Genomic DNA, 57671 nt, shown 5'->3' with positions numbered 1-57671 from the left:
GCGGCAAAGCGGTAAGTCAGCCTGCGCAGGAAATTGCATGGCAAGCAGAACAACGTGAAATCGGCGCTTGGCGTAATGCTCATGCTTGTCTCGCTGCAGGCCGTCCCGGCGGGCTGGCAGGAAAGCCCGGCGCTCGGGGCGTTGTTCGACAGCGCCGGCGTGACCGGAACGTTTGTCCTGTATGACGCCGATGTCGGCGGTTTGGTCGGCCACAATGAGCCCCGTGCCCGGACACGCTTCGTGCCGGCCTCGACGTTCAAGATCCCGAACAGCCTGATCGGCCTTTCCGTGGGCGCGGTGGCGAGTGTGGATGTCGTGCTCCCCTACGGCGGCCAGCCGCAGCCCTACCCGGCCTGGGAACGGGACATGGGGCTGCGCGACGCCATCGCGATATCCAATGTGCCGATCTATCAGGCACTGGCGAGACGGATCGGGCTGGAGCGGATGCAGGTCTGGGTGTCGAAACTCGGCTTCGGGAACGAGGACATCGGCACGACGGTCGACCGATTCTGGCTGGACGGTCCGCTCGCGATCAGTGCCGTGGAGCAGACACGGTTCCTGGCCCGACTGGCCCGAGGCGATTTGCCGGTATCCGGGGAAATTCAGGCGAGCGTGCGGGATATCGTCCTGCTGGACGCGGGCGACGACTGGCGGCTGTACGGCAAGACCGGCTGGGAGAACGCGCCGGACCCCGGCGTAGGCTGGTGGGTCGGCTGGGTGGAAAGGGATGACCGCGTATACGCCTTTGCGCTGAACATGGCCATGCAGGAGGGTACCGACCCCGGCGTCCGCACCGAGCTTGGCAGGGCGTGTCTTGAGGCGCTTGGGGTACTCTGACCCACGATGAGCGAGCCGACGCGATGAACGACACCCAACTCAGAGATAACCTGGCGGCGGAACGCACCCGGCTTGCCAACGAGCGGACGCTGCTGGCCTACATCCGCACGGCGCTTGCCCTGGCCGGTGCGGGTGCCATCCTGCTGCATTTCTTTCCCTATCATCCGTGGTTGTGGGCGATTGCCGGGGTTCTGATTGGCGCCGGCGGCTTAGTGACGATGGTCGGGGCCTACCGGTTCGTGACAGTCGGCCGGCGGATTCCGGGTTCACGGGGCTGAGGCGGGCACTTCACCGATGACTGAATGCTGCCGATGAACAACATCCGGATTCTGTTGATTCTCACCGCCCTGCTCATCTCGCCCTCGGGCGCTGCCGTGGATCTGCTGGCCTCGGCGCCGACCCAGGCGGGCATGAACCGCGATGCCTGCGATGAAGCCGAGGCCGCGGCGGCGGCCCTGCAGGCGGAGTACGACGCCCTGCTCGACCGCCACGCCTCCGACCCGCAAACGCAGGCGCTGATCCGCGAGGCCCGCGATGCGTACGAGACATTCCGGCAGGCGCATCTGGCCGCGTTTCGCGCCGCCTCCAAGGGCTCGGTGGCGCCCATGTGCCACTGCATGGCGGCGAGAACACTGGCGGAATCACAGCAGCCGATGGTCGCGGCGTCGCCGGAGGGTGACGTCTGCGCCTGGTAGCGTGATGCCCGGGGTCTGCGCGGTATTCTCGTGCACCTCCCCGCCGCCTCGCGTGGAGTCATTCAACCAAAGAAGGAAATCGGCATGTCCCAGCCCGTTTACGCGCTGAACCTGTTCAACGTCTCCAACCGGGACGAGTACCTGGCCTATTCCCGTCGCTCGGCCAAGGAAGTGGCGGCGCACGGTGGCCGGGTGGTGGCCCTCGGCAAGTACCGCGAATCCGCCGCCGGTGACATCGAGCCACGCTCGGTGATGGTGCTGGTGGAGTGGGAGTCGAAGGAGGCCTTCGAAAGCTACTGCAACGACCCGGCACTCGCCGACCTGCATCCGCACCGCGAAAATGGCACAGACGGTTACATCTGGCACCTGTTCGACAAGCTCGAGGACCTGCGGCCAATTCTGAAGTAGGCACCCTCGCGGCACGTCCGGCTCATGCGGCGCCGCCATGATCCTGCCTGTCTGCCCCGGGCGCGAATGCCGCCGGCCGGCCTGATCGGCCTGATATCGGCAGTCTTTCTCCCCGGACCGCGGGTAGCAATGGACACCGGGCTGACGGCAACGCTGCTGGCGGAACGGCTGGGCGCCGCTACAGCCAGCCGGCCAGTTCCGTTTCCAGCACCTGAACCAGGGCTTCGATATGATCGTCGCGGTCGTTCAGGCAGGGAACATAAGTGAACTGCTCGCCACCGGCCGCCAGGAAGCTGTCGCGGATTTCCTGCTGGATTTCCTCCAGGGTTTCCACACAGTCCGACGAAAACGCCGGTGAGATCACGGCGATGCGCTTGTGTCCGGCCCGGGCCAGTTCGGCCACACGATCCACGGTCGGCGGACCCACCCATTTCTCCGGGCCGAACTGGGACTGGAACGTGGTCTCGACCGTTTCCGCCGGGAATCCCAGGGCATCGCGCAGCAGCCGCGTGGTCTTCTGACACTGGCAGTGGTACGGGTCGCCTTCCAGCAGATACCGCTCCGGCACCCCGTGGTAGCTGGCCACCAGCCGGGTGGGCGGCTGTTCCAGTTCCGCGTAGACGTCACGCACCGAGTTGGCCAGCGCCTGCACGTAGGCCGGATGCTCGAAATAGGCCGGAACAGTGCGAATGGCGGGCTGCCATTTCATCCGCATCAGACTGCGGAACGCCTGGTCGTTGGCGGTGGCGGTGGTGGGTGAGCCGTACTGGGGATAAAGCGGGAAGAACACGATCCGCTCGCAGCCCTGCTCGCGCATGCGTTCGAGCACGCTCGGCGTGGACGGATTGCCGTAGCGCATGCAGAAGTCCACGGCCACCGCGTCGCCGTGACGGGCGGTCAGCTGCTCGCGGACCCGCTCGGTCTGCGCGCGGGTGATGGTCAGCAGCGGGCTTTCGTCCCGTTCGGTGTTCCAGATGCTCTTGTAGGCCTTGCCGGAGGAGAACGGGCGCTTGCTGAGAATGACGAGCTGCAGAAGCGGCTGCCATTTCCAGGCAGCGTAATCCACCACCCGCCGGTCGGACAGGAATTCGCCGAGATACCTGCGCATGGACCAGTAGTCGGTGTCGTCCGGGGTACCCAGATTGGCCAGCACCACGCCGACCCGGGCCGGGGCCACGGCCGGATGATCGGCCGGCGCATGGGCCAGACGGCCGGCGCCGGGCTGATCCTTTTCCATCTTCGAGGTCATGCCTGTCTTTCGCCAGAATGGGCGCCAAGTATACTGACTCAGTAGGATTTTCGATGCGCAACCTAATAGTTCTGGTGGCACACAACCGAGACGCCAGCAAGCCCGGCCGGCGTTCATCGGCCCCGGGCATCGATATCAAGATCACGCGGAAAGGCCTGGCAGACGTTATATGGGCAATTCCGTGCGGGCGGACGACATCATGCCGATAACAGGCGTGGCACCATTGACCTTCAACAGAACGTGAGCCGGGCGCGGCATGACTGTCAGACGGCGGATTTCAGGCTTGCTCCGACGAACTTCAGTTCGCTACGGGCTAACCGGTCTGCTGGTATTCGTCATGCTGGGGTTGACCGGTATCGCTGCCTGGAACAGTTATCGGGCGGAGACGGCGGCAAAGAACCGGATTTTTGATCGACATGTGGCTGAGGTAAAAGCCACGATCAACGACCGCATGGTCGATTACACGCAGGGATTGCGTACCGCGGCCACACTATTCGAGTTGATGCCGCAGGTCAGCTGGCAGACCTGGCATACATTCATGGAAAGCGCCGCCCTGCGCGAATCCTACCCCGGCATTCAGGGCGTGGGTTTCGCCCGGGCTCTTGCGCCGTCGGAGATCGCGGCTTTCGAGCGGCGCGTACGCGCCGACGGCTTTAGCGACTTCCAGGTTCATCCCCGAGACACCGAACGAAGCCTGTACACCGCCATCCAGTTCCTGTCGCCGCTGGACGAGCGTAATCGTCGGGCGCTCGGCTACGACATGCTGTCGGAAGACACTCGCGCGAGTGCCATGCAAACCGCCTGGAACAGCGGACGCGCGACCTTGTCGGGCCCGGTAACGCTGCGCCAGGAGCTGGACCATGATATCCAGGCGGGCACGTTGCTGTATCTGCCCGTTTATGCGGACGAGACCGCGGGCAATGATCGATCCGGATCCAGCGACCGCACGCTGACGGGATTTGTCTATGGTGTCTTCCGGATGGGGGATCTGTTCCATAGCCTGCTGGGATCCCGATTCGATAATCTCCGCATCCGGGTGGTAGATGAAAGCGGAGGCGAGCTTTTCGACTCCCTGCCCGAAGGCCCGACTGGCAATGCGTTGACGCGCACCACGACGATGACTGTCGCCGGTCGCGAATGGCGGATCACACTCGATACTCGATCGGCCTTCGGCCATAACCTGATCGGTGCCCCCTGGCTGGTATTGATCGCCGGGCTGCTGATGACCGCGCTGATCTTCTCCATTGTCTGGAATCTGCTGCGCTCTGAACGCAAGGCATTCGAGCTGGCCGGCAGGCTCAGCCGTGCCTACGCGGACTCGGAGAAGCGCCATCGCGCCATCCTGGAAGCCACCGTGGACGGCATCATTACTGTGGGCAGCGACCATCGAATCAGCAGTTTCAGTGCCGGCGCGGAGCGTATCTTTCAGCGCCCGGCGGCCACCCTGGCGGGCATCGACATGATCACGCTGTTCCCACCCGCCGAACACAAGCGGCTGCGCACCATTGCGAACGATTTCTTCGCCAGCGGCGGGCCGGGTAGTGATGCACTCCGATTCGAAGCCGACGCGGTCGACGCTTATGGGCGAGTATTCCCCGTCAGCATCGCCGTCAACGCGATGAATACCGCCGAGGGGATACAGGCCGTCGCGTTGGTGGCGGATATTTCCGAACGTCGCAAGGCAGAGTCGAGAATTCAGCATCTGGCCCTGCACGACCCCTTAACCGGGCTTGCCAACCGTCGCTTGATGCAGGATCAGCTGGAGCAGGCAGTCCGGGATGCCGAGGCCGCCGCCGACGGCAGACTCGCCGTCATGATGATCGACCTCGACCGACTCAAGCGTATCAACGATGCCCGTGGCCATCATGCCGGCGATGTGCTCCTGCGGCGCGTGGGCGGCCGGCTGCGACAGGCTGTGGACGGGAACGGCCTGGTGGCACGTATGGGCGGGGACGAGTTCGTGGTACTGGTGCCCGATGTTCATGACACGAGGCAGGTTGCCCGACTGGCCGAAGAACTTCTGGCGGCAATCGAACGCCCGCTGATCATTGACGGGGAGCGTTTGTATCCACGTGCCAGCCTCGGCATTGCCCTGTTTCCGGAACATGGTCGCGACCCGGAAACCTTGCTTCGCCATGCCGATGCCGCGATGTACGACGCCAAACGGGCCAGGGCGGATACCTACGTCTGGTTCAGCCAGACACAGACCGACGAAGATGACGGCGACAAGCTTCAACTGGAAAACGACCTGCGCGAGGCGCTGGCGGCGGGCGACCAGCTATTCCTCCGGTTCCAGCCCCAGTTCCGGCTGAGTACGGCGTCACTGATCGGATTCGAGGCGCTGGTGCGCTGGCAGCATCCTACCCATGGCGAACTATCACCCATCGACTTCATTGACCTGGCCGAGGACGCGGGCCTGATCATCGCACTGGGCGACGCGGTAGCGCATCTCGCCTGCCGGGAAATCGCAGCGCTGCGAGCCGATATCGGTTTCGATCTGCCCGTCGGTGTGAATATCTCGCCACGCGAACTGGCGGCCGAGCGATTCGCCGACCGGATCCTGGGCTGTCTGAAGCAGCACGGGCTGCCGGCTTCGATGCTGACGCTGGAAGTCACCGAGAACGTACTCATTGACAGCCCGGCACTTGCGGCCGAAACCCTCGGCCGCCTGCGGCGCCTGGGCGTGCGCATCGCCATCGATGACTTCGGCACCGGCTACGCCAGCCTGTCGTACCTGAACCGGTTCCCGGTGGACGTACTCAAGATCGACAAGCAGTTCGTGCGTGACATCCTGCGGGATCGCAACGACTGCGCCATCGTCAACGCCATCATCGGCATGGCCCACAACCTGGAGCTGGAAGTGGTGGCCGAGGGAGTGGAAAACGCCGAGCAGATGAGCCTGCTCAAGTCCCTGGGCTGCGACACCCTGCAGGGCTACCTGCTCGGCCGCCCCATGCCGGGCAGCGACATCGCCGCGTTCCTGCGCAAGACCGAGCGGATTTCCGCCCAGATCGAGGCGGCCTGAAACCGCCGCCTATTCCGTGGGCTCGTAACCCAGGTTCGGGCCGATCCAGCGTTCCGCGGTTTCCACATCCCAGCCCTTGCGCCTGGCGTAATCCTGCACCTGGTCCTTGGCAACCCGGCCGACCACGAAGTAGCGCGACTCGGGATGGCTGAAGTAGAAGCCCGATACCGCCGCCCCGGGCCACATGGCGCGGGATTCGGTCAGTTCGATGCCGGTGTTGTTTTCCACGTCCAGCAGCTCCCAGATGTCGTCCTTCTGGGTATGCTCCGGGCAGGCCGGATAGCCGGGCGCCGGGCGGATGCCGTCATACTTTTCGGCGATCAGGTCCTCGTTGGGCAGATCTTCGTTGGCGCTGTGGCCCCAGATTTCGGTGCGCACGTGCTTGTGCAGCCATTCCGCGAAGGATTCGGCCAGCCGGTCTGCCAGCGCCTCCACCATGATCGCGCTGTAGTCGTCGTTGGCGGCCTTGAATTCCTCCACCTTGGCGTTGGAACCCAGCCCGGCAGTGACGGCAAAGCCGCCGACCCAGTCCGGCTTGCCGCTGTCCTGCGGCGCGATGAAATCGGCCAGGCAGCGGTTGGGCACGCCCTCGCGATGCTCGGCCTGCTGCCGCAGGTTGTGGATCGTGCGCAGGGTCTGCGACCGGTCGTCGGACAGCACCGCGATATCGTCGTCGTTGACCGTGGCGGCCGGGAAGATACCGGCCACGCCATTGGCGGTAAGCCACTTCTCGTCGACGATCTGCTTGAGCATGGCCTGGGCGTCGTCGAACAGCTTGCGGGCCTCGGGGCCCTTGTTCGGGTCGTTGAGGATGTTGGGATAGCGGCCCTTCATCTCCCAGGACATGAAGAACGGCGTCCAGTCGATGGTCTCGATCAGGATCTCGATCGGGAAATCCTCGAACACGTACATGCCGGACTGGGCGGCGCTGTTCGCACCCGCGGCCGCGACCGCCTCACCCGCTTCCGCCACCGGCTGGCGCCGGGCGTAGTCGGTGGCCTCGGGCAGCACCGGGTGCGGCGGGTCGTAGCTGTCCCAGTCGAGCTTGACCTTGTTGGCGCGGGCATCGGCCAGCGACAGGAATTTCTGCTGACGCTTGCTGGCGTGGCGCTCGCGCACTTCGTCGTATTCCTTCTTGAGCTCTTCCTGCATCGTCTTGCGCGAATCCGGCAGGGCAAGCTTGGAGGCCACCGGCACCGACCGGCTGGCGTCCTTCACCCACACCACGGGCTGATCGTAGGTGGGGTCGATCTTGACCGCGGTGTGGGCGCGTGAGGTGGTCGCCCCGCCGATCATCAGCGGCTGGGTCATGCCGCGGCGCTGCATTTCCTTGGCCACATTGACCATCTCGTCGAGGCTCGGGGTGATCAGGCCGGACAGGCCGATGATGTCGGCCTTTTCCTCTTCCGCCGTATCCAGGATCTTCTGCAGCGGCACCATCACGCCCAGATCAACCACTTCAAAGTTGTTGCACTGGAGCACCACGCCCACGATGTTCTTGCCGATGTCGTGGACGTCGCCCTTGACCGTGGCCATGATGATCTTGCCGTTGTTGCTGCCCTTGTCGGCCTCCGCCTTTTCTTCCTCGATGTAAGGCAGCAGGTGCGCCACCGCCTTCTTCATAACGCGGGCGGACTTCACCACCTGGGGCAGGAACATCTTGCCGGCGCCGAACAGGTCGCCCACCACGTTCATGCCGTCCATCAACGGCCCCTCGATCACGTCCAGCGGTCGGGTGGCGGCCTGGCGGGCTTCCTCGGTGTCGTCGACCACGTAGCTGTCGATGCCCTTGACCAGCGCGTGTTCGAGCCGTTTGTTGACCTCGAACTCGCGCCAGGCCAGGTCTTCCTGGCTGGCCTTTTCCTTGCCGTCGCCCTTGAACTCCTCGGCCATGTCCAGCAGGGCTTCGGTGGCGTTGTCGTTGCGGTTGAGAATGACGTCCTCGACCGCCTCGCGCAGCTTCTCGGGAATCTGGTCGTAGACGTCGAGCTGGCCCGCGTTGACGATGGCCATGTCCAGGCCGGCCGGAATGGCGTGATACAGGAATACCGAGTGCATCGCCCGGCGCACGCCCTCGTTGCCCCGGAACGAGAACGACACGTTCGACAGCCCGCCGGAGACATGCACGCCCGGGCAGGATTCACGCACCCGTTTGGTGGCATTGATGAAGTCCACCGCGTAGTTGTTGTGTTCCTCGATGCCGGTGGCGATGGCGAAGATGTTGAGGTCGAAGATGATGTCGTGCGGCGGGAAGTCCAGCTTCTCGCGCAGCAGCTTGTAGGCCCGCTCGGCGATTTCCACGCGGCGGTCCTCGTCGTCGGCCTGACCTTCTTCGTCGAAGGCCATGATCACCACCGCAGCGCCGTAGTCCAGGCACAGCTGCGCCTTCTCCAGGAAGGCCTCCTCGCCTTCCTTGAGCGAGATCGAGTTGACGATACCCTTGCCCTGGATGCACTGCAGACCGATCTCGATGACCTCCCACTTGGAGGAGTCCACCATCACCGGCACCCGGGCGATATCCGGCTCGCCGGCGATCAGGTTGAGGAAATGCCGCATGGCCTCGGCCGAGTCCAGCATGCCCTCGTCCATGTTGACGTCGATGATCTGGGCGCCGTTCTCGACCTGCAGACGGGCGACTTCCAGCGCCTCGTCGTAGCGATCTTCCTTGATCAGCCGGCGGAACTTGGCACTACCGGTGACGTTGGTCCGTTCACCGACGTTGACGAATATATTGTTCGCTTTCATAAGACTTTATTTATCCGAAGATTCGGGAATTTCCAGGAAAGACGCGTAACCGCAGATTTCGCAGATTGACGCAGATTTCAGGTGCGCTCGTCCGGAGGGCGCGGCCTCGACAGGACAAGGCGTTTATATTGCAGGCTGGGCTCACCGAAGTTGATCAGCAGTGCGCGTCGAATGCCGGTAGCCTGCAAATAGTTGATCACCTGCGCCTGCTCGTTCCGGGTTATGCGTTCAATTGCCTTGATCTCGACAATGACCTCGTTGTAGCAGATGAAGTCGGCTCGGTACGAGCACGCCAGCGGTTGCCCCTTGTAACGAATGTCGAGCCGGCACTCTTGCTGACAGGGAATATCACGGGCCTCGAATTCCAGAGCCATGGCTTCCTGGTAGACAGCCTCCAGGAAGCCCGGCCCCAGGACTCGGTGCACTTCCATGGCAGCACCGAGAATCGCGTATGTCTGCGGGTCCCTGCGTTCCTCCAAAACAATCTGCGCCAATCTGCGAAATCTGCGGTTGCCTCTTCTAGCTTCAGGCAGCCGAGATCGTAAAAGGCTCCAGCCCCGACAGCCGCATGGCCGGCTTGATGTCCGGTATCTGGCGCGGGGTGGCGCCGGCCACGGCTTCGGCGATGGCGCCGATGTGTTCGGGGGTCGAGCCGCAGCAGCCGCCGGCGATGTTGAGCAGACCGGATTCGGCCCATTCGCCGATGTGCTTGGCCATCTCGTCCGGCGCCAGGTCGTACTCGCCGAATTCGTTGGGCAGACCGGCGTTCGGATAGGCGTGGATATAGCAGGTGGCGATGCGGGACAGCTCGGCCACGTATTCGCGCAGCGCATCCGGCCCCAGGGCGCAGTTCAGGCCCATGGTCATCGGCCGTCCGTGGGCCACCGAGTTGTAGAAGGCTTCCGTGGTCTGGCCGGACAATGTGCGCCCGGAGGCGTCCGTGATGGTGCCGGAGATCATCAGCGGCACGTCCTCGCCACGCTCGCGCATGAGCTTGCGGAAGGCATAGACCGCCGCCTTGGCATTGAGGGTGTCGAAGATGGTCTCCATCAGGATGATGTCGACGCCGCTGTCGAGCAGCGCCTCGGTCGCTTCGCCGTACGCCTGGGCCAGCTCCAGGAAACTGGTGTTTCGCTTGCCGGGGTCATTCACGTCCGGCGATATCGAGGCGGTCTTGTTGGTGGGCCCGATAACCCCGGCAACCCAGCGCGGCCGGTCCGCGGTGCTGTATTCGTCGGCCACTTCGCGCGCAAGCGCGGCGCTGGCCTGGTTCATTTCCGCCGCCAGCGACTCCATCGAGTAATCCGCCTGGGCGATGGTAGTGGCCGAGAAGGTGTTCGTGGTGATGATGTCCGCGCCCTGCTCGGCATACTGCGCGTGGATATCCCGGATCAGGTCCGGCTTGGACAGGGTGAGCAGATCGTTGTTGCCCTTGAGATCACTGTCCCAGTCGGCAAATCGCTTGCCGCGGTAGTCGTTCTCGTCCGGATCGTGGTTCTGGATCATGGTGCCCATGGCACCGTCGATCACCAGAATGCGTTCGGCCAGTGCCGCCTTGACGTCGCTCATGACTGTTCTGCTGTCGAAACGTATCCATCGGATTATATCCGCTTATGCGGATAGGCGAAAAATTCGGCTGACGGCCGGTGCAATGGAAAAGCGGCGCCGATCCGGTCATGACGGGCGGTTCCGGCCGTCTTGAGGGGTCGCCCCAAGTTGACCCGGTGACGCAGCGCGCCTACTGTTCGCGCCCTACAGGTGCGCTGCCGCCAATGGCGGCGGCGTGAAACGGGAAGCCGGTGCGTCGCGGTATCGAGACCGCAGCCAGTCCGGCGCTGCCCCCGCAACGGTAGGCGAGTGACGGGCATCTGCAATCGCCACTGGGCCCGACGGCCCGGGAAGGCGCAGGCCCCGGCGAACAGCCGCTCGCAAGCCCGGAGACCGGCCTGTGATGATCGATTCTGGCGCTGCGGTGGGCGGCGGTCCGGCTGGCTGTATCCGGGCGCCCCCTGCCCGCCCGGCCAACCTGTCCCCGGCCTTCCCCGCCTGAACGGTGCACAACCGGTGCGCCGGCAACACGACGGACAAGGTGGACCCGATGGACACGGACGACAGAACCCGCCGGCACAATGCCGCGATGGAAAAACAGAAGGCCCGGGTGGACGCCAGCATCGAAGCCGCCGATACCGAGCGCGGCGTGCTGGTGCTGCTCACCGGCAATGGCAAGGGCAAGTCCAGTTCCGCCTTCGGCATGGTCATGCGGGCGCTCGGCTACGGGCAGCGAGTGGGCGTGATCCAGTTCATCAAGGGCGTGCAGCTTTCCGGCGAGGAGTTATATCTGCAACAGCACTGCCCGCAGGTGGATTTCCACCAGATGGGGACCGGCTTCACCTGGGACACCCAGGATCGCAGCGGCGACATTGCCGCCGCGCAGGCAACCTGGGCCCTGGCCGAGCCGATGCTCGCCGATCCGGCCTATGATCTGGTGGTGCTGGATGAACTGACCTACATGCTGGGTTACGACTATCTCGACGCCACACGGGTCCTCGATGCGATCGCCAACCGGCCGCCGGCACAGTCGGTGGTCGTGACCGGGCGTGGTGGCGGCCGCGAACTGCGGGAACTGGCCGATACCGTGTCCGAGGTAAAGGATGTCCGGCACGCCTTCGCCAGCGGCATCAAGGCCCGCCGCGGCGTGGACTACTGATCGGCCGCGATCCCGGATGACCGCGACCACACTCATGGTGCAGGGCACCGCCAGCGATGCGGGCAAATCCACGCTGGTGGCCGGTCTGGGCCGGGCCTGGCGCCGGCGCGGGGTCGCGGTGGCCCCGTTCAAGCCGCAGAACATGGCGCTGAACAGCGCGGTGGCGGCCGACGGCGGCGAAATCGCCCGGGCCCAGGCGGTGCAGGCCCAGGCCTGCGGGGTCGAACCCACCATCGACATGAGCCCGGTGCTGATCAAGCCGGCCAGCGACACCGACGCCCAGGTGATCATCCACGGCAGGCCGGTCGGCGACATGTCGGCGGCCGGTTATCAGGCCTACAAGCGCACCGCCATGAACGCCGTGCTCGAATCGCATCGGCGTCTGCGCGAGCGGTTCGACCGGGTACTGGTGGAAGGCGCCGGCAGCCCTGCCGAGATCAACCTGCGTGACAACGACATCGCCAACATGGGCTTCGCCGAGGCGGCGGACTGCCCGGTGCTGCTGGTGGCCGACATCGACAAGGGCGGCGTGTTCGCGCAGATCGTGGGCACGCTGGAACTGGTATCGGCCTCCGAGCGCGACCGGATCATCGGGTTCGTGATCAACCGCTTCCGCGGCGACATCGCCCTGCTCCAGCCCGGCCTGGACTGGCTCGAGGCCCGCACCGGCAAGCCGGTGTTCGGCGTACTGCCCTATCTGCAGGGGCTGCATCTCGAAGCCGAGGACGCCATCAGCAGCGAGCAGCGCCTGACGTCGGACGCGCCGCTGAACGTGCAGGTGCCGGTGCTGCCGCGCATCAGCAATCACACGGATCTCGACGCCCTGCGGCTGCATCCCGGGGTAAATCTGCAATGGGTCGGCCCCGGGGACGAACCCGGCCCGGCCGATCTCATCATCCTGCCCGGCAGCAAGAACGTGCGTGCCGACCTGACCTGGCTGCGCGACAACGGCTGGGAGACCCGGATCCGGCGCCATCTGCGCTACGGCGGCAAGCTGCTGGGCATCTGCGGCGGTTATCAGATGCTGGGACGACACGTGGCCGATCCGCGCGGCGTCGAGGGCCAGGCCGGCAGTACCACCGGACTGGGGCTGCTGGCGATGGCGACCGAGCTCGGCGAGGAAAAACGCCTGCAGAACGTCACCGGCGAACTCGTCGCCGGCGGCGCGGTGTGCGGCTATCGCATCCACTGCGGCCATACCGAGGGCGAGGCGCTGGCCAATCCGTTCCTGCAGCTGGCTGACGGACCCGATGGCGCGGTGTCGGCCGACGGACAGATCGCTGGCACCTATCTGCACGGCCTGTTCGACACTGCCACAGGCTGCGATGCCCTGCTGGCCTGGGCCGGCCTGCCCGCGGCGGGCTCGGCCGCCCAGCACGACATCCGCGAAGCCGAACTCGAACGCCTGGCCGATGCGGTCGAGGCTGCCATCGACCTGGACCGGCTGCCATGAATGCACGGCGGCTGACTGTCACGCTGGCGGTGCTGCTGCCGGTCAGCCTGCTGACGGCGGTCATGGTGGGCGCGGTATCGCTGCCAGCGGGCGGTGTCCTGCGCACGTTGCTCGGAATCGGGCCGGGTGACGACAGCCAGACCGCCATGATCGTCGAGGCCATCCGCCTGCCGCGGGCGCTGCTCACCGCACTGGTGGGCGCCCTGCTGGCGATCTGCGGCGCGGCCATGCAGGGGCTGTTTCGGAACCCGCTGGCCGATCCGTCGCTGATCGGGGTGACGGCAGGCGCCTCGGTCGGGGCCAGTCTGATGATCGTGTTCAGCGGCACGCTGGCGGGCATCGCCGGACTGTCGCTGATCTCGCTGGGCGCGTTCGCCGGCGGGGCCGGCGCGGTGGCGCTGGTCTACCGGCTGGCCACCGGGCCCGGCGGCACATCGGTGGCCACCATGCTGCTGGCCGGTATCGCCATCGCCGCCCTGGCCGGTAGCGCCGGCGGTCTGCTGGAGTTCTACGCCAGTAACGAGATGCTGCGCCGGATCAGCCTGTGGCGAATGGGCGGGCTCGAAGGCGCCAACTGGTTGCGGGTGGGCATTGTGGGCGTCATCGCCGCCCTGGTTCTGACATTGCTCCCGGCCCAGGCCAGGGCCCTGAACGCCCTGTTGCTGGGGGAATCCGAAGCCCGCCATCTGGGCATTCCGGTGAACGCGGTCAAGCGGAGGCTGATTCTGATGACCGCCGCGGGGGTCGGCGTATCCGTGGCGGTGGCCGGAGCGATCACGTTCGTGGGCCTGGTGGTACCGCACATCGTGCGCATGCTCATCGGGCCGGACCACCGCTGGCTGCTGCCGGCCTCGGCCATGGCCGGGGCGGTACTGCTGCTGTGGGCGGATATCCTGGCCCGTACGCTGGTCGCCCCGACCGAGCTGCCCGTGGGTCTGCTCACCGCTCTGCTTGGCGCGCCCTTCTTCATCTCGCTGCTGCGCCATCGGCACGAATACGGCATGGCCTGATACCGGGATGACGCTGTCCATCCGCAATCTGACCGTCGCCATCGGCGAACGCCGGCTGCTGGCGAATATTTCGCTGGCCGTGGCGGCCGGCGAGCTGGTCGCGGTGATCGGGCCCAACGGCGCCGGCAAGACCAGCCTGATCCACGCCGCGGTTGGCGATCTGCCCGCACAGCAGGGCCAGGTTGCGTTCGCCGGCCGCGCGCTGGCCGACTGGCCCGGGCGCGAACGGGCCTGCGGCATGGCCCTGCTGCCCCAGTTCTCGACCCTGGGCTTTCCCTTCACGGTGCGCGAGGTCGTGCTGCTGGGTCGCGGTCCGCATCGCTCCGGGGCGAAGGTCGACGGCCGGATTGCGGACGCCGCTTGCGACGCTACCGATATCGAACATCTCCGGACCCGGCGTTATACCCACCTGTCCGGCGGCGAAAAGCAGCGGGTGCAGTTGGCAAGGGTGCTGGCCCAGATCTGGCGGGCCGAGGATGCACCCGACCGACTGCTGCTGCTGGACGAACCGGTGGCCGCGCTGGATATCGGCCATCAACAAGTGGTGATGGGTCAGGTCCGGCGCTTCGCCGATCAGGGCGTCGCGGTCGTCATGGTGCAGCACGACATCAGCCTCGCCGCCCGCTACGCCGACCGCCTATTGGCACTGCGGGAGGGGCAGGCAGTGGCCGAAGGCGAGCCGTCCGCGGTCGTCACCCAGCAGACTATGCACCGCCTGTTCGATACCGATACCCGCGTGATACCGCATCCCGACACCGGCACACCGGTGGTGCTGCATGGGTAGGCAGACCGGTCTCATGCGGCGAATCGTCGCAGTTGCGCTGCTCGCCCTTGCCGACCCGGCAATCGCCGGGTCCGACATCGTGGTAACCGATTCGCTGGACCGTGAAGTCCGGCTGGACCGGCCGGCCGAGCGCATCGTTGCACTGGCCCCGCATCTGGCCGAGAACCTGTATACCGCCGGCGCCGGCGGCCGGCTGGTCGGGACCATGGCCCACAGCGACTATCCCTCCGAAGTCCGCGAGCTGCCCGAGGTAGGCGGTTACGGCGGCGTGAGTCTGGAATCGATCGTCGCCCTGGAGCCCGACCTGGTGCTGGCCTGGGCGTCCGCACCCGGCGCCTCGGACGCCATGCTGTCGCGCATGGCATCGCTGGGCATCCCGGTTTACGTGAACCAGCCGCGCTCGCTGGACGACATCGCGGACACGGTGGTCGATCTCGGCCGGCTGGCCGGCACTGCTACAGAGGCGAGCCGAGCGGCGGCCGATTTCCGCAACGGCCTGGCGGCCCTGCGTCACCGCTACGGCGACCGCGAACCGGTGACCGTGCTCTACCAGGTCTGGAACGACCCGCTGCAGACCATCAGCGACGATCACGTGATTGGCGACGTGATTCGCCTGTGCGGTGGCCGCAACCTGTTCTCCGATACCCGCACCCTGGCGCCCCGCATCAGCCTGGAAGCGGTCCTGGACCGCGATCCGCAGGTCATCGTCGCCAGCGGTCCCGGACCGGGCCGGCCGGCCTGGCTGGACGACTGGCAACGCTGGCCGGGGCTGCGGGCGGTGCGACATGGCAATCTGGTGCACGTGCCGGCGGATGTCCTGCAGCGCTCGAGTGTTCGGATCGTGGACGGCGCCCGGCAGCTGTGCCGAAAGCTTGATGCGGCGCGTACAAAGGCAACCAATGGTTCCGCGAACGCGCTATCGCCGCCACCTGCCGTAGCGAGGCGCGACAGCGCCGCGGCTATCTCGCCCGCTGGATTCACCTCGTGGTGATGTAATCCGTTCAGGAGATCGCCGGCGCCAGCCCCGCTTCGCGGGTCTGGCTCGCGATGATATGGCCACCCGTTATGGCGAGTCGCGCAGCGCCGCGGCCATCTCATCCCGTTGGCTCGGGGCGTGAAATGAAGCCCGCAAAGGGTAGGCCCTGCGGCGGCCGAGCACGCGCCGCAGGGCATCCATACGCCGTTACGGATTCGCCGTCGCGAAATCGATGCCGCTGGGCAGCAGGCCGCTGCCGGTGGCGATCGAATCGCCGATCATGTCCATACCCGGTTCCAGCAGATCGATGCGGGGATTGCCGGTATCCCCATTGGCGATCCACAGCAGGCCCGCCGGGCCCACGGCCAGATCACGCAGGTCCAGCGACGTCAGGCCGGCAACCGGGTCCGGGTCGACCTCGCCGGTGGCGGGATCGAAGCGGCGCAGGTCGGCAATGGTGACAAAACTGTCGTTGGTGCCACGATAACCGATGAAGTAGCCATTGTCGGCATCCACCACGGCGACCGCGTCGATGACACCGGTACCCGCGGTCGCGGATACGAGCGTGTTCACTTCGAAGGTCACCGGGTCGATCACGTCCACGGTGGAGAACTCGGTGTCCACGGGAAACGTATCCCCGACGTTCTGGACCAGCAGCCCCTGGTCGGCGCCCAGCTGGATATCGCCCGGATTACGCCCCTGTAGCGCAATACCCGGCCCGCAGGCGTCGTCGGGGGTGTCGTCGGTTGCGACCGGCTGATCATCAGCGACATTGAACACCGCGACGCAGCTGGTGTTGGTGGGATCGAAATTCACGTCCAGGCGCTGCAGCGTGATGAACAGGCGACCGTCCGCGATCACGCCGGCCGACATGCGGGGGGCATCCGCGCCGTCCGGGGTATAGGCCGACAGGTCGAGTTCGCCAGTCTTGAAATCGGCTTCGGTCTCGGCCGAAGGATCCACCACCCAGGCGGTTTGTTTCCCGTAACGCAGCAGATAGCCCTTGTTGTCGTCGACCACGATCAGCTGGTACGGGTTGGCGCTGCCCTGCTCGCCGTCGTCCAGGGTCGAGTAATCCCAGACGGGCATGGTCGGATCATCCAGGCCGTAACGGGTGATACGGTCGGCCTGGAACTGCTCGATCCGATAGACATCGTTGCCATCGGTATCCACGGCAATGCCGGCATCGGTGGCGGTGTTGGCCAGCGGCGTGGTCATCAGATTGCCGTCGGCACTCAGGTCCACCAGTTCGATCTGGTTGCTGGAAAAATCGCTGGCGGAGGTGGCAATCACGGCGGTATCGGCCGTCAGCGGGTTGTCGGAGCCGGCCGAACCGCCGCCACCGCCACAGGCGGCCAGAGCCAGGGCGGCCGCGGTAAGCGTTCCACCCGCGCCAGGGTTCTTGCGCGGATGGATTTTGCTTGCTTGCGTCATGATGGAATCTCCCTTGCGGTTGGTCAGAAACGCTGCGTCAGCGTCATGAAGTAGCTTCGGCCCGGGCTCGGAAACCGGCTGAAATCCTGGTACAGCTCGTCGGTGGCATTGCGGATTTCCAGCGTCAGGCCGGTACGGCGATCACTGCGCCACTGACGCTCCCAGGAGAGCGTTGCGCCGAGTGTCCGGCGATCGTCCGCGGGCAGCAGATTGGCCGCGTCGTAGAACAGGCCGCTGTCGTAGCGGTAATCCAGCGCCAGACGGAATTCGCCGGCAGTCCAGGCACTGGTGAGGCGTGCGCTGTCGTGATACACACCGGGCAGTTGCTTGCCGTCGCGGTCGGCGATGCGCGGGGCATCATTCTCCGACTCCTGGGTGCTCACGCTGGCGGTCAGCGTCCAGAAGTCCAGCGGACGGTACGACGCCTCCAGTTCCAGCCCGACCACCTCGGCGGCGATATTGACGAACCGGCCGACACCCCGGGCGTTGTAGACCGCAACGATGGCCGGATCGAGGTCGCGACGAAAGCCGGTGAGTTCGATATGGCCGCGATCATGGGACGCCCGGGCGCCGATCTCGGCGTTGACGCCCTCCTCCGCCTGCAATCCCGGATTGCCCACGAACAGCCCCCGCTGGCCGAACCGCTCCAGCAGGGCCGGGATGCGGATATGCCGGGCGAGGTTGGCATACAGGCCCAGCCAGGAGGTGGCCGCAACGCGGCCGCCGAGCTGCCAGCCGAGGTGATCGGTGTTGGTGTCGTTGCGACGCTTGCCGCCCGCAGCGATGGTCTCGGTTTCGTCGAACACGTCGTAGCGACGTACCGCGGCTTCCGTGGCGATCGCGCCGCCGGCACTGCTCCACTCGTGTCGCAACGCGGTCACCAGCTGCACGCGTTCACGCATCAGACCCGGGTCGGCGTCGAGGGCATCGTCCTGGGACTGCTCGGTGTGCGACACGTCTACCGTCAGGCCCAGGGTGTGTCCGCCGATCAGCCAGCCGAGGCTGCTGTTGCCGCCGAGTTCGCGGGTGTCGGTACCTACGTTCTGGCGGCCCACACCCACGCGGCCGGCCTCGTCCCGGTACTGTTCCTCGATCTCGGACCAGACCAGGCGGTGACTTTGATGCAGCCGACCGTCGAACGTGCCGATGTCCTGATAGTGGAGTTGTGCCCGGCGGTCCAGGGTGTCCAGCCGCGCCCGGTTGTCGCGGAAATTCTGGATGGTGGGCACGCCGCGCTCGCTGTCACGCCACTGCAGCAGGGCGTCCACGCGGCGCTCCCCGTCGAGCCGATAGCCCAGCTTGCTGCTGATTGCGTTCTGGTCGAACTCGGCGTTGCGCCGCGTGGTGGTCGCCCCGTCGTTGGGGTTGAACCAGGCATCGCGGTTCGCGTAGGTGAAATCGTTATCCGCACGCTGATGGTCATAGGCCAGCCAGTAGCTGAAATCCTCATGACCACCGCTGTGGAACAGCCCCGCCCGTCGCGCGCCGAACGAGCCGCCGCCGAGCGTGGCGCGGGTAAGCGAATCCCCACCCGCGGGCAGCGAGGTCAGGGCGACTAAGCCGCCGACTCCGGCCTGGGCGAAACGCGCCGGGGGGTTGCCGGGATAGGTACGAATCCGGGCGATGCTTTCCAGCGAGAACAGACCGAGGTCGACGCCGCCAGTGACCGGGTCATTGAGCAGCATGCCGTCCAGGTAGACCTGCACCTGCTTGCTGGACGACCCGCGGATGGAGATGGCGGCCGGACTGCCGAGACCCCCGGTGCGACGGATCTGCACGCCGGTTTCCCCGCCGAGCACGCCGGCGAGATCGGTGATGCGATTGGCGAAGGCCTCGCGCTCGATGGTGCGCACCGCGCCGGTGCGCTGAGAGGCCTCGGTGCTGTCAGCCGCGTTCAGCGGACCGGCCCCGACTTCGATCGGATCCAGCTCGGCGGTGTCGGATTCATCGGCAAGGACCTCGCCGGCCCCCGCCCAGAGCCCTGCCAGCAGCCAGCCGGCCGCAAGCGCCCTGCCCGGCACGGAAAGTGTTCGAATCATGTTGTCCCCGGATAACACCGCCCGCATCACGCCATGGCGCGGCGCGGGCGTTCCTGTTGCATACAGCTATCAGAGGGACGGCAAGAAAGGTCTATGCCCCACGCCATCGCCCACCGCAATGACGTTGATAGCCGATGGCAGGCCGGTCTCCGGGCTTTCGACCGCGGGGTCGATTACCGTTGCGGGGGCAGCGTTGGTTTCGCACCAACTTCCCGTTTGCTTTTCCGTTTATCCGTGCCGCTCGGGGCGCGGCGGAAACACCTGCCACGGTTAAGTTTTGATCTTCCCCTAGTCTAGGAGGCCGCGCGCCGAAGTCAAACCGCGGTACCGGTAAACTCTCGGTTCATCATCAGGACGGCAGGCCGCAAGGCGTGCCGATCGAAGGGGTTCCCGCATGACGCTGGATGCCGCCGGCGCAGCCACGCTGGTGCTGACGATGGCGCTGCTTTCCGCCGCACCCGGTCCCGCCGATGCGGCGATCCTGGCCCGCTCGATCGGCCATGGCTGGCGGCAGGGTATGACGCTGGTGCTGGGCATCGTCGCGGCCGATGCGGTGCTGATTGCGGTGGCCCTGGGCGGGCTGGCGCTGGCGGCCGAGGCCAACGCCGCACTGTTCACGCTGATCCGCTACGGCTGCGGCGCGGTGCTGGTCGTCATGGGCATCCGGGCCTGGGGCTCGGCCACGCCGGCCCTGCCCGTCAGCGATGAGGGCTCCCGCCTGGCCGGTTTCGGCGCGGGCTTCCTGCTCACCCTGACGGATCCCAGCGCGCTGGTGTTCTATTTCGGGCTGATGCCGGCCGTGCTGTCCGTCGATCAGGCCGGGTTCGCCGACGGTCTGCTGGTGCTGGCGCTGGCCACCGGGGTGATCGTGGCGGTGAAGTCGGTCTACGTGCTGGCCGCCGAACGCGCCCGTCGCTGGCTATCCACGCCCCGCGCCCGGGCGATACTCCATCGTCTGGCCGCAGTTCTGCTCATCGGTCTCGGGGTGTTTATTTTGGCGGGGTAGTCATTCGCGGCCGGTCGTCGGACAATGCGCGACCTTCCATGATCCGGGGTTGCGCCGATGGCCATTGTTTCCGTCTACGCCGCGCTGCTGGCGTTGCTGTTCATTGCGCTTAGCATCAATGTCATCCGCGTGCGGCAGTCGACCCGGACCGCCCTGGGCGACGCCGGTGACGCACGCCTGTTGCGGGCGATGCGGGTGCACGCCAATTTCGCCGAGTATGTACCGCTGGCACTGATTCTGCTGTTTGCCGCAGCCGGGCTCGGCGCCACAGCGATCTGGCTGCATCTGCTGGGCGCCCTGCTGCTGGCCGGCCGCCTCAGCCACGCTTGGGGCGTGTCCCGCACGCCGGAGAACCTGACATTCCGCGTGGCCGGCATGATAGCCACATTCACCGTGCTGGCTGCCACTGCCCTGACCCTGCTGGTGCTCGCCCTCGGCGACGCCATCACCTGAGAGGAGACGCCCATGCACACTGCGCTTGCGGGCATCGAACTCGTGGTATTCGACCTGGATGGCACGCTGGTGGATTCCGCGCCGGACCTGGCGGTCGCCACAGATGCCGTGCTCGGCGAACTGGGGGCGCCCCCCGCGGGCGTGACCAAGGTACGGAACTGGGTGGGCAACGGCACCCGCAAGCTGGTGGAACGGGCATTGATCGACGCCGGCCTGGACCCGACGCGTACCGAGCCCGTGCATGATCGCTTCCAGGCGCTGTATGCGGCCGCTCCCTGCGTGGAATCGCGCCTGTTCGACGGGGTGCAGGATTGCCTGGTCGCCCTGGCCGAGCGCGGCATGCCCATGGCGCTGGTCACCAACAAGCCCGCGGCCTTTCTCCCGGCCATACTCGGTGGACTGGGGATCGAGGGCTACTTCCGCTGGACACTGGGCGGCGACAGCCTGCCGCAGAAGAAACCCGATCCCGCCCCGTTGCTACACTGTGCCGCCCTGGCGGGCTTGCCGCCCGCAAGCTGTCTGATGGTAGGCGACTCACGTCATGATGTGCAGGCCGGCCGTGCTGCGGGCTTCCCGGTGGTGGCGGTGACCTATGGTTACAACCACGGTGATCCGATCACCGACAGCAAGCCCGACTACGCCCTGGATTCGCTGGCCGAACTGGTGGCCTGACGCTATTTGCCGCCGCCGTTGTCGGGGCAGTCGTCGGTCAGCGAGGCCTGGGAAATCTGGCTGTCGGGCGGCACGCTGCGGGTCAGCCACACGTTGCCACCGATGGTCGAACCGCGTCCGATGGTGATGCGGCCCAGGATGGTGGCCCCGGCATAAACGACCACGTCGTCCTCCACGATCGGGTGCCGCGGCAGGCCTTTCTGGAGATTGCCGCTGTCGTCGGCCGGAAAGCGCTTGGCGCCCAGGGTGACCGCCTGATACAGGCGGACATTCTCGCCGATGACCGCGGTTTCCCCGATCACCACGCCGGTTCCGTGATCGATGAAGAAGCCCGGGCCGATCTTCGCCCCGGGGTGAATGTCGATGCCGGTGGACGAATGCGCCAGCTCCGCTACCAGCCGCGCTAGCAGCGGCACTTCCAGGTTGTAGAGCGTGTGCGCCAGCCGGTGGTGGATCATGGCCTCCACCCCCGGGTAACAGAGCAACACTTCATCCACGGTCTTGGCCGCGGGATCACCCCGGAACGCGGCCAGCACGTCGGTATCCAGCAGGCGGCGGATGCGCGGCAGATCGGCCGCAAAGTCCCCCACGATGCGGCGCGCCACGGTTTCCGGTTCGCCTTCGTCGCAGGGCTGGCCGCAGTGCCGCGCCATGTAGCGCAGTTCCAGCCGCACCTGATCGAGCAGCAGATTGAGTGCGGTATCCAGGGTGTGGCCGACGTAGAAATCCTCGCTGCGCTCGCTCAGCGCCGGCGGCCCCAGCCGCATGGGAAACAACGCCCCGCGCAGCAGGTCGAGAATCTCGGCCAGATCCCGCCGCGACGGCAAATCACGGCGGCCCAGTTCCTGCAGGCGCCCGGTTTCGCTGCGCCAGTCCATGCGGGTCGAGCGCAGGTCGGTGGTAATCCGTTCCAGGTCCCAGGCCGGTCGGGTGTCCCCCGCCTCGGACCGGGGCGATACGGCTTCTGGCTGATTCGGCGTCATGGCAAATCTCCTCGGCAGTTTTCGCGGCGGCCGGGCCGGCAACCTCGACCATGTTCGTATCCGATTGACGGATACTAGACGACCGGTCTAATATTGTCGACATGAGCCGCAGCGAAACTCGCGCCCTGCTTCTTCGCACCGGCGCGGACATCATTGGCACCCAAGGCTACAACAACACCGGCATCAACGCCGTGCTTTGCGCCGCCGGCGTGCCCAAGGGCTCGTTCTACTACTACTTCGACAGCAAGGACGCATTCGGTCTGGCCGTGATCGATGCAGCGGCCGAGGCCCATGCCGCGGATCTGGATCGGTTGCTGAGCGACCCCGCCACGCCGCCGCTGCAACGGCTGCGGCAGTATCTGGAAACCAGCGCCGATGAGGTGGCGGCACACGACTACTGCCGCGGCTGCCTGATGGGCAATCTCGGCCAGGAACTGGCTGCCCAGCAGCCAGCATTCCGTGAACGGCTGGAGCGGGCGTTCGCGAACTGGAGCGAATGTCTGGCCCGTTGTCTCGACGAGGCGATCGAAGACGGCCAGCTCGATCCCGAGAACGATGCCCGGCAACTGGCCGAATTCCTGCTCGTCGGCTGGGAGGGTGCCATTCTGCGGGCCAAGATCGCGCGGTCACGTGACCCGCTCGATGCCTTCATCCGGATGTTCATGACCCGGGTGCTGGACGCTCGCTGAGCCGCCACCCGTCATGGTGAGGCGCGACAGCGCCGCGGCTATCCCGCCCGGCTGATTCGCCGCGTGGTGGCGTAATCGGGCGGAGAGATCGCCGCGGCAGTCCCGCTTCGCCGGTCTGCCTCGCGATGACATCACCACCCGTCATAGCGAGGCACGAAGCGCCGTGGCTATGGATCCGCTCCGTGGCATCGCTGCTCTGGCCGGCCTGGCCCCGCATCCGTCCCAGAGTGGCAAGACCGGCAGCCGGGGGGCGCGTGGCACAATCGCGGGCATCCACCCGCCATTCCAACGCTAATGTCCGCTGCCCATTCGCTTTATCCCGATATCGAACCCTACGACCAGAGCGAACTGACCGTATCCGACGTGCACACGTTGTATTACGAACAGTGCGGCAACCCGGCCGGCAAGCCGGTGGTGTTCCTGCATGGCGGCCCCGGCGGCGGCTGCAATGCCCGCAGCCGGCGGTTCTTCGATCCGTCGATCTATCGCATCGTGCTGTTCGACCAGCGGGGCTGCGGCCGCTCCCGGCCCCACGCCAGCCTCGAGGCCAACACCACCTGGGATCTGGTCGACGACATCGAGCGGCTGCGCACCCACCTGGGCATCGATCGCTGGCAGGTCTTCGGCGGCTCCTGGGGCTCGACACTGGCCCTGACCTATGCCCAGGCATTCCCGGCCCGAGTCTCCGAACTGGTGCTGCGCGGCATCTTCATGCTGCGGCATCAGGAAATCGCGTGGTTCTATCAGTCGGGGGCCAGCAACCTGTTTCCGGATGCCTGGGAAACCTACGTGGCGGCGATTCCGCCCGAGGAACGCGATGACATGGTGGCCGCCTACTATCGGCGCCTGACCGACCCCGACGGCAACGTCCAACGCGCGGCAGCCCGGGCGTGGTCGGTATGGGAAGCATCGACCAGTTTTCTCCACGCCAATCCCAATGCCCGGGCAGCCTTCTCCAATGACGAATTCGCCCTGGCGTTCGCCCGTATCGAGTGCCATTACTTCATCCACCGCGGCTTCTTCGAACGCGATGACGAGCTGCTGCGCGGGGTGGATCGCATCCGCCACATTCCGGCGGTGATCGTGCACGGTCGCTACGACGTCGTGTGCCCGCTACGCAATGCGTGGGATCTGCACCGGGCCTGGCCGGAAGCCGATCTGCGCATCGTGCCGGATGCCGGACATTCCGCCTTCGAGGCCGGTAATCGCGACGAACTGCTGGCCGCCACCGACCGCTTCGGCGCCCGTTGACGCCGGCTCGCCTCGCGCTGCTGGCACTGCTCTGGTTCACCGGCGTGTACCTGCGGGTGCCGGTGCTGGTGGCGCCGGCGCTGGCGCCGCAGATCGGCGGCGAGCTGGGTCTGGGCGCGGCCGGCGTGGGGGCCCTGACCACCCTGCCGGTACTGATGCTGGGTCTGGGCGCCCTGCCCGGCGCCTGGCTGATCGGCCGGCTGGGCGCCCGCCGGGCTCTGGTAATGGCCGTGGCACTGATGGCCCTGGCCTCGGCCGCCCGGGGTCTGGCGCCGCCCGCAGCGCTGCTGTTCGCGGCCACGGCCGTGATGGGCTTCGGCATCGCGGTGATGCAGCCAGCCCTGCCCGCGATCGTGGCTCGCTGGTGCCCCGGCTTCACCGCGCTGGCCGTGGCGGTGTACATGAACGGCATGCTGCTGGGGGAATTTCTGGGCGCCGGACTGACCCTGCCGCTGATCATGCCGCTGACCGGCAACGACTGGCGCCTGACCCTGCTGGTGTGGTCCCTGCCCGCGCTGATCATCGCCGGTCTGCTGACCCGTCCGGACGACCGGGCCCCCGATGTCGAACCGCCAACGCCCGGCTCGATCCTGGGCGGCGACCCCCGCATGTGGTCGTTCGGACTGATTCTGGGTGCGGCTTCCACCCTATTCTTCGGCACCAATGCGTATATGGCGGATCTGCTCGCCGCGCGCGGCGAAGCCGACCGGCTGGCCACCACCCTGTTCTGGTTCAACCTCAGCCAGGGGGCAGCATCGCTGGTGATGGTGCCGCTGGCGCCCCGTCTGGTTGCGCGCCGGGGGCCGGTGCTGACCACCGGATTGATGGCGGTAACCGGGGGCCTGGCATTCCTGTGGCTGGACGGAAACAGCGCGCTGGTAGCGGCGGTACTGCTGGGCAGTGCCACCGCCATTCAGCTGATTCTGATGGTGGCGGCCGCGCCGCATGTGGTACCGCCCGGCGACACCGGTACCTTCTCGGCCGGGATGTTCGCGGTGGGCTACGGCATGGCGTTCGCAGTACCGCTGGCCGGCGGATTGCTGGCGGAACTGTCCCAGCGACCGCAACTGCCGATCTGGCCGATGCTGGCCTACGGCCTGCTGGTACTGCCTCTGATCGCCCGGATGGATTTTCGGCGGCGCGTGGCCTGACCCCGTGAGTGCACCGTTCGCGCGGGCTTGACCGCCGCCCGATCTTGGGCCAATGCTGCGCTCTGTTGCACTGCTGGTGGAGGAGCCATGAGCCGACTATACGAAGAACCACATCGGGCCTTTCAGGACCACTTCGGCACGCGCGGTATCGCCGATCGGGTGGAGGACGTGGCATTGACCACGGAGATCACGCCGGAGGCACGTGCCTTCATCGAATCGCGCGACATGTTCTTTCTGAGCACCATCGACCCGAAGGGCCGGCCCACTGTTTCCTACAAGGGCGGGCCAACCGGGTTCGTGAAGGTAATCGATGACCGGACGCTGGCATTCCCCAGCTACGATGGCAACGGCATGTACTACTCGATGGGCAACATCGACAGCTGTGCCGAGATCGGCATGCTGTTCATCGACTTCGAGACCCCGCACCGCATCCGCCTGCAGGGTCGCGGGTCGGTATGCGCCACCGATCCGCTGCTGGATGAGTGGCAGGAGGCGGAACTGGTGGTACGGGTCGGGCTGCACGAACTGTGGCAGAACTGTCCCCGCTACATCCACCGCTTCCAGCAGATCAAGCAGTCCCGCTACATACCCGCCGCCGACCGGGAAACGCCGGTGGCCGGCTGGAAGCGCATAGACGGCATGCAGGACGTATTGCGCCCGCACGAGCGCGCGGCAGTCGAGCAGGAAGGCGAGATCACCCTGGACGAATGGGCGGAAAAGATCGTGACTGGGGATGAACAGGCATGAGCATGGCCCCCATTCCCGCTACCGGCGGCTGCCTGTGCGGCAGCATCCGCTACACCGTCACCGAAACCCCGGCGATGTCGGCCGTTTGCCACTGCCGCAACTGTCAGCAGCAAAGCGGTTCGGCCTATTCGGTGATGATCGCGGTGCCGCTGGCGGCACTGCAGTTCGATGCCGGCCAGCCCCGCTGCTATCGCGATACCGGCACCAGCGGCCAGCCGGTCGACCGCTATTTCTGCGGGGACTGCGGCTCGCCGCTGTATTCGGACGTGGCGGTGCTGCCCGGCATGGCCTTCGTCAAGGCCGGCACGCTGGATGATCCGGCCTGGGTCGAACCCACCCAGGCGCTGTGGTGCGACTCGGCCCTGCCCAGCGCCCGGCTGGCAGATGACATCACTCGGCTGCCGGGCAATCCGCCGGTCTGACGCTGTCCTGGCAGGCAGATGAGGCCGCGCCCGGCGCCGTGAGCGGGTGCCGTCATACGCCCCGCTTTTGAATTCGGTCGAGGTTTTCTTTAGCTTACGCGGCCTTGCCCGGCGTCAGTGCTGATCGGCGCACGGATAACCGAACTCAACCGGAGCATCCATCGTGGCCCACGCGATTCGTACTCGTTCCCTCGCTTTTGCCCTGCTGATACTGGCCGGCATGGTCCCGTTTCTGGGCCAGGCCGCATGGGCCCAGGACGAGGCCGCCCCGGCCGGGCAGGCGGATGTTTCCTACGCCACCCTGGCCGATCTGCTCGAGGACGACGCCGCTCGCGAGAGGCTGATTACCCAGCTGCGCGGGATGGCGGAGGAGCCGGCGGACGAGACCGCCACTGCGGACGAAGCGGCGGCGGATACGCCGGCGGCGATACCGGCCGAGAAGGTATCCCTGCCCCGGCGGGTGGCCCGCACCACCCAGGCGCTGGCGGAAGATCTCGGCACCCAAGTGTCAGCCGCGATGGCGGCATTCCGTGACAACCAGTCCTCGCGCGCCGCAATCGACTGGCGCGCCCTGGGCCAGAGCGCGTTTTCGCTGGCAGTGATCATCGTAATCACGGTCGCGCTGTTCCTGGTGTTGCGGCTGCTGGCGCATCCGTTCTACGCCCGCGCCGGACGCTGGGCCCAGACCACCGAAACCGGATTGTCCGCCCTGATCCAGCGCGGCTCCATCATGGTGCTGTCGCTGGGCGTGGATATTCTGGTGATCCTGGCCGCGTGTGCCGGCGGCTATGCCGCCGCCCTATTCGCCTTCGGCGAGGCCGGCGCGATCGGAACGCGGGAGTCGTTGTTCATCAATGCCTTCGCGCTGATCGAGATATTCAAGGCACTGATCCGGGCGCTGTTCTCGTCGCGCTACGAGGGGCTGCGTCCGCTGCCCATCGATAGCCACGTGGCCGACTGGTGGAGCCTGCGGCTGCGCTGGTTCAGCGGCTACATCGGTTACGCGCTGATGCTGGTGGTGCCCATCGTCAACGTCGAGCTCTCACGTGCCATGGGTTCGGTGGTAGGCCTGATCGTGATGGGCACGGCCTACCTCTACGCCATCGGCGTGATCGTCAAGAATCGCGATCTGATCCGCCAGCGTCTGGAGAATCAGGCCGTGACCAGCGACGGTGCGGTGGCCGGGATTCTGCTGCGCATTGCATCGAAGTCTTGGCACGTGATCGCACTAGCCTACTTCACCATCCTGTTTGTGGTCAGCCAGCTACGGCCGGAAGAAGCCCTGCCGTTCATGCTCAAGGCCACGCTGCAGACGCTGGTTGCTGCCGGCGTCGGCATGGTGGTGCTGTCGGCGATGTCACGCCTGATCGGCCGCCGGCTGCATCTGGCCGGACGCATACGCGACCGCCTGCCGCTGCTTGAAGACCGGCTCAACGCCTATGTGCCGAACGTGCTGCGGGTGGCCCGGGTGCTGGTGTTGATCACGGTGACTCTGCTGCTGCTCGACGCCTGGCGGGTATTCAACCTGGCCCAGTGGCTGGCCTCGGATGCCGGTGCGCACGCGATTGCCATGGTGGTGCACGTGGCCATCATCCTGCTGCTGGCGCTGGCCTTCTGGACCGTCTGTGCCAGTGTGATCGAGGCCAAGCTGGCCAGCGGCGAGGCCTCGGCCCGCAAGTCCACCCTGCTGACCCTGTTCCGAAACGCCCTGGCGGTGGTCATCGTCACTTTCACGGCCATGATCGTGCTGTCGCAGATCGGGGTGAACATCGGGCCGCTGATTGCCGGCGCCGGGGTCCTGGGTCTGGCCATCGGTTTCGGCGCCCAGACCATGGTCCAGGACGTGATCACCGGCGTGTTCATCCAGATCGAGAACGCGATGAACAAGGGCGACGTGGTCACCGCGGGCGGTGTCACCGGCACCGCCGAGCGGTTGAGCATCCGGTCCGTGGCCATCCGCGACCTGTCGGGCACCTACCACATCGTGCCGTTTTCCTCGGTGGGCGTGGTATCCAACTACATGCGCGACTTCGCCTACCACGTGGGCGAGTACGGCATTGCCTACCGCGAGAACATCGACGACGCCATCGTGGCGCTGCGGGCCGCGTTCGAGGATCTGAAGGCCGACCCCACGCATGGCGTGAACGTGATCGACGACATCAACGTGGCCGGCGTGATCGCCCTGGCCGACAGCTCGGTCAACATCCGCGTGATGATCAAGACCAACCCGGGCTCGCAGTGGGCCGTGGGTCGTGCCTACAACCGGCTGGTCAAGATCCACTTCGACGCCGCCGGCATCGAGATTCCGTTCCCCCACCTCACCATGTACTTCGGCGAGGATCGGCAGGGTCATGCACCCCCGGCCAATCTGCGCCTGGTTGGCAACGGGGGCGGCGGGAATGTGATCGAGGATCACGGTGGCCCCGACGGGGCGCCCGATGCGGACAACAGCCGCCCGGACCAGCGAGCGCGTACCAACGCGCCAACGGATCGCGATTTCGACGAGGCGGACAGCTAACCAGCTTCGACAGCGCCGGTCGGCGACGACCCCAGCCGGACGGCGCAGTCCCGCATCACCCGCGACCAGTGGGTGTCGGTGCCGGCGCGCAGCAGCATGGTGAACTCGATGCTGGGCGCCGGGGGCGCCAGCGGCCGATACACCGTCCCTGGCACGCACTGGTGCTGAAGCCGCGCCGAGATGGTGGCAATGCCCTCCCCGGCCGCCACCATGGCGATGGCCCGGCTGCGGGGGGTGACCTGGTGGTCGATGCGGGGGCTGAAGCCGCTGGCCATGCAGCATTCGATCATGCGGTCGTACAGACGGGCATTCACGTGGCGCGGGAACAGAATGAACCGCTCGCCCCGCAGGTCGTACAGCGACAGTTGCTCCGCCAACGCCAGCGGATGGTCGTCCGGCAACACAACGCCAACCGCTTCACTGGGCAGCGCCACCCGATCCAGCCGCGGGTCGTCCGGGGCGCTGAGGCTGAAACCCACATCCATGCGATTGTCCGCTACCCCGGCCGCGATCTCGTTGGAGGTGGCCTCGATCAGCTCGAGTTCGCAGCCGGCGCATTCACGCTTGACGTGACGCAACAGCGGCGGCAGGAAGCTCGACATGGCCGCTTCGGAGAACCCCACGCGGATCGCCCCGGCCAGACCCAGCGCGGCCTTGCCGGCGTCACCCAGCGTCTGGTCCAGCTCCGTCAGCAGTGCCGGCAGGCGATCCACCAGCAGCTGGCCCGCCGTGCTCAGCGTCACGCTACCGGGATTGCGCTCGAACAGTCGGCAGCCGAGCCGGTCTTCCAGCTGGGCGATCTTGCGCGATACCGAGGGCTGGGCCACGTGGAGCACTTCCGCGGCCCGACGGAAGCTGCCGGCATCGGCCACCGCCAGCACCGCTCGCAGCGCACCCAGGGATACCTGACCGAGATACGCATAGGACATCGTCTAATCCGTTATTGATATTGGAATTGCATCATTGTCTCAGGCATGGTGCATTGCACACCAGCGCCCCGGACGAAGTCGATGCGGGGCGCCTTCGCATTCCGACGGGAGCCGATATGCACAAGACCATCAAACGAGCGCCCCTGGGCATCGCCCTGACCCTGGCCGGTGCCGTCCTTATGCCCGGCGTGGCCGGTGCAGCATCGATGGACGAGCGTTTGGACCAGCTCAACCTGCCGCCGGGCTTCCAGATCGAGGTATACGCCGAAGTTCCGGGTGCCCGGTCGCTGGCATTCGGGCAGTCCACCGGTACGGTGTTCGTGGGTACCCGGGGCAAGAAGTTGTTCGGGGTGGTGGACAAGGACAAGGATCGCAAGGCCGACCGCGTGGTCACCCTGATGGATGACCTCAAGGTGGGCAACGGCGTGGCCATGCACCAGGGCAACCTGTACGTGGCCGAACAGCATCGCATCACCCGCGTGGGTGGCGCCGGCTTCGACATCGACATGCCGTTCAGCCAGATGCGCGAGGAGATATTCACCGATCTGCCGGACAAGGCTCATCACGGCTGGCGTTACATCGCCTTCGGGCCGGACGGCAAGCTTTACGTGACCGTGGGCGCACCCTGCAACATCTGCGATCCGGAGGGCATCGAGGCTACCGTGATCCGGATGGATCCGGACGGCTCCAACATGGAGGTCTACGCCCGCGGCGTACGCAATTCGGTGGGTATCGACTTCCAGCCCGGCACCGGCATCCCCTACTTCACCGACAATGGCGTGGACATGATGGGCGACGAACGCCCCGCCGGCGAACTCAACGCCGCGCCGGAAGCCGGCATGCATTTCGGGTTTCCCTACTACGCCGGCGGCGACGACCGCCAGAACGACTGGAAAGACAAGGAAGCACCGCAGGACGTCACCTTCCCGGTCACCGAATTCCGGGCCCATACCGCGAACCTGGGTTTCCGTTTCTACACCGGCGAGATGTTTCCCGGCGACTACCGGGGCGACGCCATCGTGGCCCAGCACGGTTCCTGGAATCGCTCCAGTCCCATCGGCTACCGCCTGATGCGGGTGGCCTTCGACGATGACGGCAATGCCACCGGCAAGGATGTATTCGTCGACGGCTGGCTGCAGGATGGCGAAGCCTGGGGCCGCCCGGTGGACACCCTGCAGCTGCCGGATGGTTCCCTGCTGGTATCGGACGACTACGCCGGGGTGATCTATCGCATCAGCTACCAGGCCGACGGCGAGTCGGACAGCGCAAACAAGGCGGACACTGCGTCGGATTTCGCCATGCCGGAATCCGTGGTGGCCCATGCCGACGGCCGGCTGTTCGTCACCGAGATCGGCGAATTCGGCAAGGACGGCGACGGTCGCGTGACAGTGATCACCCCCGACGGCGAACGCCGTACCCTGGCGGACGGGCTGGATGACCCCAAGGGCATCGATCTGTGGCGCGACGAGCTCTACGTGGCCGACAACACGCGGCTGCGCCGCGTCGGGCTCGACGGCGAAACCAGCGTGGTGGCAGACACCGGCGATTTCCCCGGCACCGCCACGTTTCTCAACGATGTGGAGATCGATGGCGAAGGTCGGGTTTACGTGTCCGACAGCGGCAGCGACGCCGGTGACAACGCCGGGATTTATCGCGTGTCGCCGGAAGGCGAAGCCGAACTGGTTTTCGATGCGACGGAAAGCGACGCCATGAACCGCCCCAACGGCCTGCTGATGGACGGCCCGGACGCATTGCTGGTCGCCGACTTCGGTAACGGCCGTCTGTTCCGGCTGCAGCTGAACACCGGCGAACTCACGACGCTGAACAACGGCTTCGGCGGCGCCGACGGCCTGGTCCGCGACAGCCACGGCAATCTTTACGTGAGTGACTGGAACAACGGCCGCGTATTCATGCTGCACGACCTGCGCGCCACGCCGATGCTCATGCGCGACGGCTTCAAGGCCGCAGCGGACATCGCCCTGAGCGCGGACGGCCGCAAGCTGCTGGTGCCGGACATGAAGGCCGGCTCGCTCCAGACGCTGCCGCTCGACTGAGCAGCAGTCATACAGGCATCCCTTCTGCCCGGGTTCGCCCGGGCATTTTTTGGGGTGTGATATCGATAACGAACCCGGCCTTGCCGCCCGCCGCGGATATCACTAGCCTGCCGGGCTGGACAATCGAGCACCCCCGCATGAGTCAGCCCGAACCCACCGCCCGCATCGAAAAGCACGCTGCTGGCGCGGAATACGATTTCCGCGAGGGCTGCGCGATCACGGAGTGGTGGAACCACCCGGCCGACGACGCCGTATCCGTGGTCCGGTCCCGGGTTGGTCCCGGCGGCGTAACCCGCTGGCATCGCCTGCACGGCACGACGGAGCGCTATCTGCTGCTGGAGGGCACCGGCCGGGTCGAAGTCGGAGATCGGCCGCCCACGTCGGTCGGCCCCGGGGATACCGTGGTCATTCCGGCGGGCCAGCGCCAGCGTATTGCCAACATCGGCAACACCGATCTGGTATTTCTGGCGGTCTGTACCCCGCGTTTTCGCGACGACAACTACGAAGACATCGAATCATCCGGCACATGCTAAGACCGGCCCGTGGGCCGGGGTTGGCATCGCCCCGCAATCAAGGAAACAACTGACCATGAGCAACCCTACCCTGCGCCAGGTCTCCGGCCTGTCCGACGAACCGGTCGCCCTGCGCGACGCCGCCTTGGTCATGATCGACTGCCAGAACACCTACCGTGAAGGCGTGATGCAGCTCAGCGGCGTGGAAGCGGCGCTGGACCAGGCGCAGCGGCTGCTGGCGCGTGCCCGCGATGCCGGCATTCCGATCTTTCACATCCAGCACGATGCCGGCCCCGGCTCCCCCTACGATCTGACCACGGAGATCGGTGCCATCGCCGACGAGGTCGCCCCGCGCAACGGTGAGTTGGTGATCACCAAGACCCACCCGAACGCCTTCGTCAAAACCAGCCTGCACGACCAGCTACAGAACATCGGCGCAAGCAACCTGGTGCTGGCCGGCTTCATGACCCACATGTGCATCAACTCCACCGCCCGCGGCGCCTTTAACCAGGGTTATGCGCCCACCGTGGTGGCATCAGCCACCGCCACCCGCGATCTGCCCCGCGGCGGCTCGGTGATCGACGCCCGTACCCTGCACGAGGCGAGCCTGGCCGCGGTAGCCGACCTGTTCGGCGTGGTAGTCGACGGCGTGGATGATCTGCCGGACTGACCCCGGCCGGTCCGCGCCGCGTTGAACTACCTGGCGCATCTCTATTTCGCCGACCGGACCGGGACTTCCCCGGCGGGGGCGATCCTGGGCGATCACGTGCGCGGCCGGCTGGCCCCCGACACCCGCGAGAGCGTGCAAAGCGGCATCGTGCTGCATCGCCGTATCGACAGTTTTACCGACCGTCACCCCACGGTGCTGGCGTTGCTGGCCGCCTTTCCGCCCCACTTCCGGCGCTACGGCGGCATTCTGGTCGACGTGCATTTCGACCATCTCCTGGCCAACCGCTGGGCCGACTGGCATGATGAACCGTTACCGAGGTTTGCCGACCGCGTGATCGCCGCCACGCGAGCAGAATGGCCGGCCTGGGCTCCGTTTCCCGCCGATCGCCTGGCCCATCTGCCCGACGTACTGACCGGTTATGGCGAGCGCGCCGGCGTGGCACGGGCGCTCGAACGGGTGGATGCTCGCCTGCGCCGACCCAGCCCCCTGCCCCAGGCGATGCCGGTACTGGACCGCCATCAGGCGCTGCTAGCGCAGCAATTCGATGCGTTTTTCCCGGCCCTGCTCGCTTACGTGCGGGAATGGGTCGAGGATAATCTGCCGCCGGACTAGTGAGCCGCTGAAAGCAGCGTTTTCGACAGTGCCCGTGCGGTACCAGGATGTGCCACCAAGATCATCCAAGGGACATGTTCCATCTTGGGAGCGAGGCGACCACCGCGTTTTTGCCTCGCGATGCTGAAGAGGGCCAGGACGACTTTTTCAGCAATGCCTCAGAGCCGCAGCGTCTCCCCGATCGCCGGTACCCGGGCGGCTTCGCCGGCAAAACCCTGATCAGCCATCGCCGTGCGCCATCGTGCCGGCGGCTCGAACGGCGGCTCGTCGGTGAGCACGATGGTGCCCCAGTGCATGGCCACGGCCGACTGAGCGCCCACGTCGCGGCACAGGGCCGCAGCCTCCTCCGGGTTTACATGAACCTGACGCATCACCCTGCGCGGTTCGTAGGCGCCGATGGGCACCAGCACGGTGTCGATCGGGGTGAATGCGGCGCCGATTTCACGGAACACCGGGGCGTAAGCGGTATCGCCAACAAAATACAGCCGTCGTCCTGCCGGGGTTTCCACCACGTAACCGCACCACAGCGCGGAGTTGCGATCGAACGGCCCGCGCCGGGAGAAGTGTACGGCCGGCACCGCGGTGATCCGCAGGCCCCGGCAGGTTACCGCTTGCCACCAGTCCAGCGTCTGCACCCGCCCATAGCCCTGGCGGCGGAAGAACCCGTCCAGGCCAAGCGGCACCAGTACATCCGGATCCGATCGCTGCCGCAGCGCGCGGATAGTGGGCGCGTCAAGGTGGTCGTAGTGGGCATGGGAAATCAGTAGCAGATCGATGGGCGGCAGTTCCGCCACCGTCAGCGCCGGCGGCACGAACCGGCGCGGTGCCGGCAGCGGCCGGGGGGCAGCCACGTCCGACAGGAAGGGATCGGTAAGCAGCGTCCGGCCGCCGAGTTCCAGCAGAAACGCCGCATGCCCCAGCCAGGTCAGATGATCACGGCCGGCGCAGGCCCGCCGGCCGGATGCGACCGCGGCCGGACCGAGACAATGCCCCGGCGGCGGCACGGGCACACGGCGATCGGTCACGCGACCCCACAGGAATCGCGCCAACCCGCCCGGACCGCAGCCCGGCTGGTGCTGGCCCGGCGGGTTGGCGAAGCGTCCGCCGACGCGTTCAACACTGGTGCGGCCGGCGACCGGGACGGTATCGGTCAAGTGGCGGCCTCGCCGACGCCGGAGCTGGTCAGCGCCTGTTCGATGGCGGTCAGTGCCCGCGCCGCAGGCATCGCCAGATGATGGTCCACCGCGCGGGACAACGGATTGGCGACGGGGTTGATATCCACGGTCGGAATCCTCTCGCGCACCGCCTGCCGGACCGGTTCGGCGATGTAGGGAAACACCGCAGTGGTGCCAATGCTGATCACCATATCGGGGCCATCGGCCAGGGCCTGTTCGTAGCGGGCCACCGCCATGTCCGGCAACATCTCGTCGAACAGCACTACCCGCGGACGCAGCATGCCGTCGCAGGCAGGACAGACCGGGGGGATCGCAAGGCCGCCGAAATCGGGCACCTGTTCGCAATGCTGACAGGCCGGGCAATACAACTGGTGCAGATTGCCGTGCATTTCGATCACATCGCTGCTGCCGGCCCGGGCATGAAACCCGTCCACATTCTGGGTGACGACGGTCACCCGCCGGCCGGACTGCTCCAGTCCGGCGAGCACCTGGTGGCCGGCATTGGGCCGGGCGCCGCGGCAGGCCTGTTCGATCTGGCTGATGTATTTCCAGGTGAGCGCCGGGCGCTGCGCGTACATGCCGCCGGACAGAGCGGTTTCGATCGGGATGCCCTCATCGGTGCCGCCGTCGTTATAGAGCCCGCCGACGCCACGGTAGGTCGGCAGACCCGAATCCGCCGACATGCCGGCGCCCGTAATTACCAGCAACCGCTCGGCCCGCGCCAGCAATCCGGCCACCGTCGCGATGGCCGCCGACTCGTTATCATGCCCCACCATGACGTCATCGTCGGCGATGGCCGGCGTCATCGCAACCGCTTCGGGAGAGTCTCATCGTCAGTCCGCGCCATCTCGTTCTTGTTCTAGGTGATCAACTGGATCGCCATAGTGCGGCCTTCGACGGCTTCGATCCCGACCGGGACCACGTGTGGATGGCCGAGAATGCCACCGAGGCCACCCATGTCTGGTGCCATCAGCAGCGCCTGGTGCTGTTCTTCAGCGCCATGCGCCACTTCCGGGACGATCTTCACGCGGCCGGTATCGAGGTGGCCTATCACGCCCTGCAAGCGGATGGCCGCCGCGACAGCGGGCCGGATTTCGCCAGCATCCTGGCAGCCGATATCCGGCGACTCGGGCCCGAGCGCCTGATCGTTCTCGAACCCGGCGACTGGCGGGTCTGGCGCATGTTGCAGGAAACCGCGGACCAGCTCGACCTGCCGCTGGAGGTACGACCCGACCGGCACTTCTACTGCGGTATCGAGGAATTCGATGACTGGGCGACCGACCGCAAGCGTCTGGTGCTGGAAGACTTCTACCGCCACATGCGGCGCACTCACGGTGTTCTCATGCAGGCCGGCGGCCCGGCGGGCGGCGCCTGGAACTACGATGCCGACAACCGCGAGAGCTTCGGCCGCAACGGCCCCGGTGAACTGCCGCGGGCAGTCTCGTTTGCCCCGGACGCGTTGACCCGCGAGGTGATCGAGCTGGTGGCCGCCCGTTTCGGTGACCACCCCGGGCGTCTCGAGGGTTTTGATCAGCCGGTCACGACCGGCCAGGCCCGCCAGGCACTGGCCGATTTCATCGCGCATCGGCTGGCCGGTTTCGGCCCCTGGCAGGATGCGCTGTGGACCGGGGCCGATCTGGTGCATCACTCGCGCCTGTCGGCCGCGCTGAATCTGCATCTGATCGATCCGCGCGAGGTGGTGGGCGCCGCGGTGGCAGCATGGGAGGCCGGCGAGGCGCCGCTCAACAGCGTCGAGGGCTTCGTGCGCCAGATCCTCGGCTGGCGCGAATTCGTGCGCGGTATCTACTGGCACGATATGCCCGACTACATCGAACACAACGCGCTCGAGGCACAACTGCCGGTACCGGCCAGCTACTGGGACGGCGATACCGACATGGCCTGCATCGCCGACGCCATGCGCAACGTGCGGGATAACGGGTATGCCCATCACATCCAGCGGCTGATGATCCTGGGCCTGTTCGCCCAGCTGGCCGGTGTTCATCCGAGGCTTTTCCACGACTGGCACATGGCCATGTACCTGGATGCCGTCGACTGGGTCAGCCTGCCCAACACACTGGGCATGAGCCAGTTCGGCGACGGCGGTATCGTGGGCACCAAGCCCTACTGCGCGTCCGGCAACTATGTGAACCGCATGAGCAACTACTGCCGTAAGTGCCGGTTCGACCACCGCCGCGCGGTTGGCGAGAATGCCTGTCCGATCACCACCCTGTACTGGGATTTTCTCGACCGCCACGACGAACGCTTTCGCGGCAACCGACGCATGGTTTTCCAGATCAGGAATCTCGACCGCAAACGCGAGGATCCGGAAACCATGGCCACGATCCGGCGCCAGGCCGCCGATCTGAAAACGCGCATCGCCGCCGGCGAAAGCGTCTGAGCCCATCACCATCAATCCGTACGAATCATGAGCGATCTCACCCTGGTCTGGCTGCGCCGGGACCTGCGTCTGGCGGACAACCCGGCACTGGCCGAGGCCGCCGCCCGCGGGCCGGTGCTGCCGGTGTACATCCATGCGCCCGACGAGGAGGCCCCTTGGGCACCCCGCGGTGCCCAGCGCGTATGGCTGGACGAAAGTCTGCGGGTGTTGCAGGCCAGCCTGGCCGAGTTCGGGATGCCACTGGTGATCCGGCAGGGCCCGAGTCTCGAAGCCCTGCAAACCCTGATCGGAGAAACCGGCGCCAGTGCCGTGACCTGGAACCGACTCTACGAACCGGCGGTGATCGAGCGCGACCGGCAAATCAAGCAGGCCCTGCGGGACGACCGCCTGGTCGTGAGCAGCCACAACGCGGCCCTGCTGGCCGAACCCTGGGAAGTGGCCACCAAGGCAGGCGATCCCTATCGGGTCTACACACCCTTCTGGCGGGCCCTGTCGGCGCAACGAATGCACTTGCCGGTCGCGGTACCCGATAAACTTGTCGGTCCCACCGAAGCGCCGGACTCCTTGGCTATCGAGCAGCTTGGCCTGCGACCAACCATCGGGTGGGATGCCGGCATCCGCGCGGCCTGGACCCCCGGCGAGGCCGGCGCCCAGATCGCGTTGCAGGATTTTCTCGACCGCTGCGTGGACAGCTACAAGCAGGACCGGGACTGGCCGGCCCGACCCGGCACCTCGCGACTGTCGCCGCATCTGCATTTCGGGGAGATCGGACCGCGGCAGGTGTGGCAGGGGGTGCACGAATGGCTGGACGGCAGCGCCCGGGTGGGCGCGGAGACGTTCCTGAGCGAGATCGGCTGGCGGGAATTCGCCCATCATCTGCTGTTTCACTTCCCGGACACACCCAGCAAGCCACTGGACCGCCGCTTCGAGGCCTTCCCCTGGGCCGACGATGACCAGGCCCTGAAGGCCTGGCAACAGGGGCAGACCGGGATTCCGATGGTGGACGCCGGCATGCGGGAATTGTGGGAGACCGGCTGGATGCACAACCGGGTACGCATGGTCGTGGCGTCGTTCCTGACCAAGAATCTGCGCCAGCCCTGGCAGGCCGGCGCCGAATGGTTCTGGGACACGCTGGTGGACGCGGACCTGGCCAGCAATACCCTGGGCTGGCAATGGACCGCCGGTTGCGGGGCGGACGCCGCCCCCTTCTTCCGCATCTTCAATCCCAGCCGCCAGGGTGAGCGCTTCGATCCCGAGGGCGACTACGTCCGGCAGTGGGTGCCGGAACTGGCCCGGCTGCCGGCCAAACACATCCATGCACCCTGGGCGGCCCCGGCCGCCGTATGCCGCGATGCCGGGGTCACATTAGGCACCGATTACCCGGCACCGCTGGTGGATCTGAAGGAGTCTCGGCGTGAGGCGCTGGCCGCTTTCGACGCGATCAAGGCGCAACGGTGACCACGCTGGCCTGCCCCATGCCTTGCCTTGCGCCCCGGGAGCCGTCAGCATTCGCTGCTGACGTCGGCGCGCCAGGCTTGCGCCGTTTCCTCACCGGATAACGACAAGGAAGTACGTATGCCGCTTGACCTGCCCCCGCCGCTGCCACCCCAGCAGGCCGAGGTCGCCGTACTCGAACAACGGCATACCGCGGCGGACGAGGTGATCGAACTGGAGGTCGGCCAGTACACCCTGCTGGTCACCGGCAATACCTATCTGTCGGAGGAGCGTATCCGGCAGGTCACCTCGGCCGGCCGCACACCCTCGCAGGTGGTGCTGCTACTGAATGCGCTGTACCCCGCCGACGGCCACATCCTGGTCAACGTGCAGTACGCGCGGGAGGGCCAGAGCGACACCATCTATGTGCATGTCAACGAGGGCTATCTGGCCGAGGTGGACGCCCCGCCCGCGATCGCCCCGTTCTTTGAATCATTCGAGGGACAGCGGGGGCTGACCAAGCAGGATATGGAACCCATGCGGGTGCTGGCCGAACTCAAGTCCGAACGGGCCGGCTACACCATGACATCGTCGTACTCGGTGGCACCCGAAGACCCTGCAGCCTTCACCCTGGTCATCGACGGGCGGGAGAACCCGGAACACGATCCCTTCGACCTGACCGCCGCCTTCGGCAATCCGGGCAATCGTTTCCTGGGCCGCTACTTCGGCCTGGCCAGCGCCAAGTACTCGCTGGACAACGGCGACCAGATCGGTCTGGGTTATGCCCACGGCTTCACCGATCTAGGCAGTTCACGCGGGGGGGAGAGCTACGGTCGGGGAGACCTGAGCTATTCCACCGTGACCTCCTGGGGACTTTATGGCCTGTCAGGCTCATATACGGAGTACGAGGTCAGCGGTCTGTTCGACAGCCCCGCAACCGCCGACGGCAGCAATCAGTTAGTGTTCCAGGACGATCGCGAAAGCGCCGAGATCGTCGAGGTAAAACTCACCGGCAACCAGTTCCTTTACGCGAACGACGATTCCCGCTGGCTGCTGGAGCAGGAACTGGCCTACGTTGATTCCACCCTCACAATCGACGAGGGCCGCCTGGTGGCCACCAGCAACGGCGGCAGCGACGCCAGCGATCCCGCACTCGGCGAACTTCTGGACGGACTGCTGGGAGGGCTGCTCGACGACCTGCTAGGCAATGGCGGTGGCGGCGGCACCACGGAGTCAATCTCGCTCGCGGGCCAGCAAATCCAGGACGAGCGTTACGGCACCGCGCGGCTGGGTACCACTTATTCCGATTCTTGGACGCTGTTCGAACAGCGTGGCAGCCTCAACGTCGGCGCCGGCTACAAGCGCGGCTTTGGCGGCGAAATCCAGAATACCCTGACAGACGCCGAGCGTACCAACGAATTCAACCTGTTCGACGCCAGCCTCAAGACCAGCTACCGACTGCCCTATCAGATGCTGGCCTCGATCCAGCTCAAGGGGCAATTCTCGCTGGATGATCGTGTCCCGCAGCAGCAGCAGTGGGTGCTTGGCGGCCCGGACAACCTCAGCGCCTATCTGCCGGGCATTCTGGTGGGCGATACCGGGGCCTACGGGCGTTTCCAGGTGCAGCTGCCGCGTTGGCGGGTATTCAGCCGCCCCTACCGTTTCTCCGTGTTTGTCGAGAGCGGCATGGCCCAGTTCGAGGGCGACAACAAGCCCTTCGGCCGAGCCGGCACCCAGCGCGCCACCGACGCGGGCATCAAGCTGGAGTTCGCGCCGCTGGACAACATTCAGCTGACGGTGCACGCGGCACAGGGATTGTCGGAAAGCGGCGTGCCGGACAACGTGATCGAAAGCGCGGAATCCGACGTCTACTTCAACCTGAAGGGAGAGTTCTAGCCTTCTTTCTTCGTCCGACGCTGGACCCAGGGCCTGTCTTCGTCGCGGCTATCCCGCTGACAAGCCCTCAAATCAGGCTATTTGAAATCGTCCGAATCACCAGTGAACCATCGGGCAGGACAGGCGTCCCAACAGTGCCGAGGGGGCGGCGGCAGGATTCGCGGCCCGACTGATATTGCCAACTTGAGCATAATGCCGCGCATGATTCGTCTGCTGTACCGATGCCGCCTGCCGGCAGCCTGTTTCGCTGTCGTGTTCGCACCGACTGTATCGGCCCAGCCCACCGATATCCAGGTGGAACAGGTCGCCTCAGACCCATGGGTGCAGATTCTGCCGCTGACCGGCACGCTGACCTCCCCGGCCCGGGCCGCGCTCGCGCCGCGCCTGAGCGGACTGGTCACCGCCGTCGCGGTGGACGCCGGTGACCGGGTGGCGAAGGGGGACACCCTGCTGGAGATGGACGCGACCCTGGCAGAACTGGAACTGGCAACCCTCAACGCCTCTCTGGCGGAAGCCCGCAGCCGGCTGGCGGAAGCCCGGCGCGTGCGAAATGAACGTCAGCCGCTGGCCGAACGCGGCACCATTCCCCGTACCGAACTGGAGGCTGCCAACGCGGAAGTTCGCACTTCAACGGCAGCGGTGGATCGACTGCAGGCCGAGGTTGAACTGCAGCGGGAACGGCGGGCCCGGCATGTCCTCCCGGCGCCTTTCGACGGCGTGGTAGCCAGCCGCACGACCGACATCGGCGAGTACGCTGCCAGCAGCGACGTGGTATTTGAACTGGTGGCAACACGCCAGCTGCGGCTGGATGTCCAGGCGCCGCAGGAATACTTCGGCCATCTCGGGCCCGGCACGCCGGTGGAAGTACACGCCCATGACGGCAGCGGCGACCCCCGCTCGGCCGAGGTCAGCGCCCGCGTGGATGCCCTCGATGCCACCGCCCGCAGCTTCCTGGTACGGGTGGCGCTGGACAACGAGGACGGCCGGCTGGCCCCCGGCATGTCCGCGGAGGCGGAGTTCCGCATCGAAACCGATGAGGCCGTGATTTCGATTCCCCGGGATGCCGTGTTGCGGTCACCCGGTGGCGACACCCATGCCTGGGTGGTGACCGAGGCCGATGACGGCCCGGTGGCACGTCGGCGCCAGATCATGCTGGGTCGTAGCGATCGAGGCCGGGTTGAGGTGCGCCAGGGATTGTCGGCCGGGGACCGGGTGGTGGTCCAGGGCAACGAGGCCCTGACCGACGGCCAGCGCGTGCGCATCGACGCCGGCTCGTGATGCCGGTGCCGCGCGCTTCCGTCCGGCCTGCCGGAGACCGCCCCCATGATTGAAGGCCTGATCCGGCGCCCCACGCTGCTGGCCATCGGCGTGCTCATTGTCTGCCTGTTCGGCATCGTGGCCGCCTTCCGCGTACCCGTACAGATGATTCCGGATCTGGCGGTGCGCACGATCACGGTGGAAACCGCCTGGCCCGGGGCCACGCCGCAGGATGTGGAAAAGGAAATCCTGATCGAGCAGGAGGAGTACCTGCGCAACGTGCCCAGCCTGCAGCGCATGGTAGGTGTGGCCCGCACCGGGGCCGCCGAGATCCAGCTGGAATTCCCGTTCGGCGTGGATTCCAACGACGCGCTGTCACAGGTACCGACCTATCCCGAGAACGTGGACGAGCCCCGGCTGTTCGCAACTTCGTTCTCGCAGAATTCGTTCATGTACTACCGCGTCGCGCCGCTACCGGAAAACCCGATGCGGGTGGACATGGACATGATGCAGGACTTCATCGACGACCGCGTCCGCCCCTTGATGGAGCGAGTGCCGGGGGTCGAGCGTGTGGAGGTGGGCGGTGGTGCTGCCCGTCAGATCCAGATTCACATGGATCCGAACCGTCTGACCGCGCGGGGACTGAGTCTGACCGACGTGCGCGCCGCCGTGCGCGAGCGCAGCCAGGACGTCACCGGCGGCGATATCGACAGTGGCAAGCGCCGCTATCTGCTGCGCACTATCGGCCGCTTTGCCGATGTCGAGGCACTCGGCGAGATCGTGCTGGCGCGCCGCGGCGACGCGGTGATCAGGCTGGCCGATGTGGCCGACATGCGGCTGGATCACGCCGAGATCCGCGAGGAGTCGTTCTACAACGACCAGGCCAACATCACCCTGTCCGTGCGCCGCGAGACCGGCTCGAACGTGATCGAGATCAAGAAGGCCATGGCCGATGCCATTCCCGGCATCAACGAACGGGTGCTCGAACCCGCCGGGATGAACATCCAGCTGATCAGCGACGACGTGCGTTACGTGCAGGCCTCGGTGGCCAGCGTCTGGCGCAATCTGCTGATCGGCGCGGTGCTGGCCACGCTGGTGATGTACCTGTTCCTGCGTTCGGTGCCTGCCACTCTGGTCGGCGTGATCGGCATCCCCATCTGCACCATCGCCGCCTTTCTCGGCCTGCTGTTGACCGGGCGCACCATCAACGTCATCTCGCTGGCTGGGGTCGCGTTTGCCATCGGCATGACCCTGGACAACAGCATCGTGGTGCTGGAGAACATCGAGCGGGCCCGCCGGACCATCAGTGACCGCCTGGCTGCGGCGCTGGCGGGCGTACGCGAGGTCTGGCCGGCGGTACTGGCCTCCACCATGACCACGATTCTCGTATTCGCCCCGGTGTTGTTCATCGAGGAGGAAGCCGGGCAGCTCTATTCGGATATCTCCATCGCCATCGCCGCTGCCATTTTCGTGTCGATGCTGGTGGCGATCGTGGTGGTGCCAACCGCCAGCGTGCGTCTGCCATTGAGCGGAAAACTCGCCGATCGCACCCCGCTCTGGCAACAGCGGGCGCTGAGCGGGGTGGAGTGGCTGCTTGCCTCGCGACCCAGGAGATTCGGCTGCATCGGGCTGACGGTTGTCGTAATGGCCGCAGTGATCGGCCTGCTTACACCCCCGGCCTCGTATCTACCGGAGGGCGAGGAGGCCAAGACCTTCTCCAGCATGATTCCGCCTCCCGGCTACAACCTGTCCGAGATGTCGGCCATCGGCGAGGAACTGCGAGAGAAGCTGGTGCCCCATATCGGGGGCGACCCGGCCCGTTTCGATGCCGGCGAGACCGACATCCCGCCGATGCGCTACCTCAACATGCGCATCAATGCCGAGGGCCTGCGCATCATCAGCGAGCCGATGGACGCGGACCACATCAACGCCCTCATGAATCGTTACAACGAACTGTTCCGCGCCTATCCCGGCATGCGCGCGTTCTCCACCCGCGGTTCCATCATCACCAGCAACGACGGCGGCACCCGCAGCGTGACGCTGGACATCGCCGGGCCATCCCTGGCGGACATCTACACCGTGGCCAGTGCCGCCTACGACCGGGCGCAGACGGTGTTCGACAATCCCCAGGTGCGGGCGGATCCCCAGACCCTGTCGCTGGCCCAGCCGCTGCTGCGGGTGGAGCCCGATCATGCCCGTCTGGCCGAGGTGGGTTTGAATACGCAGGAGCTGGGCTTTTCCGTGGCTGCGCTGGCCGACGGGGCGTTCGTGGACGAGTACATCCTGGCCGACAACAAGGTGGATATCTATGTCTACGACAGTCGCGGGCGCAGCACCGATCTGGACGCCCTGGCCCGGCGCAGCATTCATACCCCCTTGGCCGGCAGCCAGCCGATCACCAGCCTGGCGAACTTCCGGGAAACGGTGGATACCGATGTCATCCGGCGTCTGAACGGCCAGCGCACCGTAACCCTCTACATCATCCCGCCGCCGGGTGTGGCGCTGGAAACCGGGGTGAATACGGTAGAACAGGACATCATCCGGACCATGCGCGAGGACGGCGAGATTCCGGCCTCGGTGAGCGTGGACATCTCCGGGGCCAGCGATCAGCTGGACGCTACCCGCGCCGCCCTCGCCGACAACTACGTGATCGCGGTGGTGCTGAGCTATCTGCTGCTGGTGGCCATCTTCACTCACTGGGGCTATCCGCTGCTGATCCTGGTCACCATCCCGCTGGGTGTGGCCGGCGGTATTGCCGGGCTGGCGCTGATGAATCTGGTGGGGGGCTGGCTGCCCATACTGGGTCTGCCGGCCCTGAGTCAGCCATTCGACATGATCACCATGCTGGGCTTCCTGATCCTGATGGGCACGGTGGTGAACAATCCCATCCTGATCGTGGATCAGGCGCGGCTGAACCGGGCCGGTGGCATGCCCGTGGTAGATGCCGTGCGCGAGGCAGTGGCCACCCGGCTCCGGCCGATCCTGATGACCACCATCACCACCACCTTCGGGCTGGCGCCGCTGGTATTCCTGCCGGGGGCCGGCACCGAGCTTTATCGCGGGGTCGGGGCTATCGTGCTGTTCGGGCTGCTGTTCACGATGGTGATCACCATCACTTTCCTGCCGGCCCTGCTGGTCAGCGTGCTGCAGGTGGGCGAACGCCTGCGCGGCCCGGCCCGCGCCGCCGGCTGAACCCTGAAGCTGGCCGTGATTGCTGAACGGCTGCTGCCGATCCGGGCCGGGGAAACGCCGGCGGCCGTGTGGTCGTTCGTGTACTTCTTCTGCGTGCTGGCTGCCTATTACCTGCTGCGGCCGGTGCGCGATGCGCTGGCCATCAGTGACGGTACCGGCGACCTGCCCTGGCTATTTACCGGTACGTTCCTGACAATGCTGCTGGCGGTGCCGGCCTTCGCCTGGCTGGCGGCGCGCTATCCGCGACGCCTGCTGCTACCGCTGGTATACGGATTCTTCATTCTCAACCTGCTGCTGTTCTGGGCCTGGCTGGCCAGCGGCCTGGGCGGGAACATCGCCGCCGGCGCGTTCTTCATCTGGCTCAGCGTGTTCAACCTGTTCGTGGTGTCGGTGTTCTGGAGTTTCATGGCGGACATCTTCTCCGCTGCCCAGGGCAAGCGTCTGTTCGCGCTGATTGCGGCCGGCGGCAGCGCCGGTGCCATATCTGGACCGGGCCTGGCCGCCCTGCTGGCCGGGCAGTTGGGCGTACTCGGTCTGCTGCCGCTGAGCGCCGGCATGCTGACTGCGGCCCTGGGCTGCATCGTGGTCCTGCGCCGCTGGGCGGCCGACCAGACCCGGGCCGACCGCAGCCGGCTGGGCGGCAGCGTCTGGGAAGGGCTGCGCCGGATTACCGAATCCCGTTATCTGCAGGGCGTGGCGCTGTTCATCCTCTGCTACACCGCGTTGTCCACGGTGCTCTACTTCCAGCAGGCCGAACTGGTCAGCCGCCTGTTCGAGGACGATGCCCGCCGCACTCAGCTGTTCGCTGCGGTGGATCTGGCCACCAATGTGGTGACTGTCGGCCTGCAGTTGTTCGTCACCCATCACCTGATCCGGCGGCTGGGGCTGGGCGCCGCACTCGGCAGCCTGCCGGCGATCAGCCTGCTCGGCTTCATGGTACTGGGGCTGGTGCCGGTGATCGCGGTACTGGCGGTATTCCAGGTACTGCGCCGCAGCGCCAACTATGCCGTCGCCAGGCCCGCCCGCGAGGCCCTGTTCACCGTGCTGCCGCGCACGGACAAGTACAAGGCCAAGAACGCCATCGACACCCTGGTGTACCGCGGTGGCGACGCGCTGAGCGGCTGGGCTTATACCGGGCTGACCAGCCTGGGCCTGGGGCTGACGGGCATGGCCTTCGCCGTGCTGCCGATTGCCACCGGCTGGCTGCTACTGGCCGGATGGCTCGGCCGCGAGCACACGCGGCGGTACCATGGTCCCGATCCGGATTACCCTGTTCACGGAGACCCGCCATGACCCGACCAACCCGTTTCCACCAGCGTCGCAGACTGCTCCAGGGGGCACTGGGCACCGCCACGCTGGCCGCTCTCCCGCCGGTGGGTGCCGGCCGCAAAAGCATCCTGCCACCGCTCCCGGACGACACCATCCTGCGCACCATCCCGGCCACCGGTGAACAGGTGCCGATAAGCGGCATGGGCACCGCGCGCACCTTCGACGTGGACCCCAACGATGTCGCCGCCATGGTTCAGCGTCAGGACGTGTTGCGGGCGTTCGTCGACAACGGCGGCCGGGTGGTGGATTCATCGCCGATGTACGGCCGGGCGGAAACGGTCCTGGGACGGGCGGCCGCGGCCATCGATGCGCCGGACGCCCTGTTCACCGCCACCAAGGTCTGGACCCGCGGCGTCGAGGCCGGCAAGGCCCAGATGCGCGAATCCGCGGAGCGCCTGCAGACGGCGACCATCGATCTGATGCAGGTGCACAACCTGCTGGACCTGGAAACCCACCTCGACACCCTGCGGGCCTGGAAGAAGGAGGGCCGCATTCGCTATCTCGGCGTAACCCACTACACCGTCGCCCAGCACGCCACGCTGGCCGAGTTGGTGGCCCGGGAGCCGCTGGATTTCGTCCAGTTCAACTACAACATCGCCGAACGCAACGCCGAGATCCGGCTGCTGGAGGCCTGTGCCGACAACGGCGTGGCGGTGCTCGTCAACGAGCCGTTCGAGCGCGGCAAGCTGTTCGCCCGGGTGCGCAATAAGCCGCTGCCCGGCGTGGGCGAGGACCTGGCCTGTGAAAGCTGGGCCCAGCTGTTTCTCAAGTACATCTTCGGGCATCCGGCGGTGACCGTGGCGATTCCCGCCACCTCGGACCGCGAGCACGCCGCCGAGAACGCCCGCGCCGGGCGCGGCGCTCTTCCCGACGAGGCCCAGCGCAAGGCCATGCGTACCGCGTTCGAGGCGGCCGGCTGAAACCGGGCGCGGGTTGTTGCGCGCCGGCCGGCGAGCGCGTACAACCACGCTCCCATTCGCCGACCTGACCATTCCGAGCATGTCCCAGTCGTCCCGCATGATCGTGCGCGCCGCCGCCATCGCCGACCTGTCGGCGATCCGGACGGTGACCACCAAGGCCTATCCCGGTATGGCCGCCTACACCCGCGATGAATTGCGCGGGCAGATCAACAATTTCCCGGAAGGACAGCTGGTCGCCGAGTACGAGGGCAAGGTAGTCGGCTACTGCGCCACCCTCTGCCTGCCAGAGGAACAGGTGCTGGCCCCGCACACCTGGGCCGAAATCACCGGCAACGGCTACGGCTCCACCCACGACAGTGACGGCGACTACCTCTATGGTTACGAGGTCTGCGTGGACCCGGACTTCCGCGGCATGCGCATCGCCCAGCGGCTGTACCGGGAGCGCTTTGCGCTGTGCCGCAAGCTGGGGCTAAAGGGCGTGGTATTCGGGGGCCGCTTGCCGGGACTGCGGCGGCGGTTCAAGCGGGCAGGCGGCGCGCAGCAGTATGTGGACAACGTGGTGGCCAGGCAGTGGCGCGACGCCGTTCTCACATTCCAGTTGAATAACGGTTTCGAAGTACTTGGTTTACTGCCGGATTACATGCCGGATGACAAGCCGTCCATGGGCTATGCCGCGCATCTGATCTGGCGCAACCCCGAACACGAGAACCGGCAGCCGGTGCCCGGCGACAGCCACGTGCATCTGCAGATGCCGGTCACCGTGCGGGTGGCGACCGTCCAGTATCTGCAACGCCAGATCAGTTCGCTGGACGAGTTCCGCCAGATCGCCACCTATTTCGTGCGCGAAGTGGCCGACAACCGCTGTGATTTCGTGGTGTTCCCCGAGCTGTTCACCGTCCAGCTGCTGTCGATCGACAACGAGGAACTGGAGCATCGCGAGGCGATCCAGCAGCTGGCCGACTACGAGGTGCCGTTCCGCGAGATCATGCAGGACCTGGCGGTGCGTTATAACATCAACATAATCGCCGGCTCCCATCCCACCTGGGTGGGCGATCAGTTGCAGAACGTCGGCTACATCTACCTGCGCGACGGGTCGGAGTACCGCCAGCCCAAGATCCACCCGACGCCGGGCGAACGCTATTGGTGGAACATCCGCGGCGGCGATTCCCTCAACGCCATCGAGACCGATTGCGGCCCCATCGGGGTGCTGGTCTGCTACGACAGCGAGTTCCCGGAACTGGCCCGGCACCTGACCAACCAGGGCATCAATCTGTTGTTCGTGCCCTTTTCCACCGAGGATCGCAGCGGCTACCTGCGGGTGCGCTACTGCTCACACGCTCGGGCGGTGGAAAACCAGATCTACGTGGCCACCGCGGGCAATGTCGGCAACCTGCCGCGCATCCATGCCATGGACATTCATTACGCCCAGAGCGCCATCATCACCCCCTGCGATTTCCCTTTCGCCCGCGACGGCGTGGCCGCCGACACCACCCCAAACGTGGAAATGGTGGCAATCGCCGACCTGCGGCTGGACATCCTGCGCGACTCCCGTACCAGCGGGACGGTGCAGAATCTGCTGGACCGTCGTCACGATCTCTACCGGGTTCAGTGGAAGCCGCCCCGCTCCCGGCTGAAGTAGCGCAAGGCCGGGCCGCGCTTGGCCCGGGCCGTCAACATCGCCTAGGCTGATCGGAACCAACGAGGAGGAGACCCCATGATCCGCGTATCCGCTGTCTATCCGCATACCGAAGGCGCCCGTTTCGATCACGACTACTACCGCAATCACCACATGGCGATGGTGCGCGACCGGCTCGGCGCCCGCGGCATGATCCGCGCCGAAAATGACAAGGGCCTGGCCGGCGGCGATGGCGGGCCGCCTCCGTTCGTCGCGGCGGCCCACCTGTATTTCGAGTCAATCCAGGATTTCCAGTCCGCCTTCGACGCCGAGGGCGAAACAATCCTGGCCGACATTCCCAACTACACCGATATCCAGCCGCAGCTGCAGATCGCGGAAATCGTCGACGGCGGGTGACCCCGCCGGCTGGCAGCTTCGAGACCGGCTGGCCGTCGGCACTGCTCGACGAGATCGCCGCCGCCGGCACGGTCGCCGTCCTGACCGGCGCCGGGGTCTCCGCAGCCTCCGGCATCCCCACCTTCCGGGAGGCCCAAACGGGGTTGTGGACCAGGTTCAGGCCGGAGGATCTGGCCACGCCGGAAGCATTCGCGGCAAATCCGGCGCGCGTCTGGCAGTGGTACCAGTGGCGGCGCTCGCTGATCGCCCGCGCCGAGCCGAACGGCGCACACCGGGCCGTGGCCCGCCTGCAGCGGCACCTGATCGACTGCCGGGTGATCACCCAGAACGTGGATGGTCTGCACGAACGGGCCGGTGCCCGGGTATCGGCCCTGCACGGCAATATCTGGCGCCAGCGCTGTCAACGGCGCTGCGGGTTTTCGGAGACCGCCACGGAACCCGATGATCGTCCCGAGCCACCGCCCTGTCCCGCGTGCGCCGCACCGATGCGACCCGACGTGGTCTGGTTTGGCGAATCCCTGCCGGCCGACGTGCTCAAAGCTGCCGTCACCGCGGTGGAGCACGCGGAGGTGGTACTGGTGGCCGGCACCTCGGGCCTCGTCTACCCCGCAGCCGCCCTGCCCGAACAAGCCCTGGCCAGGGGCCGGACCGTGGTGGAGATCAACCCCGACGACACGCCCTTGAGCGCCGTGGCAACCGTCCGGTGCCGCAACGCGGCGGACGCGGCACTACCGGCACTGTGCGAGGCGCTTGCCCTGCCCGACTGAGACCGCGCCGGGGACGGCCGCTCGACGGTCCCACCCGGAATGGCTAACATCATGGCGTCAGTCAACCAATCCGCAGGAGCCTCAGCCATGCGCCGGGTGGTGTTCAATCAGAAAGGCGGCGTGGGCAAGACCACTATCGTCTGCAATCTCGCCGCAATCAGCGCCAGCCGGGGCCGCAAGACCCTCGTGGTGGATCTGGATGCCCAGTGCAACGCCAGCCAGTACCTGCTCTCGTCCGGGGAAGCCCAGGCCGAGGCCGGCACCGCGGATTTCTTCGAAAACACGTTGAGGAAAGGACGGCAGAGCAATGATCTGCAACCGTTCATCACACCAACGCCCTTCGAGAATCTATCCGTCATGGCCGCGCATCCGGACCTCGAAGAGCTGCGGGTCAAGCTCGAGGCCAAGCACAAGATCTACAAGCTGCGCCAAGCGCTGGAAACGCTCGAGGGCTATGACGCGATCTACTTCGATACGCCGCCTGCGCTCAATTTCTACTCGCAGTCGGCTCTGATCGCCGCCAGCCACTGCCTGATTCCGTTCGACTGCGACGATTTCGCTCGCCAGGCGCTCTACAACCTGTTCGACACCATTGCCGAGATCAAGGATGATCACAATCCGGAACTGAGCGTCGACGGCATCGTGGTCAATCAGTTCCAGACCCAGGCCAAGCTGCCGGCCCGCCTGATCGCGGAGCTCAAGGAGGAAGGCCATCCGCTGCTCGACACCGCCATCACCAGTTCGATCAAGGTGCGGGAGTCTCACGAGGCCTCGGTTCCGCTGGTCTACTTCGCACCCAGCCACAAGGTCAGCAAGCAGTACGCCGAGCTCTATGACGTCCTGGGCAGGAAACGGGGTGGCAAACGCCGCTAGGGGATGGGCAGCGGCGGTGATGATGCCGCGACTGGCGGCCTGCCTGCTGGCCCTGGCCGGCCTGGCCCCGTCGGCGGTCTCGGCACAGGTCATCGAACTGCGGATCGACGGGCCAATCGGCCCAGCCACCAGCAACTACGTGGCCAGCGGCCTCGAGCAGGCCGCGGCCGAGAACGCGCCGCTCGTGCTTCTGAGCATCGACACGCCCGGCGGGCTGGACACGGCCATGCGCGAGATCGTGCAGGCCATCCTCGCCTCGCCGGTGCCGGTGGCCGGCTACGTCACACCGGGCGGCGCCCGCGCGGCCAGCGCCGGTACCTATATTCTCTACGCCAGTCACGTGGCGGCCATGGCCCCGGCGACCAATCTCGGCGCCGCCACGCCGGTACAGATGGGTGGCGGCGGTCCGTTGCCCGGTGGCGGCAAGGAACCGGACGACAAGGCATCCGACGGCGAAAAGTCCGACACCGCCGACTCCGACACCGCCAAGCGCCGCAAGGTGATAAACGATTCGGTCGCCTATCTCCGCGGCCTGGCCGAACAGCGCGGCCGCAACGCGGACTGGGCCGAACAGGCGGTACGCGAGGGCACCAGTCTGACTGCCAGCGCCGCGCTGGAGCAGAACGTGATCGACCTGGTGGCGACCAGCCGGCAGGGGCTGCTGGCTGAGATCGACGGTATGGAAGTCACCACCAGCGCCGGCACGGTCACCCTGGCCACGGCCGACGCCGCCATCGACAACCGCGAACCCGACTGGCGGGACCGGCTGCTGGCGATCATCACCAATCCGACGGTGGCCTACATCCTGATGATGATCGGCATCTACGGGCTGATCCTGGAAGGCTACAACCCCGGGGCACTGGTGCCGGGCACCGTGGGCGGCATCTGCCTGCTGGTCGCCCTGTTCGCCTTCCAGATCCTCCCGGTGAATTTTGCCGGTCTGGCGCTGCTGGCACTCGGCATCGCCCTGATGGTGGCCGAAGCCTTCGCCCCGAGCTTCGGCATCCTGGGGCTGGGCGGCGTCGTCGGTTTCGTGGTGGGCTCGATCATGCTCATGGATACCGGGGTGCCCGGTTACGAAATCCCCCTGGCCATCATCGGCGCCACCGCCACGGCGGCGGCGCTGCTGATGTTCCTGATCGTCTACCTGTTCGCCCGCTCCCATAGGGGGCGCGTGGTCACCGGCCGCGAAGGCCTGATCGGGGCCACCGCCCGGGCCAGCGAGGACTTCGACCAGCGCGGCTGGGTCCTGCTGCACGGGGAGAGCTGGCAGGCGACCACGACCACGCCGATCCGGACGGGTCAGACGGTAACCGTTACCGGGGTCGACGGGCTGGTGGTATCGGTTACCCCGGACAACTCGGACCGGACGTCCTAAATAACTTCAGGAGTCATCGCCATGTTCTTCAATTTCGGCATCATTCTCATCGCACTGATCCTGTTCATCCTGTTCAGCGCGGTCAAGATCCTGCCCGAGTACGAGCGCGGGGTGGTGTTCACGCTCGGCCGGTATACCGGGGTGAAGGGCCCGGGCCTGATCCTGCTGATCCCTTTCGTCCAGAAGATGATCAAGGTGGATCTGCGGGTGGTGGTGATGGACGTGCCTACCCAGGACGTGATCTCCCGCGACAACGTGTCGGTGCAGGTCAACGCGGTGGTGTACTTCCGGGTGGTGGACCCGAACAAGGCCATCATCGAGGTCGAGCACTACTACGACGCCGTCAGCCAGCTGGCACAGACCACGCTGCGATCGGTGCTGGGCCAGCACGATCTGGACGACATGCTCGCCGAGCGCGACAAGCTCAACGCCGACATCCAGTTGATCCTAGACAAGCACTCCGACGCCTGGGGCATCAAGGTGGCCAACGTCGAGATCAAGCATGTAGATCTGGACGAGAGCATGATCCGGGCGATTGCCCGCCAGGCCGAAGCGGAGCGCTCACGGCGGGCCAAGGTGATTCACGCGGAAGGCGAAATGCAGGCGGCGCAGAACCTGCAGGAGGCTGCGCGTACGCTCTCCGAGCAGCCGCAGGCGATCCAGCTGCGCTATCTGCAGACGCTGGTCGACATCGCCGGGGAGCACAACTCCACCATCGTGTTCCCGCTGCCGATGGACCTGATCAAGCCGCTGATGGAAGCCGCCGGCAAGGGCCACAGGCCGGCGTAGTCGTCGTTACTCGAATTCCTCCGGCTCGGCCAGGAATCCGACCACCAGGGCACCCGGACCGAGGTTGACGCCGCCGGTGGTGGCCATCATCGAGGTCATCACCTGCACGTCATGCGCCCGGGCAGCCTGCACGAAGCGGTCGTAACCGGGCATCTGCTTGATTGCCTCGGCATCCCCCGCATAGCTCACGCACACCGTGGGCGCCAGCAGGCCGCGCTCAATGCGCTTGACGGTGTAATCGAAGATGCGTTCCACCGCCGCGTCGAAATGCCTGACCTTGGCCACCGGGAAGGTCTGGTCGTGGCGACCGCAGAGAATCGGCTTGATGTCCAGCGCCGAGCCCATGAAAGCGCCCAGCCAGCTGATGCTCTTGTCCCCCTTCTTGCGTGCCCGCTCGCGCACGTAGTAGAGATCGGGAAAAGTGCCGAAACCATGCGCCTTGGTCGCCAGCTCTTCCACCCGCTGGCGCAGTTCGTTGACCTTGACGCCGGACTCGATCAGCCGAACCGTCTCCGCCGCCAGCGCCGCCTGCCCGGCGAACAGGGACTGACTGTCGATCACCCGTAGCGCGAACGGTCCTTCCACCCCCGCGGCCTTGCGCACCGGCTTGTAGGCCCGAAGAATCGCATGCGAGGCATCGGTGGCATTCTGGAAGATGGGGCTGCGGCTCTGGGCGATGGTCTGCACCAGCGCGTAGTCGTAGTTGGTGACGACCCTGTTCAGGAACAGATCGCGGATCTGTTCCATGGAGAAGGGCACGGTCTCGGCATCGTGGCTCTTGTCCAGGGCCTGCCGGCGGTAGAACTCCGTGGTCCGATCCGGATCCCGCTCATCCACAAACAATTCGTCGCCGATCCGGATCGAGATCGGCAGAACCAGGATGTTGTGTTCGTCGATGAACGACCGGGGCAGATCACAGCCCGAGTCCACGACCAGTCCGATTCGCATCCTCCCCCCTTTCGCACGCCGGGTTAACCCGGTCCACGGTTGGCTGCGCGATGCGTGTGTCGCGCCGGTGCCGACAGTCTAGCCGGAAACATTCACGAGGGCGACGGGCCTCGATGCCTAAGCCATTGAAACCATGAACTTGTGGCTGGAGACTCGGTCCTTCCGCACTGCGTCAGGTCACGGGCGACAATCGCTGGGCCATGTGATGCAGGATGCCCGCGGTCACGCCCCAGATGAAGCGGTGTTCGTGGGTCAGCGCGTAGTAGGGCAGACGCAGGCCGTCGCGATCGAACCAGCGCCGGTCGTAATTGCCGGCATCCAGCAATCGCGCGAGCGGCACCTCGAAGATCTCTGCCACTTCCCGGCCATCGGCCTGGTAGCGACAATTCTCGGGCAGACACCCCACCACCGGCGTCACCCGAAAACCCGTGGTCGTGGGGTAATCATCCAGAAAGCCGATTACCTCCACCTGTGTCGCGCAGACGCCAATCTCCTCTCTGGTCTCGCGCAGCGCGGTGGCTACCGCATCGGTGTCGGTCGCCTCAGCCCGACCGCCCGGCAGGCTGATCTGGCCGGGGTGGTGACGCAGTTCGTCGGTGCGCTGGGTGAGAATCACCCGCGGGCCGTCGGGACGCTCAATCACCGGGACCAGCACGGCGGCCGGCCGCAGCCCTGCCATGGCGGGTTCATCCAGAATATGCGCTGCCGCCGACGGCAGTCCCAGATCGACCAGCGCCCGCGGGGCAGCCAGATGCGTCGAGCGAAGGGCGGCAGCGAGGCGTTCGATCAGCGGATGACGGGTAACGACGGTTATGACGAGCCTTCCGTTTCCCGCTTGAGCGCGTCCGCATGCCGCCGCGCCGCCTCGTGGAACCTAGGAGTGAGACCGGCATCGGCGTAAATGGGGTCGCCCTCCTCGTCCCGCGCCACCACGTCATTGCCTTCGACATAGGCGAACGAGGCGCTGAGATCGTCAAGCGCGGCCGAAAGCAGGTCGGTGAGAATGCGTTCCTCGGTCAGCCCCGGGAACAGCTCGGTGAGCGCGGCGACCTTGGCCGCGTCGTAGACCGGCAGCCGCAGCCGGTATTCCCGCGCCGCGCGGGGTTCGCCGTCCCCGGCCCGCCAATGCTCGATCAGTTCGGTGACTTTCATGTTGTCCTCTTGCCTGTCTTCACCCACTGACTAAAAAGCCAATCTGATCAGTTGACTATAAAGACTCAAAACGAACGCGTCACGTCGCCGGCGCAGGCGATTGACCCTCCCGGGAGCCGGTGATAGCTTGCCGGTCTTCGCCTCGTCCGGCCATTGCCCCCATCCGTTCATGATCAAAGCCGAAAAAACCTGGAGCCTCAAGGAGATCGACGAGGCGAACGGATCCACCAAGGGCACCGCCTTTCTGGCCTTCAAGCAGCTCAAGGACGGTTTCGACGAGGGGCGGGACTTCTACTATCTCAGCGCCGAGCAGGACCACCGCGAGATCGAGCGGCTGCGGACCGCCGGCCGCATCTATGCCAGCAGCGTCAATGCGGTGCTGCTGACCGAGAGCGGCTACAACGCGGTGGTCGATTTTCTGGAGGGTTGAGCCGCCGCGCAATCCGGCCGGTAATCCCGGTATGCCACGCAACCAAGGATTGCCCAAGCGCTTTTCGTGAAAGAAAATTTTCCGAATATCATTGTTACCTGTAGTCAACCGTCCCTGCGGCATGGATGATATGGCGCTTTCATGCATCCACGTATTGCACGCCAACCAAGGGGAGACGAGTGATGAGTAATGCCAAGGCCCTGATCGAAATGATGCCGCAGGCATTCGATGCCAGCGCCGCCGGCGACATGAACGCCACCATCCAGTACGCCATCTCCACGCCGATGCACATGGTCATCGACAACGGCACCTGCCAGGTTCAGGAAGGCGAGACCGACAACGCCGATGTCACCCTGCGCATGGATGACGACGATCTGGTTGCCCTGCTTACCGGCGAGCTCAACGGCATGACCGCCTTCATGACCGGCAAGCTGCAGGTGGACGGCGACATCATGCTGGCCCAGAAGCTGACGTCGCTGTTCGATGCCGACCGTCTCAGCCAGTAGGTCACGCGCCGCGCCGTGATCGGTCTCTGGGCCGAACCCGGTGCGAATCCGGCCTGTCTGGCCGGGCTTGCCAGCCGGATCCCGGCTGATACCATCGCCGACCCACCGGCAAACGGCGTGTATCTGGCGCTGACCGCCGCCGGTCTGGAGCTTCGGGTGGCCGACATGCCGTGGCAGGGCCTGCGCGCCGACTGGCTGGATGCCGGGCTGGACCGACGCGCCCGCGAAGGACGCCGCGCGTTGATCGCCCGGGCCCTGGGCCTGCGGGGTAAAGCCACGCCGCGGATTCTCGACGCCACCTGCGGCCTGGGCCGGGACAGTGCCCATCTGTTGCGCCTGGGTTGCCGGGTCACTGCGATCGAGCGCTCACCGGTCGTGGCCACCCTGGTCGAGGATGCCGCGAATCGCGCCAGCACCGCCGGCGCAACCTGGATTGCCGGCTGGCGGGGCGTCACGGTCGATGATGCCCCGGTCCGGCTGAAAGATCTGACGGCGTCGGATTTCGACGCCATCTATCTCGATCCCATGTTCGGCGGTGATCGCCGTTCGGCTCTGCCCAAGCGGGAGCTGCAGATGCTGCGGCAGGTCGTGGGGGACGATCCCGATGCCGGCGCTCTGCTGAAGGCCGCCCGGGCCACCGGCCTGCGGGTGGCAATGAAGCATCATCCACGCAGCCCCGCGCTGGCCCGGCCCGACCACCAGGTTCGGGGCGGTCGCGCCCGCTTCGACGTCTACCTGCCCGTTTCCGGATCGTAGACGCGCAGCTGTTCGCGGAATCGCCGGCCGTTTTCCACATAATGCGACGCGCCGTGGCGCAGCATCTCGATGTGGCTTTCATCGAGTTCCCGCTTGACCTTGCCGGGCGATCCCAGCACCAGGCTGTTATCGGGAATCTCGGCGCCTTCCGGAATCAGCGCCTGGGCGCCGATCAGGCAGTTGCGACCCACTTTCGCGCCGTTGAGGATCAACGCCTGGATGCCGATCAGGCTGTTCTCGCCGAGTTCGCAGCCGTGCAGCATGGCCTGGTGGCCCACCGTCACACCGCGCCCGACATGTACCTGGATGCCCGGGTCGGTATGGATCACCGCCCCGTCCTGGATGTTGCTTTCCTCACCGATCACGATGCGATCACAATCGCCCCGGATCACTGCCTGAAACCAGACG

At 66.2% G+C, this 57671-nt stretch carries 52 protein-coding genes, 2 pseudogenes and 2 riboswitches (2 of these 56 cut by a window edge); of the genes and pseudogenes, 40 read left to right on the top strand and 14 right to left on the bottom strand.

Annotation, left to right across the window (positions count from 1 at the left end):
- The 5 genes from RM532_RS11560 to RM532_RS11540 all read left to right on the top strand — a co-directional run.
- A protein-coding gene (locus RM532_RS11560) for an SRPBCC family protein (protein WP_311653487.1) crosses the window boundary here: on the top strand, positions 1-15 show its 3' end. The gene continues 393 nt to the left of window position 1, outside the view; the window shows 15 of its 408 coding nt (coding positions 394-408); the start codon falls outside the window, past its left edge; it ends in the stop codon at positions 13-15.
- A 39-nt stretch (positions 16-54) separates the two neighbouring features.
- A complete protein-coding gene (gene blaOXA / locus RM532_RS11555) occupies positions 55-837 on the top strand; it encodes a class D beta-lactamase (protein WP_423246896.1) in 783 nt (260 codons plus the stop codon).
- Between the two features lie 23 nt (positions 838-860).
- Complete coding sequence (locus RM532_RS11550) at positions 861-1115, top strand: DUF202 domain-containing protein (protein ID WP_311653485.1); 255 nt, start codon at positions 861-863, stop codon at positions 1113-1115.
- 33 nt (positions 1116-1148) lie between these two features.
- Entirely contained in the window at positions 1149-1532 is a 384-nt protein-coding gene (locus RM532_RS11545; RefSeq protein ID WP_311653484.1) for a lysozyme inhibitor LprI family protein, read from the top strand.
- An 84-nt stretch (positions 1533-1616) separates the two neighbouring features.
- Positions 1617-1940, top strand: a complete 324-nt coding sequence (locus tag RM532_RS11540; RefSeq protein ID WP_311653483.1) for a DUF1330 domain-containing protein — start codon at positions 1617-1619, stop codon at positions 1938-1940.
- Between the two features lie 178 nt (positions 1941-2118).
- On the opposite strand, the gene hemH is transcribed toward RM532_RS11540, so the two are convergent.
- Positions 2119-3189: a ferrochelatase gene (hemH, locus tag RM532_RS11535; RefSeq protein ID WP_311653482.1), complete on the bottom strand. Its 1071-nt coding sequence runs from the start codon at positions 3187-3189 to the stop codon at positions 2119-2121.
- Between the two features lie 418 nt (positions 3190-3607).
- Here hemH and RM532_RS11530 point away from each other — a divergent pair, with 418 nt between their 5' ends.
- The gene (locus RM532_RS11530) at positions 3608-6214 is read left to right on the top strand and encodes a bifunctional diguanylate cyclase/phosphodiesterase (RefSeq protein ID WP_311653481.1); all 2607 of its coding nucleotides are present in this window, start codon (positions 3608-3610) and stop codon (positions 6212-6214) included.
- A 9-nt stretch (positions 6215-6223) separates the two neighbouring features.
- Here RM532_RS11530 and metH read toward each other — a convergent pair.
- From metH to RM532_RS11515, 3 genes and pseudogenes are all read right to left on the bottom strand, one after another.
- A pseudogene (gene metH / locus RM532_RS11525) lies at positions 6224-8947 on the bottom strand (methionine synthase); the annotation flags it as partial.
- Between the two features lie 89 nt (positions 8948-9036).
- Positions 9037-9453 carry a GxxExxY protein gene (locus RM532_RS11520; RefSeq protein WP_311653479.1) on the bottom strand — a complete coding sequence of 139 codons (417 nt, stop codon included), beginning with the start codon at positions 9451-9453 and terminating at the stop codon, positions 9037-9039.
- Between the two features lie 40 nt (positions 9454-9493).
- Positions 9494-10528, bottom strand: a pseudogene (locus RM532_RS11515) (homocysteine S-methyltransferase family protein); the annotation flags it as partial.
- 170 nt (positions 10529-10698) lie between these two features.
- A riboswitch (cobalamin riboswitch) is annotated at positions 10699-10923 on the top strand.
- A gap of 134 nt (positions 10924-11057) precedes the next feature.
- Here RM532_RS11515 and cobO point away from each other — a divergent pair.
- From cobO to RM532_RS11490, 5 genes are read left to right on the top strand one after another with little or no spacing between them, the layout of a single operon-like run.
- Complete coding sequence (gene cobO, locus RM532_RS11510) at positions 11058-11666, top strand: cob(I)yrinic acid a,c-diamide adenosyltransferase (RefSeq protein WP_311653477.1); 609 nt, start codon at positions 11058-11060, stop codon at positions 11664-11666.
- 16 nt (positions 11667-11682) lie between these two features.
- Positions 11683-13119: a cobyric acid synthase gene (locus RM532_RS11505; protein WP_311653476.1), complete on the top strand. Its 1437-nt coding sequence runs from the start codon at positions 11683-11685 to the stop codon at positions 13117-13119.
- The gene (locus RM532_RS11500; RefSeq protein WP_311653475.1) at positions 13116-14129 is read left to right on the top strand and encodes a FecCD family ABC transporter permease; all 1014 of its coding nucleotides are present in this window, start codon (positions 13116-13118) and stop codon (positions 14127-14129) included. The genes RM532_RS11505 and RM532_RS11500 overlap by 4 nt, the downstream gene beginning before the upstream one ends.
- Positions 14130-14136: 7 nt before the next feature.
- Positions 14137-14913: a heme ABC transporter ATP-binding protein gene (locus RM532_RS11495; RefSeq protein ID WP_311653474.1), complete on the top strand. Its 777-nt coding sequence runs from the start codon at positions 14137-14139 to the stop codon at positions 14911-14913.
- Positions 14914-14926: 13 nt separating this feature from the next.
- Entirely contained in the window at positions 14927-15904 is a 978-nt protein-coding gene (locus RM532_RS11490) for a cobalamin-binding protein (protein WP_311653473.1), read from the top strand.
- Between the two features lie 192 nt (positions 15905-16096).
- Here the strand turns inward: RM532_RS11490 and RM532_RS11485 are convergent, their stop codons facing one another.
- Positions 16097-17323, bottom strand: coding sequence for an NHL repeat-containing protein (locus RM532_RS11485; RefSeq protein WP_311653472.1), 1227 nt, complete (start codon positions 17321-17323; stop codon positions 16097-16099).
- A gap of 23 nt (positions 17324-17346) precedes the next feature.
- A complete protein-coding gene (locus tag RM532_RS11480) occupies positions 17347-19362 on the bottom strand; it encodes a TonB-dependent receptor plug domain-containing protein (protein ID WP_311653471.1) in 2016 nt (671 codons plus the stop codon).
- A gap of 123 nt (positions 19363-19485) precedes the next feature.
- A riboswitch (cobalamin riboswitch) is annotated at positions 19486-19642 on the bottom strand.
- A gap of 114 nt (positions 19643-19756) precedes the next feature.
- Here RM532_RS11480 and RM532_RS11475 point away from each other — a divergent pair.
- Genes RM532_RS11475 through RM532_RS11465 form a run of 3 tightly spaced genes read left to right on the top strand, consistent with a single transcriptional unit; the run spans position 19757 to position 21493 of the window.
- The gene (locus RM532_RS11475; protein ID WP_311653470.1) at positions 19757-20368 is read left to right on the top strand and encodes a LysE family translocator; all 612 of its coding nucleotides are present in this window, start codon (positions 19757-19759) and stop codon (positions 20366-20368) included.
- Positions 20369-20425: 57 nt separating this feature from the next.
- Positions 20426-20821: an MAPEG family protein gene (locus RM532_RS11470; RefSeq protein ID WP_311653469.1), complete on the top strand. Its 396-nt coding sequence runs from the start codon at positions 20426-20428 to the stop codon at positions 20819-20821.
- Between the two features lie 12 nt (positions 20822-20833).
- A complete protein-coding gene (locus tag RM532_RS11465; protein ID WP_311653468.1) occupies positions 20834-21493 on the top strand; it encodes a phosphoglycolate phosphatase in 660 nt (219 codons plus the stop codon).
- A 2-nt stretch (positions 21494-21495) separates the two neighbouring features.
- Here the strand turns inward: RM532_RS11465 and epsC are convergent, their stop codons facing one another.
- Positions 21496-22476 (bottom strand): serine O-acetyltransferase EpsC, encoded by a 981-nt coding sequence (epsC, locus tag RM532_RS11460; protein WP_311653467.1) that lies wholly within the window; start codon positions 22474-22476, stop codon positions 21496-21498.
- Between the two features lie 101 nt (positions 22477-22577).
- On the opposite strand from epsC, the gene RM532_RS11455 reads away from it, so the two are divergent.
- From RM532_RS11455 to ybiO, 6 genes are all read left to right on the top strand, one after another.
- Positions 22578-23165, top strand: a complete 588-nt coding sequence (locus RM532_RS11455) for a TetR/AcrR family transcriptional regulator (protein ID WP_311653466.1) — start codon at positions 22578-22580, stop codon at positions 23163-23165.
- Between the two features lie 294 nt (positions 23166-23459).
- Entirely contained in the window at positions 23460-24416 is a 957-nt protein-coding gene (gene pip / locus RM532_RS11450; RefSeq protein WP_311653465.1) for a prolyl aminopeptidase, read from the top strand.
- Complete coding sequence (locus RM532_RS11445) at positions 24413-25567, top strand: MFS transporter (protein WP_311653464.1); 1155 nt, start codon at positions 24413-24415, stop codon at positions 25565-25567. Before pip ends, RM532_RS11445 begins: the two co-directional genes overlap by 4 nt.
- Before the next feature lie 87 nt (positions 25568-25654).
- A complete protein-coding gene (locus tag RM532_RS11440) occupies positions 25655-26314 on the top strand; it encodes a pyridoxamine 5'-phosphate oxidase family protein (protein ID WP_311653463.1) in 660 nt (219 codons plus the stop codon).
- A complete protein-coding gene (locus RM532_RS11435; protein WP_311653462.1) occupies positions 26311-26736 on the top strand; it encodes a GFA family protein in 426 nt (141 codons plus the stop codon). Before RM532_RS11440 ends, RM532_RS11435 begins: the two co-directional genes overlap by 4 nt.
- A gap of 220 nt (positions 26737-26956) precedes the next feature.
- The gene (ybiO, locus tag RM532_RS11430; RefSeq protein WP_423246895.1) at positions 26957-29254 is read left to right on the top strand and encodes a mechanosensitive channel protein; all 2298 of its coding nucleotides are present in this window, start codon (positions 26957-26959) and stop codon (positions 29252-29254) included.
- Here ybiO and RM532_RS11425 read toward each other — a convergent pair.
- Entirely contained in the window at positions 29251-30183 is a 933-nt protein-coding gene (locus tag RM532_RS11425; protein ID WP_311653460.1) for a LysR family transcriptional regulator, read from the bottom strand. The genes ybiO and RM532_RS11425 overlap by 4 nt on opposite strands.
- Before the next feature lie 116 nt (positions 30184-30299).
- On the opposite strand from RM532_RS11425, the gene RM532_RS11420 reads away from it, so the two are divergent.
- The 4 genes from RM532_RS11420 (at position 30300) to RM532_RS11405 (ending at position 34031) form a co-directional block, all read left to right on the top strand.
- A complete protein-coding gene (locus RM532_RS11420) occupies positions 30300-32237 on the top strand; it encodes an SMP-30/gluconolactonase/LRE family protein (protein WP_311653459.1) in 1938 nt (645 codons plus the stop codon).
- A gap of 137 nt (positions 32238-32374) precedes the next feature.
- Positions 32375-32770, top strand: a complete 396-nt coding sequence (locus RM532_RS11415) for a cupin domain-containing protein (protein WP_311653458.1) — start codon at positions 32375-32377, stop codon at positions 32768-32770.
- Positions 32771-32825: 55 nt separating this feature from the next.
- Complete coding sequence (locus tag RM532_RS11410) at positions 32826-33419, top strand: cysteine hydrolase family protein (RefSeq protein ID WP_311653457.1); 594 nt, start codon at positions 32826-32828, stop codon at positions 33417-33419.
- Between the two features lie 21 nt (positions 33420-33440).
- Complete coding sequence (locus RM532_RS11405; RefSeq protein ID WP_311653456.1) at positions 33441-34031, top strand: acyl carrier protein phosphodiesterase; 591 nt, start codon at positions 33441-33443, stop codon at positions 34029-34031.
- 158 nt (positions 34032-34189) lie between these two features.
- Here RM532_RS11405 and RM532_RS11400 read toward each other — a convergent pair whose 3' ends face one another.
- Both RM532_RS11400 and RM532_RS11395 read right to left on the bottom strand, forming a co-directional pair.
- On the bottom strand, positions 34190-35185 hold the full coding sequence (locus RM532_RS11400) for an MBL fold metallo-hydrolase (RefSeq protein ID WP_311653455.1): 996 nt from the start codon (positions 35183-35185) through the stop codon (positions 34190-34192).
- Complete coding sequence (locus RM532_RS11395; RefSeq protein ID WP_311653454.1) at positions 35182-36012, bottom strand: SIR2 family NAD-dependent protein deacylase; 831 nt, start codon at positions 36010-36012, stop codon at positions 35182-35184. The genes RM532_RS11400 and RM532_RS11395 overlap by 4 nt, the downstream gene beginning before the upstream one ends.
- A 23-nt stretch (positions 36013-36035) precedes the next feature.
- Here RM532_RS11395 and RM532_RS11390 point away from each other — a divergent pair, with 23 nt between their 5' ends.
- The 13 genes from RM532_RS11390 (at position 36036) to RM532_RS11330 (ending at position 53471) form a co-directional block, all read left to right on the top strand.
- Positions 36036-37604: a cryptochrome/photolyase family protein gene (locus RM532_RS11390; RefSeq protein WP_311653497.1), complete on the top strand. Its 1569-nt coding sequence runs from the start codon at positions 36036-36038 to the stop codon at positions 37602-37604.
- A 27-nt stretch (positions 37605-37631) separates the two neighbouring features.
- A complete protein-coding gene (locus RM532_RS11385) occupies positions 37632-39062 on the top strand; it encodes a cryptochrome/photolyase family protein (protein WP_311653453.1) in 1431 nt (476 codons plus the stop codon).
- 117 nt (positions 39063-39179) lie between these two features.
- Positions 39180-40934, top strand: coding sequence for a ShlB/FhaC/HecB family protein (locus RM532_RS11380; protein WP_311653452.1), 1755 nt, complete (start codon positions 39180-39182; stop codon positions 40932-40934).
- Positions 40935-41135: 201 nt separating this feature from the next.
- On the top strand, positions 41136-42212 hold the full coding sequence (locus RM532_RS11375) for an efflux RND transporter periplasmic adaptor subunit (protein ID WP_311653451.1): 1077 nt from the start codon (positions 41136-41138) through the stop codon (positions 42210-42212).
- Between the two features lie 45 nt (positions 42213-42257).
- Complete coding sequence (locus RM532_RS11370) at positions 42258-45383, top strand: efflux RND transporter permease subunit (protein ID WP_311653450.1); 3126 nt, start codon at positions 42258-42260, stop codon at positions 45381-45383.
- Positions 45384-45398: 15 nt separating this feature from the next.
- On the top strand, positions 45399-46676 hold the full coding sequence (locus RM532_RS11365; protein WP_311653449.1) for an NTP/NDP exchange transporter: 1278 nt from the start codon (positions 45399-45401) through the stop codon (positions 46674-46676).
- Positions 46673-47632, top strand: coding sequence for an aldo/keto reductase (locus RM532_RS11360; RefSeq protein ID WP_311653448.1), 960 nt, complete (start codon positions 46673-46675; stop codon positions 47630-47632). Before RM532_RS11365 ends, RM532_RS11360 begins: the two co-directional genes overlap by 4 nt.
- A 79-nt stretch (positions 47633-47711) precedes the next feature.
- Positions 47712-49271: a GNAT family N-acetyltransferase gene (locus RM532_RS11355; RefSeq protein WP_311653447.1), complete on the top strand. Its 1560-nt coding sequence runs from the start codon at positions 47712-47714 to the stop codon at positions 49269-49271.
- 75 nt (positions 49272-49346) lie between these two features.
- Positions 49347-49664 (top strand): EthD family reductase, encoded by a 318-nt coding sequence (locus RM532_RS11350; protein ID WP_311653446.1) that lies wholly within the window; start codon positions 49347-49349, stop codon positions 49662-49664.
- Positions 49661-50431: an SIR2 family NAD-dependent protein deacylase gene (locus tag RM532_RS11345; protein WP_311653444.1), complete on the top strand. Its 771-nt coding sequence runs from the start codon at positions 49661-49663 to the stop codon at positions 50429-50431. Before RM532_RS11350 ends, RM532_RS11345 begins: the two co-directional genes overlap by 4 nt.
- An 87-nt stretch (positions 50432-50518) precedes the next feature.
- The gene (locus RM532_RS11340; protein WP_311653443.1) at positions 50519-51304 is read left to right on the top strand and encodes a ParA family protein; all 786 of its coding nucleotides are present in this window, start codon (positions 50519-50521) and stop codon (positions 51302-51304) included.
- Positions 51288-52682, top strand: coding sequence for an NfeD family protein (locus RM532_RS11335; protein WP_311653442.1), 1395 nt, complete (start codon positions 51288-51290; stop codon positions 52680-52682). Before RM532_RS11340 ends, RM532_RS11335 begins: the two co-directional genes overlap by 17 nt.
- 21 nt (positions 52683-52703) lie before the next feature.
- Positions 52704-53471 (top strand): slipin family protein, encoded by a 768-nt coding sequence (locus RM532_RS11330; RefSeq protein ID WP_311653441.1) that lies wholly within the window; start codon positions 52704-52706, stop codon positions 53469-53471.
- Between the two features lie 6 nt (positions 53472-53477).
- Here the strand turns inward: RM532_RS11330 and RM532_RS11325 are convergent, their stop codons facing one another.
- The 3 genes from RM532_RS11325 to RM532_RS11315 all read right to left on the bottom strand — a co-directional run bounded on the left by RM532_RS11325 (position 53478) and on the right by RM532_RS11315 (position 55571).
- On the bottom strand, positions 53478-54419 hold the full coding sequence (locus RM532_RS11325) for a DegV family protein (protein WP_311653440.1): 942 nt from the start codon (positions 54417-54419) through the stop codon (positions 53478-53480).
- A 172-nt stretch (positions 54420-54591) separates the two neighbouring features.
- Positions 54592-55098, bottom strand: a complete 507-nt coding sequence (locus RM532_RS11320; protein WP_311653439.1) for a CoA pyrophosphatase — start codon at positions 55096-55098, stop codon at positions 54592-54594.
- A gap of 131 nt (positions 55099-55229) precedes the next feature.
- Positions 55230-55571: a type 1 pili tip component gene (locus RM532_RS11315; RefSeq protein WP_311653438.1), complete on the bottom strand. Its 342-nt coding sequence runs from the start codon at positions 55569-55571 to the stop codon at positions 55230-55232.
- Positions 55572-55740: 169 nt separating this feature from the next.
- Here RM532_RS11315 and RM532_RS11310 point away from each other — a divergent pair, with 169 nt between their 5' ends.
- The 3 genes from RM532_RS11310 (at position 55741) to RM532_RS11300 (ending at position 57263) form a co-directional block, all read left to right on the top strand.
- Positions 55741-56001, top strand: coding sequence for an ORF6N domain-containing protein (locus RM532_RS11310; protein ID WP_311653437.1), 261 nt, complete (start codon positions 55741-55743; stop codon positions 55999-56001).
- 182 nt (positions 56002-56183) lie between these two features.
- Complete coding sequence (locus RM532_RS11305) at positions 56184-56507, top strand: SCP2 sterol-binding domain-containing protein (protein ID WP_311653436.1); 324 nt, start codon at positions 56184-56186, stop codon at positions 56505-56507.
- Positions 56508-56522: 15 nt separating this feature from the next.
- Positions 56523-57263: a class I SAM-dependent methyltransferase gene (locus RM532_RS11300; protein ID WP_311653435.1), complete on the top strand. Its 741-nt coding sequence runs from the start codon at positions 56523-56525 to the stop codon at positions 57261-57263.
- On the opposite strand, the gene RM532_RS11295 is transcribed toward RM532_RS11300, so the two are convergent.
- Positions 57239-57671: the 3' portion of a gamma carbonic anhydrase family protein gene (locus tag RM532_RS11295; RefSeq protein WP_311653434.1), read on the bottom strand. 110 nt of this gene lie beyond the right edge of the window; only the last 433 of its 543 coding nucleotides appear in the window; its start codon lies off the right edge, out of view; the stop codon is at positions 57239-57241. The two genes, RM532_RS11300 and RM532_RS11295, sit on opposite strands and share 25 nt — an antisense overlap.

Origin of the sequence: Spectribacter hydrogenoxidans, from assembly GCF_031846275.1 — a bacterium.
Taxonomy (GTDB): Bacteria; Pseudomonadota; Gammaproteobacteria; order Nevskiales; family Salinisphaeraceae; genus Spectribacter; species Spectribacter hydrogenoxidans.
Note: the sequence above shows the minus strand (reverse complement) of the source record. Positions and strands in the feature narration are given on the sequence as shown.

What these genes read in the sequence shown, in the direction of transcription:
- RM532_RS11370 (WP_311653450.1), top strand. Translation starts at nt 42,258, where the DNA reads ATGATTGAAGGCCTGATCCGGCGCCCCACGCTGCTGGCCATCGGCGTG.
- RM532_RS11340 (WP_311653443.1), top strand. Translation starts at nt 50,519, where the DNA reads ATGCGCCGGGTGGTGTTCAATCAGAAAGGCGGCGTGGGCAAGACCACT.
- cobO (WP_311653477.1), top strand. Translation starts at nt 11,058, where the DNA reads ATGGACACGGACGACAGAACCCGCCGGCACAATGCCGCGATGGAAAAA.
- RM532_RS11500 (WP_311653475.1), top strand. Translation starts at nt 13,116, where the DNA reads ATGAATGCACGGCGGCTGACTGTCACGCTGGCGGTGCTGCTGCCGGTC.
- RM532_RS11435 (WP_311653462.1), top strand. Translation starts at nt 26,311, where the DNA reads ATGAGCATGGCCCCCATTCCCGCTACCGGCGGCTGCCTGTGCGGCAGC.
- RM532_RS11505 (WP_311653476.1), top strand. Translation starts at nt 11,683, where the DNA reads ATGACCGCGACCACACTCATGGTGCAGGGCACCGCCAGCGATGCGGGC.
- RM532_RS11480 (WP_311653471.1), bottom strand. Translation starts at nt 19,362, where the DNA reads ATGATTCGAACACTTTCCGTGCCGGGCAGGGCGCTTGCGGCCGGCTGG.
- epsC (WP_311653467.1), bottom strand. Translation starts at nt 22,476, where the DNA reads ATGACGCCGAATCAGCCAGAAGCCGTATCGCCCCGGTCCGAGGCGGGG.
- RM532_RS11455 (WP_311653466.1), top strand. Translation starts at nt 22,578, where the DNA reads ATGAGCCGCAGCGAAACTCGCGCCCTGCTTCTTCGCACCGGCGCGGAC.
- RM532_RS11465 (WP_311653468.1), top strand. Translation starts at nt 20,834, where the DNA reads ATGCACACTGCGCTTGCGGGCATCGAACTCGTGGTATTCGACCTGGAT.
- RM532_RS11475 (WP_311653470.1), top strand. Translation starts at nt 19,757, where the DNA reads ATGACGCTGGATGCCGCCGGCGCAGCCACGCTGGTGCTGACGATGGCG.
- RM532_RS11350 (WP_311653446.1), top strand. Translation starts at nt 49,347, where the DNA reads ATGATCCGCGTATCCGCTGTCTATCCGCATACCGAAGGCGCCCGTTTC.
- hemH (WP_311653482.1), bottom strand. Translation starts at nt 3,189, where the DNA reads ATGACCTCGAAGATGGAAAAGGATCAGCCCGGCGCCGGCCGTCTGGCC.
- RM532_RS11315 (WP_311653438.1), bottom strand. Translation starts at nt 55,571, where the DNA reads ATGAAAGTCACCGAACTGATCGAGCATTGGCGGGCCGGGGACGGCGAA.
- RM532_RS11415 (WP_311653458.1), top strand. Translation starts at nt 32,375, where the DNA reads ATGAGTCAGCCCGAACCCACCGCCCGCATCGAAAAGCACGCTGCTGGC.
- RM532_RS11330 (WP_311653441.1), top strand. Translation starts at nt 52,704, where the DNA reads ATGTTCTTCAATTTCGGCATCATTCTCATCGCACTGATCCTGTTCATC.
- ybiO (WP_423246895.1), top strand. Translation starts at nt 26,957, where the DNA reads ATGGTCCCGTTTCTGGGCCAGGCCGCATGGGCCCAGGACGAGGCCGCC.
- RM532_RS11485 (WP_311653472.1), bottom strand. Translation starts at nt 17,323, where the DNA reads ATGACGCAAGCAAGCAAAATCCATCCGCGCAAGAACCCTGGCGCGGGT.
- RM532_RS11470 (WP_311653469.1), top strand. Translation starts at nt 20,426, where the DNA reads ATGGCCATTGTTTCCGTCTACGCCGCGCTGCTGGCGTTGCTGTTCATT.
- RM532_RS11420 (WP_311653459.1), top strand. Translation starts at nt 30,300, where the DNA reads ATGCACAAGACCATCAAACGAGCGCCCCTGGGCATCGCCCTGACCCTG.
- RM532_RS11320 (WP_311653439.1), bottom strand. Translation starts at nt 55,098, where the DNA reads ATGGCAGGGCTGCGGCCGGCCGCCGTGCTGGTCCCGGTGATTGAGCGT.
- RM532_RS11545 (WP_311653484.1), top strand. Translation starts at nt 1,149, where the DNA reads ATGAACAACATCCGGATTCTGTTGATTCTCACCGCCCTGCTCATCTCG.
- RM532_RS11550 (WP_311653485.1), top strand. Translation starts at nt 861, where the DNA reads ATGAACGACACCCAACTCAGAGATAACCTGGCGGCGGAACGCACCCGG.
- RM532_RS11495 (WP_311653474.1), top strand. Translation starts at nt 14,137, where the DNA reads ATGACGCTGTCCATCCGCAATCTGACCGTCGCCATCGGCGAACGCCGG.
- RM532_RS11385 (WP_311653453.1), top strand. Translation starts at nt 37,632, where the DNA reads ATGAGCGATCTCACCCTGGTCTGGCTGCGCCGGGACCTGCGTCTGGCG.
- RM532_RS11305 (WP_311653436.1), top strand. Translation starts at nt 56,184, where the DNA reads ATGAGTAATGCCAAGGCCCTGATCGAAATGATGCCGCAGGCATTCGAT.
- RM532_RS11490 (WP_311653473.1), top strand. Translation starts at nt 14,927, where the DNA reads ATGCGGCGAATCGTCGCAGTTGCGCTGCTCGCCCTTGCCGACCCGGCA.
- RM532_RS11375 (WP_311653451.1), top strand. Translation starts at nt 41,136, where the DNA reads ATGATTCGTCTGCTGTACCGATGCCGCCTGCCGGCAGCCTGTTTCGCT.
- RM532_RS11325 (WP_311653440.1), bottom strand. Translation starts at nt 54,419, where the DNA reads ATGCGAATCGGACTGGTCGTGGACTCGGGCTGTGATCTGCCCCGGTCG.
- RM532_RS11380 (WP_311653452.1), top strand. Translation starts at nt 39,180, where the DNA reads ATGCCGCTTGACCTGCCCCCGCCGCTGCCACCCCAGCAGGCCGAGGTC.
- RM532_RS11355 (WP_311653447.1), top strand. Translation starts at nt 47,712, where the DNA reads ATGTCCCAGTCGTCCCGCATGATCGTGCGCGCCGCCGCCATCGCCGAC.
- RM532_RS11360 (WP_311653448.1), top strand. Translation starts at nt 46,673, where the DNA reads ATGACCCGACCAACCCGTTTCCACCAGCGTCGCAGACTGCTCCAGGGG.
- RM532_RS11540 (WP_311653483.1), top strand. Translation starts at nt 1,617, where the DNA reads ATGTCCCAGCCCGTTTACGCGCTGAACCTGTTCAACGTCTCCAACCGG.
- RM532_RS11395 (WP_311653454.1), bottom strand. Translation starts at nt 36,012, where the DNA reads ATGACGCCGGCCATCGCCGACGATGACGTCATGGTGGGGCATGATAAC.
- RM532_RS11310 (WP_311653437.1), top strand. Translation starts at nt 55,741, where the DNA reads ATGATCAAAGCCGAAAAAACCTGGAGCCTCAAGGAGATCGACGAGGCG.
- RM532_RS11410 (WP_311653457.1), top strand. Translation starts at nt 32,826, where the DNA reads ATGAGCAACCCTACCCTGCGCCAGGTCTCCGGCCTGTCCGACGAACCG.
- RM532_RS11425 (WP_311653460.1), bottom strand. Translation starts at nt 30,183, where the DNA reads ATGTCCTATGCGTATCTCGGTCAGGTATCCCTGGGTGCGCTGCGAGCG.
- RM532_RS11440 (WP_311653463.1), top strand. Translation starts at nt 25,655, where the DNA reads ATGAGCCGACTATACGAAGAACCACATCGGGCCTTTCAGGACCACTTC.
- pip (WP_311653465.1), top strand. Translation starts at nt 23,460, where the DNA reads ATGTCCGCTGCCCATTCGCTTTATCCCGATATCGAACCCTACGACCAG.